Annotated in this window: 50 protein-coding genes (2 of these 50 only partly in view); 22 read left to right on the forward strand and 28 right to left on the reverse strand. The window is 71.7% G+C overall.

Annotated elements, in window-relative coordinates; translation table 11 throughout:
- The 9 genes from AB0C16_RS16235 to AB0C16_RS16275 all read right to left on the reverse strand — a co-directional run.
- On the reverse strand, positions 1–474 hold the start of the coding sequence (locus AB0C16_RS16235; RefSeq protein ID WP_357683312.1) for a MerR family transcriptional regulator. Its footprint begins 489 nt before the window's first position; the window shows 474 of its 963 coding nt (coding positions 1–474); it begins with the start codon at positions 472–474; the stop codon falls past the left edge of the window.
- A 124-nt stretch (positions 475–598) separates the two neighbouring features.
- On the reverse strand, positions 599–2,185 hold the full coding sequence (locus AB0C16_RS16240; RefSeq protein WP_357683315.1) for an ABC transporter ATP-binding protein: 1,587 nt from the start codon (positions 2,183–2,185) through the stop codon (positions 599–601).
- Entirely contained in the window at positions 2,182–3,255 is a 1,074-nt protein-coding gene (locus AB0C16_RS16245) for a serine hydrolase domain-containing protein (protein WP_357683317.1), read from the reverse strand. Before AB0C16_RS16245 ends, AB0C16_RS16240 begins: the two co-directional genes overlap by 4 nt.
- The gene (locus AB0C16_RS16250) at positions 3,252–3,716 is read right to left on the reverse strand and encodes a GNAT family N-acetyltransferase (protein WP_357683320.1); all 465 of its coding nucleotides are present in this window, start codon (positions 3,714–3,716) and stop codon (positions 3,252–3,254) included. Before AB0C16_RS16250 ends, AB0C16_RS16245 begins: the two co-directional genes overlap by 4 nt.
- The gene (locus AB0C16_RS16255; protein ID WP_357683322.1) at positions 3,713–4,879 is read right to left on the reverse strand and encodes an anhydro-N-acetylmuramic acid kinase; all 1,167 of its coding nucleotides are present in this window, start codon (positions 4,877–4,879) and stop codon (positions 3,713–3,715) included. The genes AB0C16_RS16250 and AB0C16_RS16255 overlap by 4 nt, the downstream gene beginning before the upstream one ends.
- Entirely contained in the window at positions 4,876–5,775 is a 900-nt protein-coding gene (gene murQ, locus AB0C16_RS16260; protein ID WP_357683324.1) for an N-acetylmuramic acid 6-phosphate etherase, read from the reverse strand. Before murQ ends, AB0C16_RS16255 begins: the two co-directional genes overlap by 4 nt.
- Positions 5,772–6,599, reverse strand: coding sequence for an ABC transporter permease (locus AB0C16_RS16265; RefSeq protein ID WP_357683327.1), 828 nt, complete (start codon positions 6,597–6,599; stop codon positions 5,772–5,774). Before AB0C16_RS16265 ends, murQ begins: the two co-directional genes overlap by 4 nt.
- Positions 6,596–7,567, reverse strand: a complete 972-nt coding sequence (locus AB0C16_RS16270) for an ABC transporter permease (protein ID WP_357683329.1) — start codon at positions 7,565–7,567, stop codon at positions 6,596–6,598. The genes AB0C16_RS16265 and AB0C16_RS16270 overlap by 4 nt, the downstream gene beginning before the upstream one ends.
- Positions 7,568–7,569: 2 nt before the next feature.
- Complete coding sequence (locus tag AB0C16_RS16275; protein ID WP_357683332.1) at positions 7,570–9,123, reverse strand: ABC transporter substrate-binding protein; 1,554 nt, start codon at positions 9,121–9,123, stop codon at positions 7,570–7,572.
- A gap of 94 nt (positions 9,124–9,217) precedes the next feature.
- Between AB0C16_RS16275 and AB0C16_RS16280 the strand changes: the two genes are divergently transcribed.
- Together AB0C16_RS16280 and AB0C16_RS16285 are read left to right on the forward strand one after the other, a co-directional pair.
- Complete coding sequence (locus tag AB0C16_RS16280; protein ID WP_357683334.1) at positions 9,218–10,102, forward strand: MurR/RpiR family transcriptional regulator; 885 nt, start codon at positions 9,218–9,220, stop codon at positions 10,100–10,102.
- A 240-nt stretch (positions 10,103–10,342) separates the two neighbouring features.
- Positions 10,343–12,412, forward strand: coding sequence for a sensor histidine kinase (locus tag AB0C16_RS16285; RefSeq protein WP_357683337.1), 2,070 nt, complete (start codon positions 10,343–10,345; stop codon positions 12,410–12,412).
- A gap of 118 nt (positions 12,413–12,530) precedes the next feature.
- On the opposite strand, the gene AB0C16_RS16290 is transcribed toward AB0C16_RS16285, so the two are convergent.
- Together AB0C16_RS16290 and AB0C16_RS16295 are read right to left on the reverse strand one after the other, a co-directional pair.
- Complete coding sequence (locus tag AB0C16_RS16290; protein WP_357683339.1) at positions 12,531–13,484, reverse strand: NAD-dependent epimerase/dehydratase family protein; 954 nt, start codon at positions 13,482–13,484, stop codon at positions 12,531–12,533.
- A gap of 29 nt (positions 13,485–13,513) precedes the next feature.
- Positions 13,514–14,497, reverse strand: coding sequence for a sensor histidine kinase (locus tag AB0C16_RS16295; protein WP_357683730.1), 984 nt, complete (start codon positions 14,495–14,497; stop codon positions 13,514–13,516).
- Positions 14,498–14,710: 213 nt separating this feature from the next.
- Here AB0C16_RS16295 and AB0C16_RS16300 point away from each other — a divergent pair, with 213 nt between their 5' ends.
- A complete protein-coding gene (locus AB0C16_RS16300) occupies positions 14,711–16,540 on the forward strand; it encodes a glycoside hydrolase family 15 protein (protein ID WP_357683342.1) in 1,830 nt (609 codons plus the stop codon).
- A gap of 130 nt (positions 16,541–16,670) precedes the next feature.
- Here the strand turns inward: AB0C16_RS16300 and AB0C16_RS16305 are convergent, their stop codons facing one another.
- Positions 16,671–17,831, reverse strand: coding sequence for an acyl-CoA dehydrogenase family protein (locus tag AB0C16_RS16305; RefSeq protein WP_357683345.1), 1,161 nt, complete (start codon positions 17,829–17,831; stop codon positions 16,671–16,673).
- Positions 17,832–17,892: 61 nt separating this feature from the next.
- Here AB0C16_RS16305 and AB0C16_RS16310 point away from each other — a divergent pair, with 61 nt between their 5' ends.
- The 4 genes from AB0C16_RS16310 to gdhA all read left to right on the forward strand — a co-directional run bounded on the left by AB0C16_RS16310 (position 17,893) and on the right by gdhA (position 22,508).
- Positions 17,893–19,071, forward strand: coding sequence for a CoA transferase (locus tag AB0C16_RS16310; protein WP_357683347.1), 1,179 nt, complete (start codon positions 17,893–17,895; stop codon positions 19,069–19,071).
- Positions 19,068–19,742, forward strand: coding sequence for a GntR family transcriptional regulator (locus tag AB0C16_RS16315; protein WP_357683350.1), 675 nt, complete (start codon positions 19,068–19,070; stop codon positions 19,740–19,742). The genes AB0C16_RS16310 and AB0C16_RS16315 overlap by 4 nt, the downstream gene beginning before the upstream one ends.
- Positions 19,743–19,993: 251 nt before the next feature.
- Positions 19,994–21,070, forward strand: a complete 1,077-nt coding sequence (locus AB0C16_RS16320; protein WP_357683353.1) for a C45 family peptidase — start codon at positions 19,994–19,996, stop codon at positions 21,068–21,070.
- A 94-nt stretch (positions 21,071–21,164) separates the two neighbouring features.
- Positions 21,165–22,508 (forward strand): NADP-specific glutamate dehydrogenase, encoded by a 1,344-nt coding sequence (gdhA, locus tag AB0C16_RS16325; RefSeq protein ID WP_357683355.1) that lies wholly within the window; start codon positions 21,165–21,167, stop codon positions 22,506–22,508.
- A 101-nt stretch (positions 22,509–22,609) separates the two neighbouring features.
- Here gdhA and AB0C16_RS16330 read toward each other — a convergent pair whose 3' ends face one another.
- From AB0C16_RS16330 to AB0C16_RS16340, 3 genes are all read right to left on the reverse strand, one after another.
- Entirely contained in the window at positions 22,610–23,389 is a 780-nt protein-coding gene (locus AB0C16_RS16330; RefSeq protein ID WP_357683357.1) for a DUF2249 domain-containing protein, read from the reverse strand.
- 123 nt (positions 23,390–23,512) lie between these two features.
- Entirely contained in the window at positions 23,513–23,962 is a 450-nt protein-coding gene (locus AB0C16_RS16335; protein ID WP_357683360.1) for a hemerythrin domain-containing protein, read from the reverse strand.
- 76 nt (positions 23,963–24,038) lie between these two features.
- The gene (locus AB0C16_RS16340) at positions 24,039–24,875 is read right to left on the reverse strand and encodes an SAM-dependent methyltransferase (RefSeq protein ID WP_357683362.1); all 837 of its coding nucleotides are present in this window, start codon (positions 24,873–24,875) and stop codon (positions 24,039–24,041) included.
- A 54-nt stretch (positions 24,876–24,929) separates the two neighbouring features.
- On the opposite strand from AB0C16_RS16340, the gene AB0C16_RS16345 reads away from it, so the two are divergent.
- The gene (locus AB0C16_RS16345; RefSeq protein WP_357683364.1) at positions 24,930–25,196 is read left to right on the forward strand and encodes an IclR family transcriptional regulator C-terminal domain-containing protein; all 267 of its coding nucleotides are present in this window, start codon (positions 24,930–24,932) and stop codon (positions 25,194–25,196) included.
- An 8-nt stretch (positions 25,197–25,204) separates the two neighbouring features.
- On the opposite strand, the gene AB0C16_RS16350 is transcribed toward AB0C16_RS16345, so the two are convergent.
- Positions 25,205–27,577, reverse strand: coding sequence for a protein kinase (locus AB0C16_RS16350; protein ID WP_357683367.1), 2,373 nt, complete (start codon positions 27,575–27,577; stop codon positions 25,205–25,207).
- 225 nt (positions 27,578–27,802) lie between these two features.
- Between AB0C16_RS16350 and AB0C16_RS16355 the strand changes: the two genes are divergently transcribed.
- Entirely contained in the window at positions 27,803–28,714 is a 912-nt protein-coding gene (locus AB0C16_RS16355) for a hypothetical protein (RefSeq protein WP_357683369.1), read from the forward strand.
- Here AB0C16_RS16355 and AB0C16_RS16360 read toward each other — a convergent pair whose 3' ends face one another.
- Complete coding sequence (locus AB0C16_RS16360; RefSeq protein WP_357683372.1) at positions 28,715–29,665, reverse strand: sulfotransferase; 951 nt, start codon at positions 29,663–29,665, stop codon at positions 28,715–28,717.
- Positions 29,666–29,786: 121 nt separating this feature from the next.
- On the opposite strand from AB0C16_RS16360, the gene AB0C16_RS16365 reads away from it, so the two are divergent.
- The 8 genes from AB0C16_RS16365 (at position 29,787) to AB0C16_RS16400 (ending at position 38,317) form a co-directional block, all read left to right on the forward strand.
- On the forward strand, positions 29,787–29,969 hold the full coding sequence (locus AB0C16_RS16365; protein ID WP_357683375.1) for a hypothetical protein: 183 nt from the start codon (positions 29,787–29,789) through the stop codon (positions 29,967–29,969).
- A gap of 331 nt (positions 29,970–30,300) precedes the next feature.
- The gene (locus AB0C16_RS16370; RefSeq protein WP_357683378.1) at positions 30,301–31,320 is read left to right on the forward strand and encodes an ABC transporter substrate-binding protein; all 1,020 of its coding nucleotides are present in this window, start codon (positions 30,301–30,303) and stop codon (positions 31,318–31,320) included.
- Complete coding sequence (locus AB0C16_RS16375) at positions 31,317–32,117, forward strand: ABC transporter ATP-binding protein (protein WP_357683380.1); 801 nt, start codon at positions 31,317–31,319, stop codon at positions 32,115–32,117. The genes AB0C16_RS16370 and AB0C16_RS16375 overlap by 4 nt, the downstream gene beginning before the upstream one ends.
- Positions 32,110–33,000, forward strand: a complete 891-nt coding sequence (locus AB0C16_RS16380; RefSeq protein ID WP_357683383.1) for an ABC transporter permease — start codon at positions 32,110–32,112, stop codon at positions 32,998–33,000. The genes AB0C16_RS16375 and AB0C16_RS16380 overlap by 8 nt, the downstream gene beginning before the upstream one ends.
- A complete protein-coding gene (locus AB0C16_RS16385) occupies positions 33,000–34,343 on the forward strand; it encodes an LLM class flavin-dependent oxidoreductase (protein WP_357683386.1) in 1,344 nt (447 codons plus the stop codon). The genes AB0C16_RS16380 and AB0C16_RS16385 overlap by 1 nt, the downstream gene beginning before the upstream one ends.
- A 200-nt stretch (positions 34,344–34,543) precedes the next feature.
- Positions 34,544–35,095: an NAD(P)H-dependent oxidoreductase gene (locus AB0C16_RS16390; protein WP_357683388.1), complete on the forward strand. Its 552-nt coding sequence runs from the start codon at positions 34,544–34,546 to the stop codon at positions 35,093–35,095.
- 321 nt (positions 35,096–35,416) lie between these two features.
- Entirely contained in the window at positions 35,417–36,955 is a 1,539-nt protein-coding gene (locus tag AB0C16_RS16395) for a helix-turn-helix domain-containing protein (protein WP_357683391.1), read from the forward strand.
- A gap of 111 nt (positions 36,956–37,066) precedes the next feature.
- A complete protein-coding gene (locus tag AB0C16_RS16400; protein ID WP_357683392.1) occupies positions 37,067–38,317 on the forward strand; it encodes an FAD-dependent oxidoreductase in 1,251 nt (416 codons plus the stop codon).
- 18 nt (positions 38,318–38,335) lie between these two features.
- On the opposite strand, the gene AB0C16_RS16405 is transcribed toward AB0C16_RS16400, so the two are convergent.
- Positions 38,336–39,586: a C39 family peptidase gene (locus AB0C16_RS16405; RefSeq protein ID WP_357683395.1), complete on the reverse strand. Its 1,251-nt coding sequence runs from the start codon at positions 39,584–39,586 to the stop codon at positions 38,336–38,338.
- 72 nt (positions 39,587–39,658) lie between these two features.
- Positions 39,659–40,138 (reverse strand): helix-turn-helix domain-containing protein, encoded by a 480-nt coding sequence (locus AB0C16_RS16410; protein ID WP_357683397.1) that lies wholly within the window; start codon positions 40,136–40,138, stop codon positions 39,659–39,661.
- A 97-nt stretch (positions 40,139–40,235) separates the two neighbouring features.
- On the opposite strand from AB0C16_RS16410, the gene AB0C16_RS16415 reads away from it, so the two are divergent.
- Entirely contained in the window at positions 40,236–40,502 is a 267-nt protein-coding gene (locus tag AB0C16_RS16415) for a DUF3040 domain-containing protein (RefSeq protein ID WP_357683399.1), read from the forward strand.
- 22 nt (positions 40,503–40,524) lie between these two features.
- Here AB0C16_RS16415 and ctaD read toward each other — a convergent pair whose 3' ends face one another.
- The 4 genes from ctaD to fdxA form a co-directional block, all read right to left on the reverse strand.
- Positions 40,525–42,294 (reverse strand): cytochrome c oxidase subunit I, encoded by a 1,770-nt coding sequence (gene ctaD, locus AB0C16_RS16420; protein ID WP_357683402.1) that lies wholly within the window; start codon positions 42,292–42,294, stop codon positions 40,525–40,527.
- Positions 42,295–42,308: 14 nt separating this feature from the next.
- Entirely contained in the window at positions 42,309–42,986 is a 678-nt protein-coding gene (locus AB0C16_RS16425) for a hemerythrin domain-containing protein (RefSeq protein ID WP_357683405.1), read from the reverse strand.
- Between the two features lie 194 nt (positions 42,987–43,180).
- Entirely contained in the window at positions 43,181–43,906 is a 726-nt protein-coding gene (locus AB0C16_RS16430) for a helix-turn-helix domain-containing protein (protein WP_357683407.1), read from the reverse strand.
- The gene (gene fdxA / locus AB0C16_RS16435) at positions 43,903–44,244 is read right to left on the reverse strand and encodes a ferredoxin (protein ID WP_357683410.1); all 342 of its coding nucleotides are present in this window, start codon (positions 44,242–44,244) and stop codon (positions 43,903–43,905) included. Before fdxA ends, AB0C16_RS16430 begins: the two co-directional genes overlap by 4 nt.
- A 303-nt stretch (positions 44,245–44,547) precedes the next feature.
- On the opposite strand from fdxA, the gene AB0C16_RS16440 reads away from it, so the two are divergent.
- The 4 genes from AB0C16_RS16440 (at position 44,548) to AB0C16_RS16455 (ending at position 50,635) form a co-directional block, all read left to right on the forward strand.
- Positions 44,548–45,222 carry a hypothetical protein gene (locus tag AB0C16_RS16440; protein WP_357683413.1) on the forward strand — a complete coding sequence of 225 codons (675 nt, stop codon included), beginning with the start codon at positions 44,548–44,550 and terminating at the stop codon, positions 45,220–45,222.
- 154 nt (positions 45,223–45,376) lie between these two features.
- Positions 45,377–46,039: a hypothetical protein gene (locus AB0C16_RS16445; RefSeq protein WP_357683416.1), complete on the forward strand. Its 663-nt coding sequence runs from the start codon at positions 45,377–45,379 to the stop codon at positions 46,037–46,039.
- A 47-nt stretch (positions 46,040–46,086) separates the two neighbouring features.
- Positions 46,087–50,409, forward strand: coding sequence for an HAD-IC family P-type ATPase (locus AB0C16_RS16450; protein ID WP_357683418.1), 4,323 nt, complete (start codon positions 46,087–46,089; stop codon positions 50,407–50,409).
- 100 nt (positions 50,410–50,509) lie between these two features.
- Positions 50,510–50,635: a hypothetical protein gene (locus tag AB0C16_RS16455; RefSeq protein ID WP_357683420.1), complete on the forward strand. Its 126-nt coding sequence runs from the start codon at positions 50,510–50,512 to the stop codon at positions 50,633–50,635.
- A gap of 28 nt (positions 50,636–50,663) precedes the next feature.
- On the opposite strand, the gene AB0C16_RS16460 is transcribed toward AB0C16_RS16455, so the two are convergent.
- The 5 genes from AB0C16_RS16460 to AB0C16_RS16480 all read right to left on the reverse strand — a co-directional run.
- Positions 50,664–53,465: a cation-translocating P-type ATPase gene (locus AB0C16_RS16460; RefSeq protein WP_357683422.1), complete on the reverse strand. Its 2,802-nt coding sequence runs from the start codon at positions 53,463–53,465 to the stop codon at positions 50,664–50,666.
- A gap of 52 nt (positions 53,466–53,517) precedes the next feature.
- Positions 53,518–54,450 carry a LysR substrate-binding domain-containing protein gene (locus tag AB0C16_RS16465; RefSeq protein WP_357683425.1) on the reverse strand — a complete coding sequence of 311 codons (933 nt, stop codon included), beginning with the start codon at positions 54,448–54,450 and terminating at the stop codon, positions 53,518–53,520.
- A 103-nt stretch (positions 54,451–54,553) separates the two neighbouring features.
- Positions 54,554–55,546, reverse strand: coding sequence for a fatty acid desaturase (locus AB0C16_RS16470; RefSeq protein ID WP_357683428.1), 993 nt, complete (start codon positions 55,544–55,546; stop codon positions 54,554–54,556).
- A 19-nt stretch (positions 55,547–55,565) separates the two neighbouring features.
- The gene (locus AB0C16_RS16475; protein ID WP_357683431.1) at positions 55,566–55,865 is read right to left on the reverse strand and encodes a UBP-type zinc finger domain-containing protein; all 300 of its coding nucleotides are present in this window, start codon (positions 55,863–55,865) and stop codon (positions 55,566–55,568) included.
- A 144-nt stretch (positions 55,866–56,009) separates the two neighbouring features.
- On the reverse strand, positions 56,010–56,724 hold the 3' portion of the coding sequence (locus AB0C16_RS16480; RefSeq protein ID WP_357683434.1) for an AI-2E family transporter. 398 nt of this gene lie beyond the right edge of the window; 715 of the gene's 1,113 nt are visible here — the last part of the coding sequence; its start codon lies off the right edge, out of view; its stop codon occupies positions 56,010–56,012.

Raw genomic sequence — 56,724 nt, forward strand, 5'->3', positions numbered from 1 at the left:
CTCCTGCCAGGTCCACCGCACCCCGTGGACGTCGAGCGCCGCCGCCACCCCGGCCGCCACCGTCGGGCCGTCCAGCACGTCGGCCGCCCGTGCCAGCCGCGCCATCGACGGCACCCGCACCCCGCTCGGCGCGGCCGGGGCGGTCTCCGGAGTGGTGTCCCGGGCGGTCTCGGGGGCGGTCTCGGGGGCGGTCTCGGGAGGCGGCGTCTTCTCGGGCGGGGAGAGGCGCAGGGCCCGGGAGGCCGCGTCGGCGGGTGCGATGCCGGCCTTGATCAGCCGGTTCATCTCCTCCAGCCGCAGCAGGTCGGCCTCGTCGTAGCGCCGGTGACCGCCCGGGCTGCGGCGGCTCGGCCCGAGGCCGTAGCGCTGGTTCCAGGTGCGCAACGTGGGCGCGGGCACGCCGAGCCGCCGCGCGACCGCTCCGATGCCGTAGCCGGGTCCCGCGTCGCCGGTGCCGTTCGCTCCTGACTCCACCATGGGATTCTTTCGGAAATTCCAGGCCAGGGGTTCCGCCCGGCGGCTACGCGGCCGAAGTCGTTCGGCCACGGGCGGGTCGTGGACCGGCGGCGTGCCGTCGGCGGGAAGGACGATGCCGGTCTCAGGCGCCCGGGATGGCGGCCAGCAGCTCGCGGGTGTAGTCGGCCGTGGGACTGTCGAAGATGTCGTTCGCGGTCCCGCTCTCCACGATCCGCCCCTGCCGCATCACGTGGACGGTGTGCGAGATCATCCGGACCACCGCCAGGTCATGGCTGATGAACAGGTAACTGAGCCCCAGCTCGCGCTGCAACTCGGCGAGCAGCTCCAGGATCTGCGCCTGCACGAGCACGTCCAGGGCCGAGACGGCCTCGTCGAGTACCACGAGGTCGGGCGAGAGCGCGAGCGCCCTGGCGATGGCGACCCGCTGGCGCTGCCCGCCGGACAGCTCGTGCGGCAGCCGCTGAGCCAGCGAGGCGGGCAGGGAGACCTGGTCGAGCAGGTCGGTCACGGCCTTCGCGCGGGTCGCCTTGGTGCCGACCCGGTGCACCCGCAGCGGCTCGGCGATCGACTTCTCCACGGTGTAGCGGGGGTCGAGCGAGGCGTACGGGTTCTGGAAGACCGGCTGCACCCGCCGTCGGAACGCGAACAGCTCGCGCCGGCCGAGTGAGGTCACGTCGGTGCCGTCGAAGCGGATCCGGCCCGAGGTGATGTCGTCGAGGCCGAGCAGCAGATTGGCCGTCGTCGACTTGCCCGACCCGGACTCGCCGACGATCGACACGGTACGGCCGCGCGGGATGGTGAAGCTGACCTCGTCGACCGCGGCGAACTCCGTGGCGCTGCCCCGCATCGGGAAGACCTTGCGCAGGTCCTCGACCTCGACCAGGTTCTCGGTGTCCTGCGCGGGGGTGGCCGTCCGCACGGACGACAGGCTCGGGACGGCCCGCAGCAGGCGGCGGGTGTAGTCGTGGGAAGGGGCGGCCAGGATCTCGGCGGCCGGGCCCGTCTCGACGATCTCCCCCTGGTACATGACGGCCACGACGTCGGCGCGCTCGGCAGCCAGCGCGAGGTCGTGCGTGATGAGGAAGACGGCGGTGCCCATCTCGGCGGTGAGCTGTTCGAGCTGGTCGAGGATGCGCCGCTGGACGGTCACGTCGAGCGCGGAGGTCGGCTCGTCGGCGATGAGCAGCTTCGGCCGGCAGGCCAGCCCCATGGCGATGAGCGCGCGCTGGCGCATGCCGCCGGAGAACTCGTGCGGGTACTGGTCGATCCGCTGCGCCGGGTCGGGGATGCCGACCAGGTCCAGGAGCTCGCTCACCCGCGCGCGGGCCGCCCGGCCCGCGGCCAGGCCGTGCACTTCGAGCGCCTCGCCGATCTGGTCGCCGATGCGCATCAGCGGGTTGAGGTTGGACATCGGGTCCTGCGGGACCAGCCCGATGCCGGCGCCCCGGATCCCGATCATCTCGCGCTCGCTCGCCCCGGCCAGGTCGCGCCCGTCGAAGAGCACCTGGCCGCCGGTGATGCGGCCGTTGTCCGGCAGCAGCCGGTTGACCGCCGCCGCCGTGGTGGACTTGCCCGAGCCCGACTCGCCGACGACCGCGACGGTCTGCCCGGGCATGATCTCCATCGAGATGTTCTTCACGACGGCGACGTCCTGCTTGCCGGTGCGGAAGGCGACGGACAGGTCGCGGATGGCGAGAAGCGGGGTCATTCGGTCCTCGATCGTTCGGTGATGGCGTGCAGCAGGTCGTCCCAGAGGGCGTCCGTGGGCACGGGCGGCCCGTCGGTCAGCAGCCGGTTGCCGGCCAGGACGAGAGCGATGTCGCGGTCCGGCACGAAGCCGATGACGCAGCCCACGAAGCCCGGGTGGCCGAGCACGGTGACGGTCTCGTCCCGGAGGCGGAGCGCGTACCTGCGGAAACCGAGCGCCTGCCCGGCGTCCGGGCCCGGCGCGAAGAACTCCCGCGCGACCTCGGGCCGCCACAGATGGTCGTGCTCGCAGTAGGCGGACAGCGCGGCGCAGTAGCGCAGCAGGTCGGGCACCGTGGAGAAGAGCCCGGCGTGCCCCGAGACGCCGCCGGACGCGTGGTGGGCGTTGCAGTCCGCGACCTGCCCGACCACCGGCTCCCGGCGCCAGCCGGTGAAGTCGGCGCTGCGGAAGGGGACGGGGTAGGGCTGCCCGGAGTCCAGCATGTCCATCTCGACCCGGTCGTCCCGCGCGCTCATGGCCACCCGCTCCCCGGCAGGACGGGCGTACCGGGTCGAGCGCAGGCCCAGCGGCTCGGTCACCAGCTCCGCGACCGCCCGGTCGAGAGGGAGCCCGGCGGCGACCTCGACCACCCGGCCGAGCAGGACGAAGCCCAGGTCGGAGTAGTGCCGCTCGCGGCCCGGCCGATAACGCGGCGGCGGCGGGTCCGGCCGGATGTAGAGCGGCCACCACTCCCACAGCCCGCCCCGGTGCAGCAGCAGGTCACGGACGGAGATGCCGTCGTGACAGTCCGGCAGGTACGCGCGCACCGGCGCGTCCAGCGAGACCAGGCCGTCGGAGACGAGCCGGATGAGCGCCGTCGTGGTGGCCACGACCTTCGTCACCGAGGCGAGGTCGTGGTGGGTGTCGACCGTCATCGGCTCCTCGCCGACGCGCACCCCGTCCACCCAGCGCACGGTCCGGTGCCCGGCGCACTCGGTCCACCCGAACCACGGCGTCCGCACGGCCCTGACCAGCCCGGCGGGCCCCTCCGCCACGGCCTCGCCGGCCGCGCCACGGTCGGGCGCGGTCATACCAGCTCCTTGGTCAGGCGCAGCTCCGGCTCGCCGAACTCCGGGGTGACGCGGCTCGTGCCGTCGGGGGTCCAGCCCTGACGGCGGTAGAACCCGATCGACGGCAGGTTGTCGCGGAACACCCACAGGAAGGCCCGGCTCACCCCGTCCGCCGACAGCGCCGACTCCGCCGCGCCGAGCAGCCGCATGCCAAGGCCCCCGCCCTGGGCATGCGGATGCACGTACAGCGAGTGCACGGTGTCGCCGCCGAACCGCGTCACCCCGAGCACCCGTCCGCCCTCGTCGGCCACGACGACCCGGCCGGACGCCAGGGCGGCCGTCCAGAGCTCGCGGGCCCGGTCGGGCGACATCGCGGACACCAGCCGCTCGGGCAGCACAGACGCGTAGCTCCCGGTCCAGCAGGCGAGGAAGACCTCGACGATGCCGGCCAGGTCGTCGCCCGTCGCCACGCGCGGACTCATCGGCGCAGCGTGAGCGACCGCGGCCGGTCGGCGATCGGCGCGGGCAGGACGAGTGGCCCCGCTCCGGGCGTGAGCGTGCCGAGGACGCGGGCGGCGCGGGCGCCCGTACCGGCGGGGACCGTGCCCGGCAGGCCGTGGGCGGTGCACCAGCCGATCAGGGCGAAGGCGATCGCCTCCTTCTCGTCCGCCGGAGCGCCGTACTCGTCGGTGAACGTGACCCGCACGCCGGGGAGCGCCTCGCGCAGGCCGTTGGTCATCACGGGGTTGCGGGCGCCGCCGCCGGAGATGACGAGCAGGTCCGCGCCGGAGGCCAGCACCTCGCGGGCGACCGTGCGGACGGTCAGCTCGGCCAGGGTCGCGACCAGGTCGGCGGCATCGGGCCGGCGGCCCGACCTGGCGATCGCCTCCTCGACGTAGGCGAGGTGGAACAGCTCCTTGCCGGTGCTCTTCGGCGCCGGCAGCCGGTAGTAGGGCTCGTCGAGCAGCACGTCGAGCAGCCGCTCGTCCACCCGGCCCGAGGCGGCGATCCGGCCGTCCTCGTCGAAGCCCCGCTCGCTCAGCCCCCTGCTCGACACCACCGCGTCGACCAGCGCGTTGGCCGGCCCGATGTCGTAGGCGACGAGGTCGTCAGGGCCGCGCACCACGGTCATGTTGGAGATGCCGCCCAGGTTGAGCGCCGCCGCGACCCCTTGGTGCCCGGCGAGCAGCAGGGCGTCGAGCACGGAGACCAGCGGAGCGCCGTGGCCGCCCGCGGTGATGTCGCGGATCCGCACGTCCGACAGCACCGGGGCGCCCGTCCGCTCGGCGATCCAGGCGGGCTGGCCGATCTGCAGCGTGCCGAGCGCGTGCGCCTCGTCCACCCAGTGGAACACCGTCTGCCCGTGCGACACGACGAGGTCGACGGGGCCGGCCTCCTCGATCGCCGCTGCGGCGGCCTCGGCGAAGCTCTGGCCGATGAGGGTGTCGAGGACGCACACCTCCGCGAGCGTCGTCGGCGCCGGAGGCAGCGCCGCGACCAGCCTGGCGCGCAACTCCGGCGGGTACGGCGTGCTCGCGGTGAACTCGACCCTGCCTTCGAGCGTGTCGCCGGCCAGGTCGAAGTCGACCAGGGCGGCGTCGATGCCGTCGTGCGAGGTGCCGGAGATCATGCCAAGGATTCTCATGCCTGCTCTCCTAGTGTCGCGCGCAGGCGCCCGCCGTTGCGGGCCAGCCGCGCGGCGGCGTCCTGAGGGGTGAGGTGGAAGCGGGAGGCCACGACGGCCTGCTTCACGTTGAAACCGTTCTGGCCGAGCAGGGCGAGTGCCTCGTCCCGCCCGGCGCCGGTGATCGTCCGGACGATCCGAACGGCCCGCTCGCGCAGCTTGCCGTTGGTGGGCTTGACGTCCACCATCAGGTTTCCGTACGTCTTGCCGAGCTGGACCATGACGATCGTCGAGAACATGTTGAGCACCAGCTTCTGGGCGGTGCCCGCCTTGAGCCGGGTGGATCCGCTCACCACCTCCGGGCCCACGAGCACCTCGATGGGGTGCTCGGCCTCGCCGCTGAGTGGTGTGCCCGGGTTGCAGGCGAGCCCCACGGTCAGCGCGCCGCGCTCGCGCGCCCGGCGTACGGCTTCGAGCACGAACGGGGTGCGGCCGCTCGACGCGATGCCCACGACGGTGTCGAGCGGGCCGATGCCGGCGGCGTCGATCGCCTCGGCGGCGGCCTGCCGGTCGTCCTCGGCGCCCTCGCGGGGGTGCACGACGGCGCCCTCGCCGCCTGCGATGATCGCGAAGACCTGCTCGGGCGGGGTGCTGAAGGTGGGCGGGCACTCGGAGGCGTCGAGCACGCCGATGCGTCCAGGCGTGCCGGCGCCGACGTAGATCAGCCGGCCGCCCGCCCCCATGCGCTCGGACGCGGCCTCGATCGCGGCGGTGATCTGCGGCAGCGCCCTGGCCACCGCCTGGGGGACGGCCGCGTCGGCTCCGTTCATGGTGGCCGCCAGCTCCGCCACCGTCATCTTGTCGATGTCGGCGAAGCGGGGGTCGGCCGATTCCGTCGTCAGTTCCGAAAGGTTCACCGCTTGCCTCGGTTTCGCGGGTCGAGAGTGTCACGGAGTCCGTCGCCGAGCAGGTTGAGGCCCACGACCAGGAGCACGACGACCGCGCCGGGCGCGATCAGTGTCCACGGGGCCACGAACACCAGGCTGCGCGCCTCGAAGATCATGGATCCGAGCGAGGGCGCGGGCGGGGGCGTGCCCAGGCCGAGGAAGCTCAGCGACGCCTCGGTGAGCACTGCCCAGGACAGGGAGAGGGCCACCTGGATGACGATGATCGAGGTGATGTTCGGCAGGACGTGCCTCATCATGATCATCCATCGGCTCTGGCCGGTGGAGACGGCCGCCTTGACGTACTCGATCTCCCTGAGCGAGAGCACGGGACCTCGCGTCACCCGGATGAAGATGGGCACGTAGACGATCGCGATCGCGACGGCGATCGTGAACCAGTTGCGGTCCAGCACCGAGGCGAGCGAGAGCGCGAGCAGCAGCGGCGGGAAGGCGAACAGCACGTTGGTGACGCCGCCGATGGCCCCGTCGGCGATGCCCCGGTAGAAGCCGGACACCAGCCCGCCGAGGGTGCCGACCACGGTGGCGAAGGCGACCGCGACGAGCGCGATGAGCGCCGAGTTGCCCACGCCGGCGGCCACCCTGGAGAAGACGTCCCGGCCGAACTGGTCCGTGCCGAACAGGTGGTCGGCCGACGGCGACAGGAAGCGCGACGGCGGGTCCTGCGCGATCGGGTCGTGGGGGAGCAGCCCGGCGAACGACAGCAGCGCGACCACGGCGAGCAGCGCCAGGACGGCGACGCCGGTGAGCCCTGCCGGGCTTTTGCGCAGGGCCGTCACGAGGCACGCACCCGCGGGTCGATGACCCGGTAGAGCAGGTCGGTCAGCAGGTTGACGATGACGAACGACAGCGCGATGACCAGCACCGTGCTCTGCACGACCGCGTACTCCTTCTGCTGGATGCCCAGCAGCACCTGCCTGCCGACGCCGGGGACGGAGAAGATCTGCTCGACCACCACGGCCCCGCCCAGCAGGTAGCCGAACTGCAGGCCCGTCATCGTCACGATCGGCACCAGCGCGTTGCCCAGCACGTGCCTGACCTGCAGACGGCGCGGCGGCACGCCCTTGGCCCGCGCGGTCCGGACGAAGTCGTTGGAGCGCACCTCCAGCACCGCGGTGCGCGTGGTGCGCAGGATCGGCGCCGCGATGCCGAACCCGAGCACCAGGGCGGGCAGGATCATCTGCTTCAGGTTGAGCAGCGGGTCCTCGAAGAGGGAGGCGAAGCCCTGCCCGTTGGGGTTGAACCCGAACGAGGCGGCGAAGACCGAGAGCAGCGTCGTGGCCAGCAGGAAGGCCGGGATCGACAGCCCGGCGAGGCTCACCGCCTGCCCGAGCGCGTCCCTGGGCGCGCCCGTGCGCGACGCCGCCAGCATGCCGAGCGGCACCCCGATCAGCAGCGCCAGCACGATCGACAGCACGGCCAGCTCGAACGTGACGGGCAGCGAGTGCAGCGTCAGGTCGAGCACGCTCTGCTGCGCCCGCGCCGAGTAGCCGAAGTTGCCGGTGAACATGTTGCCGAGCCAGGAGAAGAACTGGCTGAACAGCGACTGGTCCAGGCCGTAGTAGCGCTCCAGCGCCTCCCGCTGCGCCGGGGTGAGCGCCGCGGCCTCCGTACCGAGCCCGGCCGTGATCTGGTTGCCGGGGATCGCCCGGAGCATGACGAACACGAACACGGCTACCCCGAACAGGGTGCCGAGCATGCTCGCCACGCGCCGGACGGCCCGGTTGCGGACGATCGCTCTCAGCATGACTAACCGAGCGACGTCGTACGGAGGTACTGCATCGAACCGCTGGACATCGGCACGAAGCCCTTCACCTGGGACGTGGTGCCCGTGTAGGTGTAGCTGGTGAACAGCCAGACCCAGGCCGCGTTGTTCTCCAGCTCGGCGGCGACCTTGTCGTAGACCGCCTTGCGCGCGGCCTGGTCGGTCGTGGCCTTGCCCTCGGCGAAGAGCTTGTCGAGCGTGGGGGAGCTGTAACCGGCGACCTTGTTGAGGTTGCCGTCACTGGTGAAGTAGCGCCCGTACATGCCGTCGGGGTCGGGCCGCCCGCCGTTCAGCGCGACGGCCGTGTCGAAGTCGCCCGCGACCCACCGGTCCACGAACGCGCCCGACTCCAGCACCTCCAGCTCCAGGTTGATCTTCGCCTCGGCGAGCTGCGCCTTGAGGTTCTGGGCCTCGTTGACCGAGGTCGCGTACTCACCCTGGGAGACGATCGTCTTGACGGTGACCCCGCCGGACTTGCCGGCCTTGGCCAGGTAGTCGGCCGCCTTGGCCAGGTCGCGCGTGGGGCAGGGCCGCTGCTGCGGGTCGGACTTGAAGGCCGGGGCGGTGATCGGCCCCGTCACCTCGCCCTCGCCGAGCGCGGCCGTGTCCAGCACCTGCTTGCGGTCGATCGCGCACTGGATCGCCAGCCGCACGTTGACGTCGTCGAGGCCGCCGCGGCGCGCGTTGAGCTGCAGCGCGTGGTAGTTGAGCTGCGGCGTCTTGGCGACGGTGATCGAGCCGCCCTCGGCGGTCTTGGCGACGAGGGGGTCGTTGAAGATGGCGAGGTGGACGTTGCCCGACTGCATGGCGGAGACGATGGACGACTCGTCGGGGATCACCCGGAACTCGACCCCGGCGAGCTTGGCCTTCTCGCTGCCCCAGTACGCGTCGTTCCTGGTCAGGGTGATCGACTGGCTGGCGACGCGCTTGCTCAGGGTGAACGGCCCGGTGCCGTTGGGGGTGGCGTTGAGCTTCTCCTCGGTGTCGTCGGAGGAGAGCATCGCCATGTTGACCGTGGCGAGGTTGGCGGGCAGCGCGGCGTCGGGCCCGGTCAGCTTCAGCACCACGGTGCCGGCGTCGGGCGCCTCCACGGACTTGACCGAGGCGAGCGAGGTCCGGGCCACGGCGGCGGTCGCCTCGTCCATGATCTTTTCAAGGGAGTGCTTGACGTCCGCGGAGTCGAAGGCGCTGCCGTCGCCGAAGGTCACCCCCTGGCGCAGGGTGAGGGTGAGGGTCTTGCCGTCCTCGGACGCCTTCCAGGATTCGGCCAGCCCGGGCACCACGTTAAGGTCCTTGTCGAACTCGGTGAGCGTGCCGTAGATGTTCTGCAGCACGTTGACCGCCTGGAACTGCGTGGCCTTCCAGGGGAAGAGCGTGTCCGGGTCGGACGTCACACCGACCACCAGGTTGCCGCCGGCCGCGCCGGTGGCGCCCGGGGCGTCGGTGCCGGTCTCGGTCCCGGAGGATGAGGAGCAACTGGTGAGGGCGATGGACAACGCCGCTGCGATACCGAACGCGGAGAGCGTGCCACGGGACATGTGGCCTCCTCAGAACAAGTAGGTCATAAAATTACGCAGACCATACCAGTTGCGTACTAAAGTTCCTCTCAACCCCCTGACCTTGTGGGTGACCATGGCTGAAGGCTCCAGGCCCGTGCTGATCCGCATCCGGGCCGCCATACCGGCCCTGCGACCGTCCGAGAGGCGCATCGCCGAGCTGTTCGTCGGAGACCCCGAGGTCGCCGCCAACCTGTCGATCGCCGAGGTCGCGGACCGCTGCGGCACGTCCACCACCTCGGTCGTGCGCTTCTACCAGCGGATGGGCTACGCCCACTACAAGGACCTGAGGATCGACCTCGCCAGGGAGGTGACCCGGGAGCAACTCGCCCGCACCAACCTCCCCGAGGTGTCGGGCGACATCGACCGCCACGACAGCCTGGAGGGGATCGTGTCCAAGGTGGCCACCAACGAGACGCTGTCCATCGCCGACACGGCCCGCACCCTGGACATGGACGCGCTGGCCGGGGCCGTGGCGCTGGTGCTGGCGGCCCGCCGGATCGACAGCTTCGGGGTCGGCGCGAGCGCCCTGGTGAGCCTCGACCTCCAGCAGAAGCTGTCGCGCATCGGCCGCACCGCGATCAACTGGCATGACTCCCACTCCGCCTGGACCTCGGCGGCCACGCTCGACGACACCTGCGTCGCCATCGCCGTCTCCCACACCGGCGCCACCGTCGACACGGTCGAGTTCCTGGCGATCGCCCGCGCGTCCGGCGCCGCCACGATCGCCATCACCAACTTCCGCGAGTCGCCGCTCGCCGCCACGGCGGACGTGACCCTCACGACGGCGGCGCGGGAGACCAAGTTCCGCTCGGGGGCGCTCGGCAGCCGCATCGCCCAGCTCATGGTCGTCGACTGCCTGTTCACGGGCGTGGCCCAGGCTTCCTACGACGAGTCGATGGCCGCGCTGCGCAACACGTACACGGTCGTCCACGATCGGGTCGTCCGCAAACGGACCTGAGCTCCGCGATCCGCGACGGGCCGGTCGCGCGGTGGCGCGTTGTGTCGTAATAACGGCCCGGCCATGGAGGGGGAATTATTACTATAAAAGCGTCATAATCCTGTCCAGTGGGCATACCGCGCGCTGGAGAGACAGGAACACGATGGCCAGATTCGCCATGAGCGCAGGGAGCGCCACGTTAGCAGGCATTCCCGGGCCGGCCGGGCGATCCGGGCGATCCGCCGCCGGAACGGCGCTCTGATGGCGATGCCCCAGACCTACGACGACGTCGGAGTCACCCCGGCGCGGTTCGTGGCCGTCGTCATGGCGGTCGTGTCCCCGGCGCTCGCCGTGGCCGCGGTGGTCATCTGGGCCGGACTGCCCGAGGCGTGGACCCCGGCGAACGCCACCGTGACCCCGCAGTCGGCGGTCTCCCTCACGTTCCCCTCGGTCGGAGCGTTCCTCATCTACCACCGGCCCCGGCTGAACATGGCGTGGCTGATGTCCGTGGGCGGGCTGGCCGGTGCCGTCAGCGACGTCTCGCAGGCGCTGATGCTGCGCGCCGCCGCCAACGGAGAACTGGTCCTGGCCTCGTGGCTGAAGTTTCCGGTCCAGATCGGCTGGACGGTGTGCGGCTTCGCGCTCACCGTGCTGTTGCCGTTGTACTCGCCCGACGGCCGGTTGCCCTCGCCGCGCTGGCGGCTCGCCCTGCTGCTGGGCGGGGCCGCCCTCACGACCACGTCGCTGCGCACGCTCCTGCGCCCGGATCCGCCCCTGGAGAGCTACCCGTTCCCCGCGGTCATCCCCAACGTGCTCCAGGTCCCCGCGATCGCGCCGTACGACGCGGTCATCTTCACGGTCGCCTGGGTGGCCATCTTCATCTCGATGGTGCTGGCGGCGCTGTCCCTGGCGCTGCGGCTGCGGCGCGCGGACCCGATCGGCAGACGGCAGATCGCCTGGCCGCTGCTCGCGTTCACGGGCTACATCGTGTTCCTGATCGCGGGGCAGTCCGTGCCCGTGCTGGTCTGGCCCGCGGTCATCTGGGCGGCGCTCATCCCGGTCGCCATCGCGTTCTCGGTGACGCGCTACCGGCTCTACGGGATCGACACCGTGATCAGCCGGGCCTTCGTGGCGGCCGGGCTGCTGATCGTGATCAGCGCGGTCTACTTCAGCGTCGGCGCGCTGTCCAGCCTGGTGCTGTCCGGCTACGACCAGATCGCCGGGCTCGCCTCCGCCCTGTTCGCCGGGGCGTTCTTCCAGCCGTTGCGGCGCGTGCTGCAGCGGGCGGTCGACCACCTCCTGTACGGCAGGATCGGCGATCCCCGGGTGCTGGCCGAGCGGCTGACGCAGGCGGTGCGGCGGGGCGACCCGGCCGAGGCGCTGACGTCGGTCGTGAGCGTGCTGCGTGACGGCCTGGCGGTCGAGGGCGTCGCCGTGGAGGTGACCGACGGCGAGCCCCGCTACGTCGAGAACGGCCGGGTGGGCGACGACCCCCGGAAGGTGCCGCTGGTCTGGCACGGCGAGATGGTCGGCCGCCTGCTCGTCGGGCCGCCGGGCCCGCGCCGGTTCCCCGCCGCCCACAACGAGCGGGTGCTGTCCACGCTCACGCCGTACGCCGCCGACGTGGCCCACGCGGTGCGCATGGCGGCCGACCTGCAACGCTCCAGGGAACGCATCCTGACCACCCGCGAGGAGGAACGCCGCCGGCTGCGGCGCGACCTGCACGACGGGCTCGGCCAGACCCTGTCGGCCATGGCCATGACCATCAACATCGCCCGTAGCAGGCTGAAGAAGTCTCCCGAGTCGGCCGACGCGCTGCTGCAGGACCTGCGCTCCGGCATGGACGCGGTCGCCGGAGACATCCGCGAACTCGTCTACGGCCTGCGCCCGCCCGCCCTCGACGACCTGGGCCTGGCCCGGGCCGTACACGCGCTCGCCGGGCAGTCCTCGCCCGACACCGCGATCGAGGTGGAGGTCGTGGGCGACCTGTCCGACCTGCCGGCGGCCGTCGAGGTGGCGGTCTACCGGATCGTCCAGGAGGCCCTCACCAACATCCGCCGGCACGCCGGCGCGACCCGGGCCGACATCGTCCTCCAGCGGGAGCGGTCGGTGCTGCGGGTGCTGATCAGCGACGACGGCCGGGGGCTGCCCGAGGCGCGCCGGGCCGGCGTCGGCCTCAGCTCGATGCGCGAACGCGCCGCCGAGCTCGGCGGCATCTGCGTCGTCAGCGGCCTGCCGGGCGCCGGGACCCGGGTCGAGGTCATGCTGCCCCTCCTCTCGGCGACGGCGGAGCCCCGGACCGAGCGGCTCGACCCTCTGGACAGCCGCTGAGGGGCCCCCTCCGGCGCGGCGCGCCCCGCCCGGACATCCAGGCGGCCTCGACGCCGACGTGGCAGGGCTCGTCCAGGTAGCGGAGACCCGGGAACGAGCCGCTCGCTCCGGGCGCGGGCTAGCGTGCGATGACGCCCGCCGCGATGAGCCGGTCGACGGCCTCGGCGACGGCCTCGAGCGAGGTGTGGCGCGGCCGGTGGCCGAGCAGCCGCTCGGCCTTCTCCATGCTGCAGTGGGGGCTGTGCGCGATGTGGTCGTAGGTGACGCGGGCGTCCTCCTCCGACACCGTGTCCCGCCACTGCTCCCACGGCAGGTAGGTGAGCCGCGCCTCCTGCCCGAACCAGCTCGCCACGGCCTCGGCGTAGCCGCGCAGCGTCAGGGCGGTGGTGGCGACGGAGTGGAAACCGGCGCCCACGGCGACGGACGGGTTGTCGAGCGCCGCCATGAACAGCCGCGCCACGTCGTCGGCGTGGACGTGCTGGACGGTCTCCATGCCCAGGTTGGGCAGGGCGACCTCGGCGCCGTCGGCGAGGGCCTGGAACACGGCGGGGTTGAGGTTGCCCGCCGGGTTGACCGGCACCCATCCGGGGCCGGTGATGTGGCCGGGGTGGATGACCGTGGCCGGGAAGCCGTCGCGGTGGGCCCGGTCGAGCAGGTAGGCCTCGATGGCGGCCTTCCGGCGGCCGTAGTCGGCGATCGGCCGCCGCGGCCGGTCTTCGGTGGTGGGCACCCGGGTGCTGGGGCCGTGCACCCAGATCGTGCCGCAGTGGAGGAAGTGGCGGACACGGCCGGTCAGCGCCGTCACCAGCTGACGCGCGCTGGACTCGCGGAAGCAGATCAGGTCGATGACGGCGTCGGCCTCCAACTCGGCGATGCGCCGGCCGAACGTGCCGTCGGCCTCCTCCGCCTTGCGGTCGGCGGTCACCGTGGTGACCTGCCGCCAGGAGCCGTGGGGGCTGTAGGGCTCTCGCTTGCCCCTGCTCACCGTGACCACGTCATGGCCCGCGTCCACAAGCCGGGGCACCAGGTAGGTGCCGATGTGACCGCTGGCGCCGATCAGCACTACTCGCATGCGCTTCAGCCTAGACCCGGGCCGCCGGATCAGCCCCGTCGCAGGCGCAGGCGGATCTGCGTGCCCGGCCGGTCGGTGCGGACCTCCACCAGGTCGCACAGCCGGCGTGCCACCCACAGGCCGTGGCCGCGGGCGGTCGCGGAGGCGGGTGGCAGGTAGCCGGCGAACGGCTCGGTCGCCCCGCCGCCCGGCCGGCCGGGGTCGACGACGTCGCAGCAGACCGAGTCGCCGTCGATCCACAGCAGGATCTCGCCATGCCCCCCGCCGTGCTCGACGGCGTTGGTGGCCACCTCGTTGACGGCGAGCGTCAGCCGGTCGGCCGGCTCGGCCGGCACGTCGCGGGCCGCCGCCCAGGAGGCCACGCGCTGCCGCAGGAGGGCGAGGTCGGCGTCGAACACGAACCGGGCGCCGTCCGCACTCCCCGGCGGGGGCAGCGGCAGCAGGTCTCTGGCGTGGCCGAACTCCGCCGGTGGGGTGTAGGCCGGGCTGACCATCGTGTCATCGCCCGTCACCAGCTCGGGGTGGGTGCGCCGGGCGTCGTCGGCGATGTGGCCGGGCAGCGCCCGGGTGTCGTAGGAGCACATGATCCAGGCGGGGCTGTCGGCGAAGGCGGCGTTGATCACGGACTCGTACCGGGTCCACTCCGCCTCCTGCGCCTGGTCGAACCCCTGCCAGACCGGCTCTCCGAGGACCCGGATCCGGGGGTGGTCCGCCCGGTGGCCGTCGACGTAGCGGGTGTAGGCGTCGAGCGTGCGGCCCGGCGTGTCGTACCACTCCCGGGCGTCCACCAACTCGACCCGGGCGGCGTCGGCGCCCAGCACCGCCTCCAGCGCCTCGATGTTGGGCGGCGTCACCACGGCCAGGACCCTGTCACCCCGCGCGAGGCCGTCGAGGCAGAACCGGGAGGCGACGGAGCCGAACGTCTCGACGCCGTCGTAGAGCAATGCCTGGTGGATCAACGTGGGCGCCAGGTCGCCCGTAGCGGGGTTGGAGCCTTCCTCCGCTTGGCGCATCACGTATTCATCCCCGGCCGAAACTGTAATTCTCTCGGTTTCACCGTACCTTTTCTCCCCTCGTACGCCTAGGGAATGGCTCTCACGGGAGATCTCGGAGCCGAAATCCGGAGAAACGCCCAGGTCAAAGATCTGCCAGCCCTTGACGAACGGCAGAGACTGTCACGAGTCCGACATGTTTACCTTGGGGGAAGACAGGGAGAAAGGGCGGTCATGACTGCTGGAGAACCCGGTCACTCAGGCGACTCCCGCTACCTGCCGATCGGAGACCACGGTCTCATCGGCGACCTGCGGACGGTCGCGCTCGTGGGCACCAACGGCACCATCGACTGGTACTGCTGCCCTCGCTTCGACGCGCCCAGCGTGTTCGCCTCGATCCTCGACGCCGACCGGGGCGGCTCGTTCGAGCTGGCCGCCGACACCCCGGCCAGGACCAAACAGTTCTACTTTCCCGACACCAACGTCCTCATCACCCGCTTCTTCGCCGACGACGGGGTGGGCGAGATCCAGGACTTCATGCCCATCGCGGACGACTCGCGCGAGGCCGACCGGCACCGGATGATCCGCAGGGTGTCCTGCGTCCGTGGCTCGCTCCCGTTCCGCGCCCGGGTGGCGCCCCGCTTCGACTACGCGAGGCAGCCGCACACCGTGCGCGCTGAGGAGGACCGCGTGCTGTTCGAGTCGGCGTCGTTGTCGTTGTCCCTGACCGCCAGCGTGCCGATGGAGGTCGACGGGCAGGACGCGTGGGCGAAGTTCGAGCTCGGTGAGGGGGAGCAGGCGGTGTTCGCGCTCGACCGGGCCGGCGGCGGCCTCGCGGCGCGGGGCTGCCCGATCGCGGAGGCCGAGGACGAGTTCACCGCCACGGTCCGCTACTGGCGGCGCTGGCTGTCGGCCTCCCGCTACCGCGGCCGGTGGCGCGAGGTGGTCCACCGCTCGGCGCTCACGCTGAAGCTGCTCACCTACGTGCCGACCGGGGGGATCGTCGCCGCGCCGACGACCAGCCTGCCCGAGCAGCTCGGCGGCGAGCGCAACTGGGACTACCGCTACGTGTGGATCCGCGACGCCGCGTTCTGCGTCTACGCGCTGCTCAGGCTGGGCTTCACCGCGGAGGCGGAGGCCTTCATAGGCTTCCTGTCCACGCACGTGCCGCTCAGCAACGACAGAGGCAACGGCCCGCTGCAGATCATGTACGGCATCGACGGGCGCAGCGACCTGCCCGAGCACGAGCTCGGCCATCTGGAGGGCTACCGGGGCTCCGCCCCGGTGCGGATCGGCAACGCCGCCGCCGATCAGCTCCAGCTCGACATCTACGGGGCGCTCATCGACTCCATCTACCTCTACAACAAGTGGGGCGACCCGATCGCCAGCGACCGCTGGGACGAGCTCTGCACCCTGGTCGACTGGGTCTGCCTGCACTGGGACCAGCCCGACGAGGGCATCTGGGAGACCCGCGGCGGCCGTAAGAACTTCGTCTACTCGCGGCTGATGTGCTGGGTGGCCATCGAACGCGCCATGCGGGTGGCGATCCAGCGCGGGCTGCCCGCCGACATCCCGCGCTGGCGCGAGGCGCGCGACGCGATCTACCGGGAGATCATGCGGCGCGGCTGGTCGACCAAGCTGCAGGCGTTCGTCCAGCACTTCGACGAGGACGTGCTGGACGCCTCCCTGCTGATGATGCCGCTGGCCAAGTTCGTCTCCCCGACCGACCCCAAGTGGCTGTCCACCCTCGACGCGCTCGGCGACGGGCTGGTCTCCGACTCGCTGGTCTACCGCTACGACCCGGAGGTCAGCCCCGACGGGCTGCAGGGCCCGGAGGGCACGTTCTCGATCTGCTCCTTCTGGTACGTCGAGGCTCTGGCCCGCGCCGGCCGCCTCGACGAGGCCCGCCTGGCCTTCGAGAAGATGCTGACGTACGCCAACCATCTGGGCCTGTACGCCGAGGAGATCGGCCACACCGGTGAGCAGCTCGGCAACTTCCCGCAGGCCATCACCCACCTCGCGCTCATCAGCGCGGCCTTCAACCTCGACCACGCCCTCGGCTGACGGGCTCCGGCGGCGCGTTCAGTGGGAAGCGGCCAGTGGGAAGCGGCCAGTGGGAAGCGGCCAGTGGGAAGCGGCCAGTGGGAAGCGGCCAGTGGGAAGCGGTCAGTGGAAGGCGGTCAGTGGAAGGCGGTCAGTGGAAGGCGGACAGGCCGGTGAGGGCGCGGCCGATGACCAGCGTGTGGATCTCGGAGGTGCCCTCGTAGGTGAGCACCGACTCCAGGTTGACCGAGTGCCTGATCACCGGGTATTCGAGGGTGATGCCGCTCGCTCCCAGCATCGTGCGGCACGTCCTGGCGATGGCGATGGCCTCGCGCACGTTGTTCAGCTTGCCCACGCTCACCTGCTCGGGGGTGATCTCGCCGCGCTCCTTCAGCCGGCCCAGGTGCAGCGCCAGCAGCATGCCCTTGCCCAGCTCCAGCGCCATGTCGGCGAGCTTCTCCTGGGAGAGCTGGAAGGACGCGAGCGGCCTGGCGAAGATCTGCCGCTCGGCCGCGTAGGCGAGCGTGGTCTCCAGGCAGTCGAGCGCCGCGCCCATCGCGCCGAACACGATGCCGAAGCGGGCCTCGTTCAGGCAGCCGAGCGGCCCGGACAGGCCCCGCGCGCCGGGCAGCATGGCCTCGGCGGGCAGCCGGACCTCGTCGAGCACCAGCTCGCTGGTCACGCTGGCCCGCAGCGAGACCTTCTGCTTGAGGTCGTGCGTGGTGAAGCCCGGCGTGCCGGCCGGCACCAGGAAGCCGCGGATGCCGTCGTCCGCGCGGGCCCAGACGACGGCGACGTCCGACACCGAGCCGTTGGTGATCCACATCTTGGTGCCGTTCAGCACCCAGTCGGAGCCGTCGCGTCTGGCCGTGGTGCGCATGCCCGCGGGGTCGGAGCCGAAGTCGGGCTCGGTGAGGCCGAAGCAGCCGATCCGCTCGCCGGCGGCCATGGGGGGCAGCCACTCCTGCTTCTGCTCCTCGCTGCCGTACTTCCAGATCGCGTACATGGCCAGGGAGCCCTGGACCGAGACCAGGCTGCGCAGGCCGGAGTCGGCCGCCTCCAGCTCCAGGCAGGCCAGGCCGTAGGCGACGGCGCCCAGGCCGGCGCAGCCGTACCCGTCGAGGTGCATGCCGAGGACGCCCACGGGGCCGAGCGTGCGGGCCAGCTCGCGCGCGGGCAGCTCGCCGGCCTCGAACCAGCCCGCGACGTGCGGCCGGATCTCCTGGTCGCACACCTTGCGCACGGCTTGGCGGATGTCCCGCTCCTCGTCGGTGAGGAGGCTGTCGATGGCGAACAGGGCCGAAGGATGCATGGGAGACTCCTAAGATTGGATCCAGTATCGATTATCCAATATGACATAAGGTGCGTTCGCCATGGACCAGCTCGACCTCGAAGGATCCGCCGCGCCCCGGAGCGCCCCACCCGGCCCGGGGGCGCTCTCAGGGCTGCTGGTCGCCGACTTCAGCCGGGTGCTGGCCGGCCCGTACGCCACCATGCTGATGGCCGACCTCGGCGCCGACGTGGTCAAGGTCGAGCGGCCCGGCGCCGGCGACGACACCCGCTCCTGGGGGCCGCCGCACGCCGGGGAGGTGGCGACCTACTTCCTGGCCGTCAACCGCAACAAACGGTCGATCGCCCTCGATCTGCGCGACCCCGGCGACCTGGAGACGGCCCGCGCCCTGGCCGCCCGCGCCGACGTGCTGGTGGAGAACTTCCGGCCGGGCACCATGGACCGGCTCGGCCTCGGCTACGACCGGCTCGGCGCGGTCAACGAAGGGCTGGTCTACTGCTCCATCACGGGGTTCGGTGACGGCGCGGGCGCCGAGTTGCCCGGCTACGACCTGATCGCGCAGGCCGTGGGCGGGCTCATGAGCGTCACCGGCGAGCCCGGCGGGCCGCCCATGAAGGCGGGCGTGGCCCTCGTCGACGTCATCACCGGGCTGCACGCGGCGATGGGCGTGCTGGCCGCGCTGCGCCACCGCGACGCCACCGGCAAGGGGCAGCGCGTCTCGGTGTCGCTGCTGTCGTCGCTGCTGTCCGCGCTGACCAACCACGCCTCCGGGTACGCCGCCGCCGGAGTCGTGCCGCGGGCCATGGGCAACCGGCACCCCAGCATCGTGCCGTACGAGGTGTTCCAGGCCGCCGACCGGCCGATCGTCATCGCGGCGGGCAACGACCGCCAGTTCCGCGCCCTGTGCGAGGTGCTCGGCCGGGCCGACCTCGCGGCGGACGCGCGATTCGCCGGCAACTCCGACCGCGTCGCCCACCGGGAGGCCCTCGTCGCGGAGCTCACCCGGGCCCTCGCCGCCCGCACCGCCGACGACTGGTACGCCGCGCTCACCCCCGCCGGAGTGCCGTGCGGCCCGATCAACGACCTGGCCGCCGCCTTCTCCTTCGCCACCGAGCTGGGCCTCGCACCGATGGTCGGCGAGGGGGCCGCGGCCCAGGTGGCCAACCCCATCGGCCTCACCGCCACGCCGCCGAGCTACCACCTCGCCCCGCCCGTTCTGGGACAGGACGACGAGTGGGTTCGTGAGATATTGGGCGGATGACCTCGGTAGAAGGACGTCGCAGGCCGCCCACGGCCCAGCAGTTCGTCCTGGGCGAGCTCAGGCGCGCCATCACCACCGGCCGCCTGCGGCCCGGCGACCCGATCAGGCAGGAGGCGCTGGCCGAGGAGTTCGCCGTCAGCCGGGTCCCGCTGCGCGAGGCGCTGAAGACCCTCGAAGGCGAAGGACTGGTCACCTACCAGGCGCACCGCGGCTACTTCGTCGAGCAGCTCTCGCTCGACGACCTGCGTGAGGTCTACGTCATCCGCGACCTCCTGGAGGGCGAGGCCGTCCGGCGCGCGGTCCAGCGCCTCACCGACGCCGGCCTCGACGTCCTGGCCCAGGCGCAGGCCGACGTCGAGGCGGCCGCCGCCGCGGCCGACGTGCTCGCCATGGCCGAGGCAAACCGGCGCTTCCACATGACGATCTTCGAGTGGTCGGGGCTGCCGCGCCTGGTCAGGCTGATCCGCACGCTGTGGGACTCGACCGACGCCTACCGGTCGATGTACTACAGCGACGAGCTCAACCGCGAGCGGGTCATCGACGAGCACCGCGTCACGCTCGACCTGCTGCGCCGCCGCGACACCGAGGCCGTGGTGGCCCTCCTGGCCGCCCATCGCGGCCACGCGGTGGCGGCCATCGAATCCGTCCTGCGCCCCGTCGCCGGCGCCTGAAGCCCGGCGATCGGTGAGCCGTCCCGCGTGCCGGGCGGCCCGACACGGCGGGACCCTCCGGCTCCAGGTAGCCCTTCGAGAGGATCATTGACAGGGTTGTCCCTTTCACCGTGCGCGTAACGGGCCGGCAGTCGATGGTCGAGTTCACCTGAAGGAGCCCGTACGCGAGCGTGTCAGGGACGACCTCCGAGCCGGGCCGCGTGCGCATCCCGCGCTCGCCCGACTGATGGGGCCCACGAGGAAGGACGGCTGTGAGACTGCACGAGCACGACAGCGGGGGGCGTCGCTCGCCGGAGCGCGGCAGGGAGTTCGGGCGGGTGTGGGCGTCGCGGATCCACACGGCGATCGCCGCCTACCGCCGCCACTACCTCCAGCTCGGCATCGACCCGGACACCTGCGCCGCCGTCTCCGAGAAGTCCTGCCAGGCGCTCTTCGCCTGGCATCCGGCCCTGGGCGAGGAGCTGGAGTCGATCGCCGGCGGAGCCGGGATCACGGTCGCCGAGCTCGGGCTGCTCAACTCCCGCACCGAGATCCTGGCCGCCGCGCCGCCCAAGGGCGACGGGGAGTGCTCCACGGTGGCGCGGGCCCGCGCGGACGGCCCTCCGGTCGCCTTCCAGACGTGGGACTGGCACCCCCACCTGGTGCCCGACGCCGCGCTGTGGCGCTATTCGCCCGCGCCCGGGCGCTGGGTCAAGACGTTCACCGAGCCGGGCATGCTGGCCAAGATCGGCCTCAACAGCGCGGGCCTGGGCGTGAACTTCAACCTCCTGCACCACCGGGCCGACGGCGCCGGCGACGGCGTCCCCGTGCACGCGATCGCCCGCCGCATCCTCGACGAGGCCGGCACCGTGCGAGAGGCCGTGGACCTCGCCCGATCGGCCACGGTCAGCGCCTCGACCGCCATCACCGTGACCGCCCTCGCCCCGGTCGCCGAGGCGGTCTCGATCGAGCTCACCCCGGCCGGCACGGTGGCGATCCCGGCGCGGGCGGACGGCTGGCTCATCCGGACCAACCACCTGCTCAGCCCCTCACTCCGCGACGGCGACGTCAGGCACCCGACCAGCACGACCCTGCTCCGGTACGCGCACCTCGACAAGGCGCTGCCCGCCGGCGAGGCGGCCGGCGGGCTTCCGGAGCTGGCCGGCCGGCTCTGCGGAGAGGCCGGGGACGAGGCCCCGATCTGCATGCGCGAGGACCTCCGGCTGCCCGAGCCCGCCCGCAGGCGCACGATGCTCACGGTCCGCCTCGACCACGCGGGCGGGTTCATGGAGTACTGGCCGGGCACCCCGGCGGACGTGGCCGAGGAGGGACACGCCCGCCGCTTCTGAACGCGGCCCGGAGCTGATCATGGGACACCCGGATCGAACCGGTTCGGAGCACCCTCTAAAGTGAGGATGAACCGGGAATGAGCTGGGAGAATCTGTGCTGCACGAGAAATTGTCGTCGATCTATGACAACGTCCTCCGCCGCAACCCCGGTGAGATCGAGTTCCACCAGGCGGTGCGCGAGGTGCTGGAGAGCATCGGCCCGGTCCTGGGCAAGCACCCCGAATACGCGCAGTCCAAGATCATTGAGCGCATCTGCGAGCCCGAGCGGCAGATCATCTTCCGGGTGCCGTGGGAGGACGACCAGGGCGAGGTCCACATCAACCGCGGCTTCCGCGTCGAGTTCAACAGCGCGCTCGGGCCGTTCAAGGGCGGGCTGCGCTTCCACCCGTCCGTCTACCTGGGCATCGTGAAGTTCCTCGGCTTCGAGCAGATCTTCAAGAACAGCCTCACCGGGCTGCCCATCGGCGGCGGCAAGGGCGGCTCCGACTTCGACCCGAAGGGGCGGTCCGAGCGCGAGGTCATGCGCTTCTGCCAGAGCTTCATGACCGAGCTCTACCGCCACATCGGCGAATACACCGACGTGCCCGCCGGTGACATCGGCGTCGGCGGGCGCGAGGTCGGCTTCCTGTTCGGCCAGTACAAACGCATCACCAACCGCTACGAGTCCGGCGTGATCACCGGCAAGGGCCTCGCCTACGGCGGTGCCCAGGTCCGCACCGAGGCCACCGGCTACGGCTGCGCCTTCTTCGTGGAGGAGATGCTGAAGGCGCGCGGCACCTCCTTCGAGGGCAAGCGGGTCGTGGTCTCCGGCTCCGGCAACGTCGCCGTCTACAGCATCGAGAAGGTCGAGCAGCTCGGCGGCCTGGTGGTCGCCTGCTCCGACTCCTCGGGCTACGTGATCGACGAGAAGGGCATCGACCTCCGCCTGCTCAAGCAGATCAAGCAGGTCGAGCGCGGCCGGCTCGACGCCTACGCCGCCCGCCGCGGCGACCACGTCGTCTTCGTGCCGGGCCGCAGCGTGTGGGAGGTGCCCTGCGAGGTGGCGATGCCGTCCGCCACGCAGAACGAGATCACCGGCCGCGACGCCGTCGCGCTGGTCCAGGCCGGCTGCCTGGCGGTCGGCGAGGGCGCCAACATGCCGACCACGCCCGAGGGCATCAAGGTGTTCCTGGAGGCGGGCGTCGCCTTCGGCCCCGGCAAGGCCGCCAACGCCGGCGGCGTCGCGACCAGCGCCCTGGAGATGCAGCAGAACGCCAGCCGCGACTCCTGGACCTTCGAGTTCTCCGAGCTCCGGCTCCAGGAGATCATGCGCGACATCCACGGCCGCTGCCTTGAGGCCGCCGACGAGTACGGCATGCCCGGCAACTACGTGGCGGGCGCCAACATCGACGGCTTCCGGCGGGTCGCCGACGCGATGCTGGCGCTGGGTCTCATCTAGCCGGGTCCCATCCACCCGAACCGTCGGCGCCGGCCGGCCGTGGTGAGCCACGCGTTCCGCGGAACGGACGACCGGGCTCGCGGCGAGGTCAGCGGCGGCGGTCAGGGGCGCCCGATGCGCACCCGCCACACGTCCGGGCCCGACTCGACGTAGTCCCAGGTGAACTCGCCCGGATAGTCGGCGGCGAACTGGTGATGGAGCGGCTTCGGGTCGTGGTCGTTGACCAGCACGAACGCCGTGCCCGGCGGCAGCTCGCGGAAGGTGCCGAAGATCTGGTGGTGGCGCTGGTCGTGGGACACGCGGCGCACGTCGAGCTCGCCGACGACGTCGCCACCCGCCGCCTGCCCGTCCTGCCCGTCCTGTACGTCCTGGGCGGCGCCGCACGCGCAGTCACCGCATCCGCATCCCTCCTCGGCGGCGGGTTCGCCGAGGATCTCGTGCATCCCGTCGAGCAGGCCGGCGAGGTCCACGCCGGCGTCGGCCAGGGCGGGCAGCAGGACGTCGTTCTCCTTCTCCAGGTGTGCCTGGAACAGGGCGTTCAACGAGGCGGCGGCGCTCACGATCTCGCCCATGGTGCCCGCCTTCTCCAGCTCGCCGACGAGGTCGCGGAGGATGACGTGCTCCCTGGTCATGGAGCGCACGAGCAGCGCGGTCTCAGGCCGGCTCGCCGCGACGCGGTACAGGGTCTCCTCCTCCGCCGCCGCGTGCGGGAGCACCTCCTCGGTGCAGTAGGCGACCAGCACCTCCTGCCGGGCGGACGGCGACATCAGCCGGTCGACGGAGCGGGCGATGGTCACGGAGTGGTCGGCCATCGTCCGGCCAAGCTGGTCGTGGTGGGCGCGAATGGTCGCCAGGACGGAGTCCTGCGAGTGTGTGGTCATGGGAGCTGCTCCCTGGATATCTGCGGCCGATGATGATGACCACGCTAGGCACGCGTCCGCGCCCGCAGCCATGTGCGCAGGTCACCTCGTCAAGGGACTTTCGTCCCCGGTTTCCCGGGCCGTTCAGCCCTTGAGAGATGCCGGTCGATCGGGGGTGATCCGGTCCCAGGCGGGCAGCGGCAGCATGATGATCGACGCCGGGAACAAGCCGTGCTCCTCGTGGTCGATGTGCCGGCGCAGCGCGGCCAGCGCCTCCAGCACCGCGGGCCAGTCCGGCGACGCGCGGTCGACCGCGCCGAGCACCCCGTGGATGTCCTGGTGCTCGGCGCAGAGCCGGTCGACCTCCTCGGCCAGCGATCCCTCGGCGCGCAGCTCGGCGAAGAGGCCGGTCTCCTCGGTCGCGGTGTGCGGCATCAGCTGAGCGAGCAACTCGTCCAGGAGGGCCTGGGCGTCGTCGTGGCGGCCTTGGTCAATGGCTCTGCGGAGGGCTCCGGCGGTCTCCCCGATCGCCCAGTGCTCGTCGGAGAGCCTGCCGATCAACGGGAAGTCCCGGCAGCCGCAGTAGTTGCACATCGTGTGATCCCTCGATAGCGGTACGCGACTCCCAGGATCGGCGAGCCGGGGACGCCCCGGTAGGGTCCGATGGCGGTCAGGGAGAGGACGTTGGTCCTTGGGCCGGGCCCTTGCGGGCGAGCCCGGCGGCGACCCACGTCTTCTTCGCCTCCTGCTCCGACACCGGCGTCTCGGGCCGCCACTGGCGTGCGTAGACGAAGCCCGGATCGACGAGTTCGAGCCCGTCGAAGAAGCGCGCTGCCTGGTCGCGGGTGCGCGGACCGCCGTCGGGGCGGCCGAGCGCCTCCCGGTAGATGTCGGCGATCTGCTCCGCGACGTCCGGGCGGGTGTCGAACACGGCGTGGGTGAGGCCGAGATGGCTGCCGGCCGGCAGCCGCTCGCACAGGCGCGCCACGCTCTCGAACGGGCCGTCGCTGTCGGGGATGTACTGCAGCGAGCCGAAGATCAGCACGGCTACGGGCCGGTCGAGGTCGATCAGCCGTCGCAGGCCGGGGTCGTCGACCAGCTCGTCCGGATGGAGGACGTCTCCCTCGACCACGCCGGTCTGCTCGTTGGTGGCGAGGATCGCCCGGGCGTGGCTGAGCACGACCGGGTCGTCGGCGACGTAGACCACGTGGGCGTCGGGGGCGAGCGACTGCGCGATCTCGTGCGCGTTGCGCGCGGTGGGCAGCCACGAGCCGATGTGGACGAACTGCCTGACGCCCTGCTCGACGAGGTGCCGCACGACCCTCTCGCGGAACGCCTGGACCTGCTCGCCCATGGCCCTGGCCTCCGGAGCGAGGGCCAGCACCTTCTCGACGGCTTCGCGGTCGGCGGCGAAGTTGTCCTTGCCGCCGATGAAGTAGTCGTTCATACGGGCGACGTTGGGAGTGCCGGCCGATATGCGCGGCCGCCGGCGGGACGCGTCACTCATCCGTGATCTCCTGTTTCCAGCACGTTACGAGGACGGTAGCAGGTTGCCGGTGTTTTGCGTGATCGAACCGCTTTGTCCGCAGGCGGCGCGCCAAGGGCGCTCACGGACGAGCAGCTCGCCCTGGGCATCCGGTCTGTCGCCGCTCCGCTGCGCGACGGGCTCGGCAACGTCGTCGCGGCGCTCAACGTCAACGCGCACGCCGCCGAGACGTCCATGGAGAAGCTGACGGACGAGTACCTTCCGCTGCTGCTCAGGGCCGCCGGGGCGATCAGCGCCGACTGGGCGCTCTGCGAGGCCGTGCCCCAGGTCACGGCGTCCTGACCCCTGGGTCAGGCGGCGCCGAGGCTCCAGACCCGTACGTAGTCGTCGGTCGCCGCCACGGCGACGGGACGTCCGGCGAGCCGGGTCAGGGCCAGCGCCCGGATCGGCTCGACGTGCAGCCTGCCGATCGTCTTGCCGTTGGTGAGGTTCCAGACGCGCAGGACCGGGTCGTCGGACGCGGTGTGGGCGGTGGCGGCGATGGGCACACCGTCGAGCTCGCCCACGACCAGGGCGCTGGTGCCCCGGTCGTCGGGGCTCCGGCGGCTGAACGTCCAGGTGCCCGTCCGCTTGCCGGTGTCCATGTCGTAGACGCGCAGTGTGGCGTCGAGGTGGGTGGACACGACGACGGGGCGGCCCTTCACCCGGCCGCAGGCCAGCCGCTCGATGCCGCCGATCTCGCCGGTGCCGAACCCGCGCAGCAGCTTGCCCGTCGCCAGGCGCCACACCCGGACCTGGTTGTGGCCGTCTCCGGTGACGGCCACGTCGGCGTCGCCGAACCGGCCGAACGCCACGCCGTTGACGCCCTGGAAGTGGAGCGGGATCCTGGGGCCGATCGGCTTGCCGGTGGCGATGTTCCAGAACCGTACGGTGCTGGTGAGGTCGGCCATGGCGTCGTACTTCTCGGAGATCGCGACCGGCGCGGCGGCGATGTGCACGGCGAGGACGGGGTCGCTCAGCCGGTGCTCGGCGACGGGCTCACCGTCCGGTGTCCACAGCCGGACCGTGTCATCGGGGTGCCCGGTGGCCACCGCCGGTTTCCCGCCGGCGTTGCCGTAGGCCACCGAGGTCGCCCTGTCGCCTGAGCCGCCGAGCCGGCGGGGCCCCGTCGCGCTGGCGGTGGCCGTGTCCCAGGCCAGTGCCGGCCCCTTGGCCAGGGCGCAGACGATGGCAGAGCCCGCCGAGGCGAGGGCGACCGGTGTGCCGTCCAGGGAGATGGGCTCCCCGATCGGGGAGCCGAGCGGAAGACCGGCGGACGTGGGGGCGGGGGTGGGAATGGACGTGGAGGTCGGGCTCGGCGTGGCGGGCCGGTCGGTGCCGGCCGCGACAGGCGAGCTGGAGGGTGAGACCGGGCCGCCCTGCCTGCCCCCTGACCGGGTGAGGGCGACGGCGGAGACCGCCACGGCGGCGGCTGCCGCGACGCCGCCGATCAGGACCCGGCGGCTCATCGCGGCGGCCGGACGAGGCACGGTCGGCGCCTCGGTCGCGGGCACAGGCACGGACGCGGTCTCGGGACCGGGCATGGACGCGAGAGCGTGTGCGGGACCGTGCGCGGGCGCGGGCATGGACGCGAGAGCGGGCGCGGGCGCGGGCACGGACTCGGGGCCGCGGCCGGGCATGGACGCGGGACCGGGCATGGAGGCGAGACCGGGCGCGGATGCAGATGCGGGCGCGGGCACGGACTCGGGGCCGCGGCCGGGCATGGACTCGGGGACGGACGCGGACTCGGGGACGGACGCGGGCGCGGACGCGGACGAGGGGGCAGGCGCAGGCATGGGGGCGGGGGCGGGTGCCAGGCCGGGTGTGGGGGCGCCGGGCGGGGGGATCGTTCCGGCACCGCCAGGTGGGGGGATCGTTCCGGCTCGGCGGGTCAGCCACTGGAGCAGGTCGGGCGGTGTCGGCCGGGCGGCGGGATCCTTGGCCAGGCAGGCGTGGATCGGCTCGGCCAGGTGGGATGGCAGGCCGGCGAGGTCGGGAGCGCCGCTCAGCACGCCGTTGAGGACGGCCGGGATCGTGTCACCGGTGAAGGGAGGGTGGCCGGTGGCCGCGAACACCATGGTGCCAGCCCAGCTGAAGACGTCGGAGGTGGGCCGGACGGCCTCGCCCCTGATCTGCTCGGGCGACATGTAGGCGGGAGTGCCGACCGGGCCCGAGGCGCGCGTGGTGCCGTCGAGCGCCTTGGCGATGCCGAAGTCGATGACGATCGGGCCTTCGGGGCCCATCAGGACGTTGGCCGGCTTGAAGTCGCGGTGCACGATCCCGGCCAGATGGATGGCGGTGAGCGCGGTCAGGGTGGAGATCGCCAGCCGGTCGAGCCCGCCGCCCGTGCGGGGGCCGGAGGAGCGCACGAGAGCCTGCAGCGTGACGCCCGGGACGAACTCGCTCACGATGTAGGGCTGCTCGCCGAGCACGCCGACGTCCAGCACGCTGGCCGTGCAGAACGCCGCCACCCTGCGCGCGGCCTCCACCTCGCGTAAGAAGCCCCGCCTGACGTCGTCGTCGTGGCTCAGATGGCTGTGCAGCAGCTTGATGGCGACTTCGCGGCCCGAGTCGGCGACTCCGCGGTAGACCACGCCCTGTCCGCCCGAGCCGAGCACGCCGACGAGCCGGTAGACACCGATCCGCTCGGGATCGCCGGGCCGCAGCGGGCGCACGTCGGGCATGCGGCTCCCCCTTTTCGGACACGGCTTCGGCGATCTACCAGCCTAGGGCCGTTCGCGCCGGCCCCGGAAGACAGGGCCCCGGAAGACAGGACCAGGGAAGAAGGGGCCAGGGAAGAAAGGGGGGTCGCGGCACGTTTTCCGTAAAGTCCCCTTGAAATGCATGAATTCCTAAAGTGAAGGTGAGTAGCCGTGCCCAGCTCCGCGCCGTGGCCTAACCTCATGCCCATGTCGATGGATGAGGACGTTCGCCGTCTTGCCGGCCTGCTGCCCGACCCCGACCGCGCGGCTGTCGCGGTCGTGCCGCCGACCTCGGGAGAGGGGCACTGGGCGGGTGCCCCCAGCGCCGTCGCGGCCGACGGGTTCGTCTATCTCGCCTACCGGCTGCGGAGACCGGTGGGCGAGGGGCGCGGCTACGCGGTCGTGATCGCCCGTTCGGCGGACGGCGAGCGCTTCGAGACCCTGACCACGATCACCCGCGAGCGGATGGACGCGGAGTCGCTGGAGCGGCCCACGCTGGTGCGCGTGGCCGACGGGCACTGGCGGCTCTACCTGAGCTGCGCCACCCGGGGGACCAAGCACTGGCGGGTGGAGGTGCTCGAGGCCGGCGACCCCTCGGGGTTCGACCCGGACTCGCGCGCCACCGTCCTTCCGGGTGACCCGAAGACGGGGGTGAAGGACACCGTGATCGTACGGCGGGGCGGCACGTGGCACCTGTGGGCCTCCTGCCACCCGCTGGCCGACCCCGACGAGGCCGACCAGATGGTGACCGACTACGCCACCAGCGCCGACGGGCTGGAGTGGACATGGCACGGCACGGCGCTGAGCGGACGCCCGGGGATGTGGGACTCGCGGGGCGCCCGGATCAGCGCCGTACGGTTCGTAGGGGATCGGGTGCTGGCGTTCTACGACGGCCGCGCCACGGCGGCGGAGAACTACGAGGAGCGCACCGGGATCGCCGCGGGCATGGATCCCGCCGCGCTGACCCCGCTGGGCGACGCCCCCGCCGCGGTGTCCGCCCACCAGGGGGGCGGCCTGCGCTACCTCGACCTCGTCGAGCTGCCGTCGGGCGGCGTCCGGCTCTACTACGAATACACCCGCCCCGACGGCGCCCACGAGCTGCGCACCGAGCTTCGCTGATCACGCCGGGGGCGGCCGGCCGTTCCTCGACTGCCGCTGGCCGGGCGGCCGGGTGCCGACCAGGCCGCCCGAGCGTTCCCTGGGCCGCAGCCAGCCGCCGAAGTCCTGGCCGGTGACCCGCTGGAGCAGCTGGACGTCGGCCGCGAAGTAGGGGATGAGCCGCTGCCGCTGCTCCCAGGTCAGCGGCCGGCGGGAGTCGCCGCGGTGCTGGAGCAGCTTCTCGATGGGCGCGGCCAGGCTGGAGGGGACCCGCCGCCGGAACGACGACAGCAGCGCGTGTCGCGGGCTCGCGTCGGGGTGGGCCGTGACGTTCTCCTTCGGGAGCACGGTGAGCAGGCCGCGCCGCACCCCGAGGAAGGCGCAGATCCGGTCGAGCGTCTCGGCGGGCCGGTCGACGAGGTCCCGGTAGCGGAAGATCAGCACCTGCTCGCGGGGGAACACGGTGAACAGATGGGCCAGTTGCTCGCCGTACCTGCCGAGTCCCACGTAGTGCCAGAAATGCGCCCATCCGGCGGCGATCCGCCGCTCCTCCTCCGCGCAGGCGCGCACCACGTCGCCGATCGGTTCCAGCCCGGCCGACCACAGGTGCGTCCAGTTGGAGTGGGCCCGCTCCACGGGATCGCGCAGGATCACGATGAGCCTGGCGTGTGGCACGGCCTCGCGGATGCGCCGCTGCGCGGCCAGGTCGTACAGGTAGAAGGGGGTGGCCTCGCCGGTGAGGGTCCCCGGGGGCGCCGCGGCGAAGAGCGCCTCGTAGTCCTCGCGCCGCCAGACGTGCTCGCGGTAGGTCTCCGCGTCGCCGGGTCCGCCCTCGGTCGGCGGCGGGCCGTCGGTGAGGAAGTACTTCGGCTCCTTGACGGGGGACAGGAAGAGGTCAGGATGCCGGTGAAGGGCGGCGTGCAGGGCCGTCGTCCCTGCCTTGGGGACACCGATGATCAAGAAATCCGGCATGGGCACGGGCGACCTCCCAATTTCCACGCTACCTATACCTAATTACCTACCAAATATGTGGGATGCTTCAAGTATGGGTTTGGACGGAACCCGCTCACCGAGCGAGCACACTGAGACGCCGTTGAACGCTGCGATCATGGCCGGGCGGTGGATCCGCTCGGCGGCCGTCGACGACCATCGAGGGCGGCACTGGCAGGCCAACCCCGACCCCCGGGGCAGACCGGCCGTCGGCACGGAGCCCGCGTCCCTGTACGCCGGGGCGGCCCTTCCCTGCCATCCCCATCCCCACCACCCGCGCCCCTGACGACCCCTTCTGATCGGCCCGATCAAATATTTCATGTAAAACAAGTAGGGAATATTGACTTGAGGTCGGACGGCGGCGTACGTTGCCGGTATGAGCCAGGGAACGAGCCTGACCAGGCGCCCGCACGTCGACTTCGGTCACGTCGCCAGCGCGCAGTGTCGTTGATCACGGACCGCTAGCGGCCGGGCGGCCCGAGCCCCCGGCGACCCGTCCTCGTGCCCCCGGCGTGGGCCGACGCGGCCCACGCTCCCCGACGAATCCCGTTCCCCGCGTCCCGCGCCATCGTGCGCGGGCGCGGCGTGAGCATGCCTCTTCCCGTGAGGACACTTCCGTGATCACAACCAGACACGTCCTGTCATCCGTCTTACTACTGGCCGCGACCGTCGCGTGCGGCTCGGCCGAGGGCTCCGCCGTGGCGGGCGGCCCGGAGGTGACCGAGCTGCGCTACCAGGGCAGCGTCGGCGCCGTCACCTTCGCCGAGCTGGCCGAGGAGCTCGGCTACCTCGGCGGTGTCAAGCTCAAGTGGGTCGGCGACACCACCAGCGGCCCGCAGGACATCCAGTCGGCCGCGACCGGCCAGGTCGACTTCGGCGGCGCCTTCAACGGCGCCATCATCAAACTCAGGGCGGCCGGCGCGCCGATCAGGGCGGTCGTCGGCTACTACGGCTCCGACGAGCGCAGTTTCAACGGCTACTACGTGCCCGAGGGCAGCCCCATCAGGACCGCCCGCGACCTCATCGGTAAGAGGATCGGCGTCAACACGCTGGGCGCCCACCACGAAGCGGTCATCAAGGAGTATCTCCGGCGCGAGGGGCTGACGCCCGACGAGATCAAGCGGGTCGAGCTCGTCGTGATCCCGCCCGTCAACACCGAGCAGGCCCTGCGCCAGGGACAGCTCGACGTGGGCACGCTGGGCGGTGTGCTCAAGGACAAGGCGCTGGAGCGGGGCGGCCTGCGGCCGCTGTTCACCGACGTCGGGCTGATCGGCCCGTTCACCGCGGGCTCCGTGGTCCTGCGCGAGGACTTCATCGCCGACAACCCCGGCACCACCAGGGCGTTCGTCTCCGGGTTCGCCAGGGCCGTCCTGTGGGCGCAGACCCGTTCGCGCGAGGAGGTCGTGGCCACGTACGAGAAGATCATCGCCAAGCGTGGCCGGAACGAGGAGGCGACCACGGTGCGGTACTGGAAGAGCACCGGGATCGCGGGCCAGGGGGGAGTGATCGCCGACAAGGAGTTCCAGACCTGGATCGACTGGCTGCGACGCGAGGGCGAGCTCCAGCCGGGCCAGGTGCGGTTGACCGACCTGTTCACCAACGAGTTCAACCCGTACGCGAAGGGGCACGCGTCATGACCACGAAGATCGGCCTCCGGGGCGTCGGCAAGGTGTTCCGGGTCAGGGGAGCCGACCGGCCGTTCACCGCGCTGGACCGGATCGACCTCGACATCCGCGACGGCGAGTTCCTGACCCTGGTCGGGCCGAGCGGCTGCGGCAAGTCCACGCTGCTCGACCTGATCGCCGGCCTCACCCCGCCGAGTTCGGGGCAGATCGCCATCGACGGCGTCCCCGTCACCGGTCCGGGGCTGGACCGCGGCATCGTCTTTCAGCAGTACGCCCTCTTCCCCTGGCGCACCGCCGCCGGGAACGTCGAGTTCGGCCTGGAGGCCAAGGCCGTGCCGAAGCGGGAGCGGGCCGAACGCGCCCGGCACTTCCTGGACCTCGTCGGGCTGGCCGGGTTCGAGGAGCGCTACCCGCACGAGCTGTCGGGCGGCATGCGCCAGCGCGTGGCCATCGCCCGGAGCCTCGCCTTCGACCCGGACGTGCTGCTGATGGACGAGCCGTTCGCCGCCCTCGACGCCCAGACCAGGGAGTCGCTGCAGGAGGAGCTGCTGCGCATCTGGGAGAAGACCGGCAAGACGGTCGTCTTCATCACCCACGGCATCGACGAGGCCGTCTACCTCGGGCAGCGGGTCGCCGTAATGACCTCCCGCCCCGGCCGGATCAAGGAGGTGGTCGAGGTCGCGTTCGACTCGCGTGCGGGCGACCTGCGGGCCGAGGCCCGGTTCGGCGAGTACCGCCACCACCTGTGGAACCTGCTGCGCGACGAGGTCGCCGCGGCCCAGCGAGAGGAGGCGACCTCCGTTGCCTGAAGCCGCCACCCGTACCGAAGCGCCACCGGAGCCCGGTGACACCCACAGCTACGACCTGCCCGACGACGACGCCGAGCCGGACGAGCCGGAAGGCGACGACAGGCCGGCCAGAGCCCGGAGGCGGCTGTGGCGGGCCGTGTCCACGGCCGCCGGCAGGTCGGCGGCGATCGTGCTGCTCCTCGCGCTCTGGGAGGCGCTGCCCAGGCTCGGCGTGGTCGACCGGGTCTTCCTGCCCCCGCTGTCGGAGGATCTGGCGGCGGGGTACGACCTGCTCGTCAGCGGCCGGCTCGGCGAGCATCTCGGCGCCTCGGTGCTGCGGTCGCTGGCCGGGTTCGCCCTGGCCATCGTGCTGGCGATCCCGCTCGGCCTCGCCATCGGCTGGTATCAGCCGGTCGCCGACTTCCTCAGCCCGGCGCTGGAGTTGTTCCGCAACACCTCGGCAGTGGCGCTGCTGCCGGTGTTCACGCTGATCCTCGGCATCGGCGAGACCACGAAGGTCACGTTCGTGCTGTACGCCTGCGCCTGGCCGATCCTGCTCAACACGATCAGCGGGGTGAAGACCGTGGAACCGCTGCTGGTCAAGTCGGCCAGGTCGATGGGGCTGGGCCCGGTCCGGTTGTTCCAGAAGGTCGTCCTTCCGGCCGCAGTGCCGACCATCTTCACCGGGATCCGGCTGGCCGGGGCGTACTCGATCCTCGTGCTGTTGTTCGCCGAGATGGTGGGCGCCAAGGCGGGGCTCGGCTACCTGATCCAGGCCTCGCAGTTCAGCTTCCGCATTCCCGACATGTACGCCGGCATCATCACGATCTCCGTCGTCGGCCTGCTGTTCAACCAGCTCCTGATCACCGTCGAACGTCGATTCTCCACCTGGAGGACCACCTGATGACCGCTCGCCACCTGCACCTCAACGCCTTCCTCATGGGCGTCGGCCACCACGAGGCGGCCTGGCGCCACCCGAGCACCGAGCCGGCCCGGCTGACCGACGTACGCCACTACCAGGAGCTGGCCCGCATCGCCGAGCACGGCAAGCTCGACTCGGTGTTCCTGGCCGACGGCCTGGCCCTGACGGGCGACGTCCGGCACAACGCCCTGGGCGGGCTGGAGCCGCTGACCCTGCTGTCCGCCCTGGCCGCCGTCACCGACCACATCGGCCTGATCGCGACCGTGTCCACGACGTACAACGAGCCCTTCCACGTGGCGCGCAAGTTCGCCTCGCTGGATCACATCAGCGGGGGCCGGGCCGGCTGGAACATCGTCACCTCGGCCGGCGAGGCCGAGGCCCACAACTTCGGCGTCGAGCGCCCGGCCCACGCCGACCGCTACGCCCGGGCCGACGAGTTCCTGGAGGTGGTCACCGCGCTCTGGGACAGCTGGGAGGACGACGCCGTCGTGGGCGACCGAGGGCGGGGCGTCTACGCCGACACCGGGAAGATCCACCCGATCGAGCACGCCGGTGAGCACTTCCGGGTCCACGGGCCGCTGAACGCCGCCCGCCCGCCGCAGGGCCGCCCGCTGCTGGTCCAGGCGGGTTCTTCGGAAGGCGGCAAGGAGTTCGCGGCCCGTCACGCCGAGGCCGTCTTCACCGCCCAGCAGACGCTCCGCGACGGCCAGGAGTTCTACGCCGATCTCAAGGGCCGCCTCGCCCGCTACGGAAGGCGCCCCGACGAGCTGCTGGTCCTGCCCGGCCTCTCGCCGATCCTCGGCTCCACCGAGGGCGAGGCGCTGCGTCTGGAGAAGGAGCTGGAGGAGCTGATTATCCCGGTTTACGGCCTCTCCCAGCTGGCCACCATGATCGGGATCGAGCTGGGGGAGGACGCGCTCGACCGGCCGCTGCCGGCCGACCTCGTGGCCGAGACCGAGGGAGCGCAGAGCCGCCGGCGGCTGGTCATCGACCTGGCCAGGCGAGACGGCCTGACGGTCCGGCAGCTCATCGGGCGGCTGGCCGGAGGCCGTGGCCACCGGGTCGTGGCCGGCACGCCCGAGCAGGTCGCCGACCAGATTCAGGAGTGGTTCCACAACGGCGCGGCCGACGGGTTCAACATCATGCCGCCGCTCCTGCCGGGCGGCCTGGCCGACTTCGTGGCGTACGTCGTGCCGGAACTGCGGCTCAGGGGCCTGTTCCGGCACGACTACGACGGGCGTACGCTGCGCGACCACTACGGCCTGGAGCGGCCTCCCTCGCGTCACGCCCACGGCCGCGAACTCGCCGAGGCGGCGACCTCGTGAGCCGCCCGGCGGGTGGCCCGGTGGGTGGCCCGGTGAGCGGCGGGGTGGTTGGTCCGGTGAGCGGCCCGGTGAGCGGCGGGGTGGTTGGTCCGGTGAGTGGCCCGGCGAGTGGCGGGGTTGGTGGTCCGGTGAGTGGCCCGGCGAGTGGCGGGGTTGGTGGTCCGGTGAGTGGCCCGGCGAGTGGCGGGGTTGGTGGTCCGGTGAGTGGCCCGGCGAGTGGCCCGGTGGGCGGCATCGTGGCGTTGGTCGGCAATCCCAGGAGCGGGTCCAGGACCCTGGCCGTGGCCGTGGAGGCGGCCGAGACCCTCGGCCGGCGTCTCGGCCATGCCGCCGCCCCCGAGCTGATCGACCTGTCGGCGCTCGGCCCGCACCTGCTCGCGGCCACGCCGTCGCCGGCGGTGGAGGTGGCGCTCGAACTGGTCGCGGGGGCGGACCTGCTCGTGGTCGCCAGCCCGACCTACAAGGGCACCTACACCGGACTGCTCAAGGCGTTCCTCGACCGGCTGCGGCCGGACGCGCTGGCGGGCACGGTGGCGCTGCCCCTGCTGGTCATGGGCGACCCCCGGCACGCCCTGGCGGTCGAGGTGCACTTTCGGCCGCTGCTGGTGGAGCTGGGCGCCGGCGTGCCGACACCCGGCCTCGCGCTGGTCGAGTCCGACCTTCCGCGGCTGGCCGAGGTGCTGGACGCATGGTACGACCGGGTCGTCCCGCAACTGGACGCGGCCGTCCAGAAGGCGGCGAACACGCACTGAGGAGCCGCGGCCCAGGAGTCGTGCTGGGGAGCGGCGCCCACGAGCCGCGCCCACGAGCCGCGCCCACGAGCGGGGCCGAGGAGCAGGGCCCACGAGCAGGGCCCACGAGCGGGGCCGAGGAGCAGGGCCCACGAGCGGGGCCGAGGAGCAGGGCCCACGAGCAGGGCCCACGAGCAGGGCCCACGAGCAGGGCCCACGAGCAGGGCCCACGAGCGGGGCGGAGGAGCGGGGCCGCCCGGCGAGCGTCGGGCGGCATTCTGCCTGTCGTCGCGTGTACGCTGCGCGGATGCGGCGCGACGACGGGGCAGGTGAGCGCGGCGGATGCTGAGACTGGATCGGCTGGTCAACGTTCTCGGGGGTTACGGGGCGAGGTTGCTGAGCGCTCCCGCGTCGCGTGACGTGGAGCTGCGCAGCGTGGTGGTGCACGACCCGACCGACCCCCGACCGGCGACGGGCGACGTGTTCCTGTCCGTCGGCGTGGAGTCCGCGGCCGAGGCCGTGCGGCTGGCGCGGGCCGCGCGGGCGGCCGCGGTGCTGGTGCGCGAGAGCGCGCCGATGGACGAGGCCGCGCTGGCCGAGGCGCGTGACGGCGGGATCGCCGTGCTGCTCGTGGACCCCGCGGTGTCCTGGAGCCAGCTCTTCGGCGTGGTGTACGGGCTGGTGCTCGAAGGGCGCGAGACCGAGGCCGGGCGGGGGCCGACCGATCTGTTCGCGTTCGCCGACTCGCTCGCCGCCGAGCTCGGCTACCCGGTGACGATCGAGGACCAGATGTCGCGGGTGCTCGCCTACTCGGGCTCGCAGCAGACCGCCGACCCGGTGCGCCTGGAGACGATCCTGGGCAGGCGGGTGCCCGACGCCATGCGCGGCCTGCTGGAGAGCAAGGGCGTGTTCGCGCACCTGGCGACCTCCGACGAGCCGCTGTTCGTCGAGCCCTCCCCGGCCCACGGGCTGCGCGGTCGCATGGTGGTCGCCGTACGGGCGGGGCGCGACCTGCTGGGGTCGATCTGGGTGGAGTGCGAGCAGCCGCTGACCGGCCCGGCGCGGACCGTCCTCGGCGACGGGGCGCGGGCGGTCGCGTTGCACCTGCTGCGTTCCCGGGTCAGCGCCGACCTGGAGCGGCGGGTGGAGTCCGACCTGGTCATCCAGCTGCTGGAGGGCACGGCCGACGTCTCGGCGGTGATCAGCCGGTTGGGGCTGCCGGGCGGGCAGTTCCGAGTGATCGCGCTCCAGGCGCACATCGCCGAGGAGAGGCACGCCGCGATCCTGCTCGCCTTCGAGCGCGCGACCACGGGTTTCGGCTGGTCGCGGCCCGGCCGGAGCACGTTGTTCGGCAACACGCTCTACACGGTGCTGCCCTCGGGCGGCGACGTCACGACCGCCCTCGACTGGGTCGCCGCCATCGTGAACGTGCTGCCGCGGCGGGTCACCGTGCTCGCCGGGGTGGGCGGCCAGGCGACGCCCGCCCAGCTGCCGGCGAGCAGGCAGGAGGCCGACGAGAGCCTCGCGCTGCGGGCGTCCCGGCCCGGGGGTGGTCCGGCGGTCGTCTACGACGATTCCTGGGACGAGATCCTGCTGCAGCGGCTGCGCGCGGCCGCCTCGGCGGGGCGGACCCCCGCCCGGGGGCCGGTCGCCGAGCTGACCCGGCACGACGCGGAGCACGGCACCCGCTACATCGAGACGCTGCGCGCCTGGCTCGACGCGCAGGGGGATCTGGCCGTCGCCGCAGGCCGCCTCGGCGTCCATCCCAACACGGTCAGATACCGGCTGCGGAAGATGGCCGCGATCACCAACCTGCGGCTCGACCTGCCGGAGAAGCGGCTGGCCATGATCATCGCACTGGCGGTCGACCAGGGCAGGTGATTGTCGCGCCCGAACAAAAGCCGCTTTAGTGCTTGTCCGAGATGTACAGCACATTTTCGCTCCGTACGGGTGATGCTCGGTCCTACACGGATATGTGAGAGCGGAGTGGCAATGAGCATCGACGGTGGGCCGCGTACGGCAGTGGTCGTCGGCGCCGGTGTGGTGGGCCTGTCCACCGCCTGGTTCCTGCAGGAACGCGGTGTGGACGTCACCGTGGTCGACAGGGACGGCGTCGCCTCGGGCGCGTCCTGGGGCAACGCGGGCTGGCTGTCCCCGGGGCTGGCCATCCCGCTGAACGAGCCCGGCGTCCTGCGCTACGGCCTGCGCTCCCTGCTCGACCGGGACGCCCCGCTGCACGTGCCCGCCACCCCCGACGTGGGGCTGTGGTCCTTCCTCGCCAAGTTCGCCCTGCACTGCAACTGGAAGGACTGGGGCCGCGCCGTACGCGCCAACCTGCCCTTCAACGAGGAGTGCCTGGAAGCGTTCGACGTGCTCACCGCCAACGGCGTCGAGGCCCCCACGCACGAGGCCCCGATCATGGCCGCGTTCCAGAACACGCGCCAGGCCGTCGCGCTCCTGCACGAGCTGCGGCGCATCAACGACTCCGGGCTGGAGATCCAGTACACCGCGTTCGAGGGCGACGAGCTCCGCGCCCAGCTGCCGCAGCTCTCCGCGCGGGCCACGGCCGGGATCCGGCTGGACGGCCAGCGCTACGTCGACCCCGGCGAGTTCACCCACTCGCTGGCCCGTGCCGTCACCGACCGCGGCGCCACGATCAGGTCCGGCTTCCGGGTGACCGGCGTGAGCGAAGGGACCGGCGGGCTCACCGTCCGGTCGGACACAGGCGAGTCCGTCACGGCCGACGCCGTCGTCGTGGCCACCGGCGCCTGGCTCAACCAGCTCGGCAAGGCGTGGGGCGTCCGGGTCCCGGTGCGCGCCGGCCGTGGTTACTCGTTCACCGTGCCCACCGACCAGCCCGTGCCCGGGCCGATCTACCTGCCGGCCGTACGGGTGGCCTGCACGCCGTACCAGGGCAAGCTGCGGGTGGCGGGCACGATGGAGTTCCGCGACGCCGACGCCCCGCTGTACCAGCGGCGCGTCGACGCGATCATCGCGTCCGCGAAGCCGCTGCTCAGCGGCGTCTCCTGGGAGGAGCGCACCGACACCTGGGTCGGCCCCCGCCCCGTCACCCCCGACGGGCGGCCGCTCATCGGCGCGACCCATGCCCCCGGCGTGTACGTCGCCGGCGGGCACGGCATGTGGGGGTTCACCCACGGCCCGGCCACCGGGCGGATGCTCGCCGAGCAGATCACGACCGGCAAGCAGCCCGCGGCCCTGCGGGAGTTCGATCCCACACGGTAACCGGCGACGCGGCCGGCATCACCAGTTGGCGGGCAGGCCCGGCGTGGACGCGGGCAGGGCGCGGCCCGGAGGGTGGATGACGTAGACGACGCCGCCGCTGCTGGAGCTGCGGAGCCAGACGTTCTCGAAGTCGGCCCGCGGGTAGACCCGGCGGACGGTGGCGTTGCTGGAGGAGGCCGGGTCGTTGGCGATCACGTCACCGGTCGAGGTGAAACCGACGACCACCATGATGTGCCCGTCGGTGCCGTATCCCGCGCCCGGCAGCTCGTTCTTCTTGAACGACTGCGAGGTGATCACCGGGATGCCCGCGGCGATCAGGCGCTCCAGCTCCGTGAGCGAGCGCAGCCGGGTGACGAAGCCGTCCAGCCCGTAACGACCGGCGTAGGCGGTGTTGAACGGCCAGTTGCCCGCGCCCTCGTAGGCGTGGTCATAGGTGAAGCGGGCGGCGTGGTCGACCTCCGGATCGGGGTCGGACGGGTCGACCCAGGAGGTGTCCTGGGCGCTCGGCCACCGGCCCCAGTAGCCGAGGACCATGGTCGTGGACGTCGGGCTGCACCAGGCCTGGCCGCCGCCGTCCCATTCCGGGTAGTGGCCCCGGTGCACGTTCTGCGAACGGCGGGGCACGGCCAGCTCGGTGCCCCACGCGCCGCCGCCGGGGCTGACCGGGACTGTCTTGCGCTCGGGCACGTTCGAGGCCATCGCGCCGAGGGTCCGGACGCGCGGCCGGACGGTGGAGCCCGGCTCGCGATAGAGCGTGAGGCGGAGCTGGTAGGCCTCGATGCGCCTGCCCGCCGCCGCGACCAGCGTGTCCACCGCCACGGTGGCGTCGGCGTCGCCCTGCCCGGGCACCGACGTGCGGCGGATGTCCTGCTCCTCGTAGGCCCAGCGACCGAGCACGTACCACTTGGTCAGCCCGACCGTGTTGCGAGCGCGCGTCTCGACCTGCAGCCAGCTTCCCGGTGGCACGTCGGCCGTCCAGGAGGCGATCAGCTCGGTGGCCGGGAAGCCGACCGGCCGTTCGGGGCCGGTCCAGCGGGCGTACTCCCACAGCCGGGTGCCGAGCGCGTCGGTGTAGGAGGTGGTGCCGGCCGGGGTGGCGAACGACAGGCCGTCGTCGGCCGTCGTGCCCTCGGAGGTGCCGGAGGCGAAGTCGGCCCGCTGGAAGACGACGTCCGTGGTGCCGGCGGCGGGTTTCACCCCGGCCGAGACGGGAGCCGTCAGCGTCGTGGCCAGCAGGACGGTGGAGACGAACACGGTCAGCATGCGCATGGGCCCACCTTCTCGGACGGCGCCGGATCTGGCCGAGGGTAGGCACATCGGGCATGTCGCGCATCGGGCGATCTACGTATGGGTCTCCGGGGGGTCGCTCTCGCTCGGCGTGAGTTCCCAGGTGGGCGGCAGGATGCCGGGACCGAGGCGTCGCAGCTCGTCCCGGTGCAGCGCGCCGAGGTGGGTCATGACCCGCTCGCCCGCCGAGGTCAGAAGCACGCGGACGGCGCGGGCGTCACCGGGATGCGCCGCTCGCCGCACCAGATCCTGGGCCTGTGCGCGGTTGACCAGCTCGACCACGCTGTGGTGGCGCAACTGGAGACGCTCGGCCAGCTCGCGGACGAACGCCCAGTCGCGGCCGGGGAAGCCTTTGAGGGCCAGGAGCAACTGGTACTGCTGCGGGGTGAGGCCGGCCCGGCGCACGGTCTCCTCGCTGAAGCGCAGGTATCTGCGGATGCCGAAACGGAAGCGAGCCAGCGCCTCGTAGTCCTGCTTCGTTAGAGGTTCTGGTTCCATCCGCTCGTCTTCCATCGTCTGTCCGGAAGTGGCCATATTCGTCACTATATTTCAAATATATATCGTGTTACGATACATATGCGTACCCGGGCAGGTCAAAGAGAGACCGGGTGCCGCCCCCAGGAGGTGGGTCATGCTCAATGACCGCGAACGCGAGGCGCTGCGCGAGATCCAGGAGCACCTGTCGGCCGAGGATCCCGACCTGGTCCGAACCTTCGAACGGCCGCCGCGCGACTCCCACTGGATCGTCTACACGGTCGCCATGGTCCTCTCGGTGGTGCTCAGCCTGCTCATGCTCGCGTCGGGATCGCTGATCGGCGGGCTCGTGTTCGCCACGGGGGCGGTGCTGGCCTGGCTCGGCAGATCGCAGCGCTTCGGCGCGGACGACCGCCAGAACTGAGCGGCCGCCCGCGCCCGGGCGATCAGGTCGCGGACTTCCGGACGGTGTCCGGCGCGCTGTCCGATGCGGTGTCCGATGCGGTGTCCGATGCGGTGTCCGATGCGGTGTCCGATGCGGTGTCCGATGCGGTGTCCGATGCGGTGTCCGATGCGCTGTCCCGCGCGGTGTGCGGATGGTGCAGGTCGAAGGCGGGCCGCTCGGACCTGATGCGCGGGATGGCGGTGAAGTTGTGCCGGGGCGGCGGGCAGGACGTGGCCCACTCCAGCGAGTTGCCGAACCCCCACGGGTCGTCCAGCAGCACCTTGCGCCCGTTGCGCGCCGTCTTCCACACGTTGTAGAGGAACGGCAGCGTCGAGGCGCCGAGCAGGAACGCGCCCACGGACGAGATCTCGTTCAGCGTGGTGAACCCGTCGCCCGGGCTGTAGTCGGCGTAGCGGCGGGGCATGCCGAGCATGCCGAGCCAGTGCTGGACCAGGAACGTGGTGTGGAAGCCGACGAACAGCGTCCAGAAATGCACCTTCCCCCACGTCTCGTCCAGCAGCTTGCCGGTCATCTTCGGCCACCAGAAGTAGAACCCGGCGAACATCGCGAACACCACGGTCCCGAACACCACGTAATGGAAGTGGGCCACCACGAAATAGGTGTCGGTGACGTGGAAGTCGAGCGGCGGCGAGGCCAGGATCACCCCGGTGAGCCCGCCGAACAGGAACGTCACCAGGAAGCCCAGCGAGAAGAGCATGGGCGTCTCGAAGCTGAGATGGCCCCGCCACATGGTCCCGATCCAGTTGAAGAACTTCACGCCCGTGGGCACCGCGATGAGGAAGCTCATGAACGAGAAGAACGGCAGCAGCACCTGCCCGGTGCCGAACATGTGGTGGGCCCAGACGGTCATCGACAGGCCCGCGATGGCGAACGTGGCCCCGACCAGCCCGAGATAGCCGAAGAGCGGCTTGCGGCTGAAGACCGGGATGACCTCGGTGATGATGCCGAAGAACGGCAGCGCGATGATGTAGACCTCGGGATGCCCGAAGAACCAGAACAGATGCTGCCAGAGCATCGCGCCGCCGCTGCTCGCGTCGTAGATGTGGGTGCCGAGCTTGCGGTCGGCCTCCAGCGCCAGCAGCGCGGCGGCCAGCACCGGGAAGGCCATCAGCACCATCATCGAGGTCAGCAGCACGTTCCAGGTGAAGACCGGCATCCGGAACATCGTCATGCCGGGCGCCCGCATCCCGATGACCGTGGTGATGAAGTTGACGGCGCCGAGGATCGTGCCCACACCGGCCAGGCTCAGCCCCATGATCCACAGGTCGCCGCCGATGCCCGGTGAGAAGGCCGCGGTCGACAGCGGCGTGTAGGCGAACCAGCCGAAGGCAGCCGCGCCGCCCGGGGTGAGGAACCCGCTGACCGCGATCAGCCCGCCGAACAGGAACAACCAGTAGCTGACCATGTTGAGCCGGGGGAAGGCGACGTCCGGGGCGCCGATCTGCAGCGGCATGATCACGTTGGTGAACCCGGCGAACAGCGGGGTGGCGAACAGCAGCAGCATGATCGCGCCGTGCATGGTGAAGAGCTGGTTGTACTGGTCGTTGTCGACCAGCTGCATTCCGGGCTGGGCCAGCTCGGCCCTGATGACCATGGCCATCACCCCGCCGATCAGGAAGAACCCGAACGAGGTGATCAGGTAGAGATAGCCGATGACCTTGTGGTCGGTGGTCGACAGCCACGACACCAGCAGCCGGCCCTTCGGGGCCGGGGACAGGGCGGCGGGCGTGACATGTTCGGTGACGGCCATGCGGACCTCCGGGGTCACTTCTCGAGGCGGTAGGTCACGCGTACCCGCCACCGGTCCGGCCCTGCCGCCAGGTAGGCGAAGCCGTAGTCGCGTTCGGTCGCCGCCAGCCGGCGGCAGAGCAGCTCGGGGTCGCGGCGCGAGCACAGGTCGAGCCGCTCACCGTGACGCAGCCGGTAGAGCCGGTCCCGGACCGCGTCGATCATCCGGTCGACCGGCAGCGCGTCCAGGTCGATCACCGGCCCCTCGGTGAGGGAGTACCAGCGGTGCGCGTGGCCGCCGAGGGACGTGGTCGAGCTGGCCGGCCGGCCGGTGCCGGCCAGCGCCGCCTCCTCGGCGGTGAAGTGGCGGTCGAGCTGCGTGAGCAGGTCGCGGACGATCACCGCGACCCGGGCCGGCGAGCGAGGACCGTCACCACGGGCCGTGCCGGTCACCACGTCGACGCAGGCGCGCAGCCGGGCGTGGTCGCGGGCCAGCCGGGACAGCTCGGGCACCGCCTCGTGGGCCGGGAACAGCAGCCGTTCCTCGTCGCTGACCTGCCTGATCAGCTCGGCGCGGAGATAGCCGGCCAGCGCGTTCAGCTCCCGGCCGGGCCATCGGTCGCAGGCCGTGACGTCGAGCACGTCGTCGACCCGCTCGGTGACCTGCGACAGCAACTGGGCGTGTTCCGCGCTCAAGGTGGACTGGGCCTTCATGATCCGTTCCTCTCGTACTCGGCCGAGCGAGGCGACGCGAGGCGACGCGAGGCGACGCGGGGCGACGCAAGCGGACGCGGGGCGACGCGGGCGATGCGGGCGACGCAAGCGGACGCGGGGCGACGCGGGCGATGCGGGCAACGTAAGCGGACGCGGGCGACGCGGGCGACGTAAGCGACGCCCGGGGCGGGGCATCAGCGCTGCTCGGTGGCAGGGCCGAGGCCGGTGACGACGCACAGGTCTGGACGTACGAAGGCGTGCAGGCCGGGCGGCGGGGCATGCGGATCGAGGCGGGCGAAGGTCGCGCGGAGCAGACCCCGATGCGCGCCGCAGACCACCTCGGGATGGGCCCGGGCGCTGGAGCGGAACGGGCAGGCGTGCAACAGGATCCGCCCGTCGGAGGTGCGCTCGGGATCGAACCCCATCTCGGTGAACATGGCGGTGACCACCGCTGACGCGTCGGCCGCCGGGCCGGATCCGTGGAAGGCCGCCGGGCCGGATCCGTGGAAGGCCGCCGGGCCGGATCCATGGCCGGGCGGCGGGCCGAGGCGGCGGTGGGCCCAGGCGACGCCCGCCTGCTCGGCGCGTTCGGCGCGGCTCTCGGGGGAGTCGTCGAGCCCGGCGGCGAGCGCCTCGGCGAGTTCCTGGTAGGGGCCGTGGTCGGGTTCGGCCGCCCAGGTGGCCGTGTAGACGGCCCGGGGCCGGCCGCGGCCGCCGCCGCGCCGGTGGGTCTCGGTGACCAGCCCGGCCTCGGCCAGCGCCGACAGGTGGAAGCGGACCGTGGTGACGTGCAGGCCGACCAGGTCGGCCAGGCGGTGGGCGTCGAGCGGTTCGGTGGAGCCGCGCAGCCGGTCGAGGATCTCCACCCGGCTGGGCACCGACAGCACCTCGTGGGCCCGGGCCCGGTCGTGGCCGTTCACGGCGCCGCCGGGTATCCGGCCACGAGCGGGGTGTCGACCCCGAGGCGCCCTAGCTTGGTCGCCCCGCCGGGTGAGCCCAGCGGCCCGTCGCGGCCGGGCAGCGTTTCGGTGAAGAACGCCGCGTTGTCGGCGGTGAACATGGTCCACCGCTCGGGCAGGTCGTCCTCGTAGTAGATCGCCTCGACCGGGCAGACCGGCTCGCAGGCACCGCAGTCGACGCACTCGTCCGGGTGGATGTACAGGGCCCGGGCGCCCTCGTAGATGCAGTCGACCGGGCATTCCTCGACGCACGCCCGGTCCACGACGTCCACGCACGGCTCCGCGATCACATAGGTCACCGTCTCTCCTCTCTCAATATTTAAAGGATCTCCATCCTTTTAATTAAGGTCAATATGGCTGGACGGTGACCTGGCTCACGCCCCTGGTTTCCGTACCGGAAGGGCGGCCGGCCGTCTGACCCTTTCCGGAGCCTTTTCCTGTTCGGGGAAGTCTGTGTCGGTGTGGCGTCGTGAGGCGTCATGGGGTGACTGTAAGCATCTGAACCATCACGCCAGGTTCGCCTGGCGGGCAGGCGTGGGCTGCATGTCCGGCCAGTGGTTAGTCGCGGCCACGGGCCGCGTTCCGAAAGGAACGGTGCTTCCATGTCCACACTCAGTCGCCGAACCAACGCTCCGGCCCCGCGCGCCCGCCCGGCGAGCAACCGGTCGATCAGGGGGCTGGCGATGTTGACCGTGGCGGGCTCGCTGTCGGTGTCCCTCGCCATGCCGGCCGCGGCCTCACCCCCCGACGACGAGACACCGACCGACATCAAGAAGAAGTCCAAGGCGGTCGGCAGGGTCCGAGATGTGGCATGCGCGCCGCACGTCTTCTTCAGGGTCCGTTCCCTCCAGCCGAGGAACTTCTTCATCCCCCGCACCCGCTTCATCGACGGCCCGGGTGGCCAGATGACGGTCTCGGTCACGCGGGAGCACGAGGTGCGCGCCTTCATCGAGACCGAGAACGAGAAGCTGAAGTCGGTGACCATCGACGATGTCGTCAAACAACTGCGCCAAATGCTGCTCCCCCATCTCGAGGTGCGGCACATGGTCTTCATCGGCCACGACTACACGCAGAAGATCAGCAAGGGCATGTACGGCAACATGTGGTACCGCGTCTTCGGCTACCGCGTCGGCTGGTCGGCGTGGCAGCAGCTCGACAACTGCCGCAAGGTCAGGGTCACCGCCGGAATCGCCAACATTCCGGCGAGGGTGGAGGGCTGGCGCTACTGGGAGACCAAGCACCCGATGTTCCAGGGACGCCTGCTGTCGCGCAAGTGACTCCGTAGATCGATTTATAGGGCCACCGAGAACGCCTAATACCTTCTGTCCGGAATAGCGAGACGAGAGCAGGAAAGAGACATACGGAGAGTCGCTTGCCGCGGATCTCTCCGTCCTTGGCCCTGGTCAGGGATGGAGCGCTGGAGGAGGAGCCATGGCGGAAACCAAGACGCGCCCGTCTCAAGAGCGGCCCGCGTCCGAGAAGAACGGGCACGCCAAGCAGTACACCCTGGGCCTGCCCATGATGACGATCCAGTTCCGGCCTCCCGACGTCCGGTTGCCGCACGTCAGCCCGCCCGCGATGCCTCACGTCACGATGCCGCACGTCAGCAGGCAGGAGCTGGGCCAGGCCGTCGACATCGCCAGGTCGTTCATGCCGCCGCCCGAGCGCCTGGCCTACTACGGCGCGCTCGGCGCGCTCGCGGTGTTCGGCGTGCTCGAATGGCCCGTCGCGGCCGCGATCGGGGCCGGCGCGATCATCGCGCAGCGCTCCCGGAGCGAGGGACCGAGGCCTCCGATCCGCAAGCCGGCGACGACGCCCGACACCGCGAGCAGGACCTCGGCCGGTCAGCCCGCGGCCGCCGGAGGCAGGGCCGCGGCGACCACGGGCAGGGCTGCGGCGACCACGGGCAGGGCCGCGGCGAGCAAGGCCGCCACCGGCAGGACCGCGGCGGGCAGGACCACCGAGGGCAAGACCGCGACGTCACGGAGCAGGGCGTCCACCGCGGCGAGCAAGGCCAGGGCGTCCGCGAGCGGGGCCGCTGCCACGGCGAGCAAGACCCCGGCCTCCCGGAGAAGGACGTCCACCACCGGCTGATCCCGGGGCACCCATCCGAAACGAGAACACCGTCGATAGGAGGCCGCATGGCGGTGTTCGATCAACTGTCCGCCGGCAAACTGCTGAACATCCTTCCGGAACCACTGCGCGGTCTCGTCCCGCGCCCCCGCCACGTACGGGAATGTCCGGGAGGAGTCCGCGTCGAGTTGCGTAACCTCGGCGGGCCGGGCACCGAGCGGGAGGCGCGCGCCCTCGAGGAGCGGCTGCTCGCGGCGGGCGTGGCGCGGGCCGAGGTGAACGGGGCACTCGGCGGCGTGTTCGTCGCCTGCGACCCGGCCGCCGTCGACCTGGACAAGCTCGTCGAGATGGTCGTGGAGTACGACGAGGGCGAGGGGACCTCGGGTGTCGCCCGGGTGCTCGACGGCATGGAGCAGGAGACCCGTGCCGCGGCGAGCCTCGCCCTGAACATCGTCGGCACCGGGCTGGCGGTCACCGGTCTGATCGCGCGCATCCCGAAACTGCCCGTGGTGGCGCACAGCCTGCTCGCGGTGGCCGACGAGACCCCGCGCCTGCGCCAGGAGGTGGAGTATCGCCTCGGCAAACCCCTCGCGGACACGCTCCTGGCCACGACCCGGATCGTCGCCAACGCCCTGGCCGGACGGCCCGTGACGATGCTGATGGACTCCGTCGCCGCGACGGGCCGGTACCTCGCGACCCGCGCCGGCGCCCGGGCCTGGGCGGAACGTGAGGAGGAACTGGCCGCCAACTCCGGAAGTTACCGGCACATCCCGGTCGCCGAGACCCCGCGCCCCGCTCCGCTTCCCCGCGGGCCCATCGAGCGGTACGCCAACCTGGCCAGCGCGGCGGCACTGGCCGCGCACACCGTTACCACGGCGGCGAGCGGCGACCACCAGCGAGGGCTGTCCCTGCTCATCGCGGGCCTGCCCAAGGCGACCCGCCTCTGCAGGGACGCCTTCGCCAGCGGACTGGTGCGCGCCCTCGCGGCACGCGGCGCGATCGTCCTCAATCCCTACGCCCTGCAGCGCATGGATCGCGTCGACACGGTGGTCATCGACGCCACCATGCTCACCACGGGCGGGTGGACGATCGACGACGTCCACACGCTGCTCCCGGACGTCGACCTGGACGACCTGCACGCCCGGCTCTACGCGCTCCTCGACCTCGCCGACCCTTCGGCGCGGTGCGAGAGCGACGGGTGGACCGCCGAGCCGTGGGAGGAGACGCCGGACGGGCCCACGCAACCGGCGCGGTGGCGTGAGCGCGAGGTCCGGGCGGTCGCGGTGTCCCATCAGGGCACGCTGGTCGCCCTGGTGGGACTGGCCAGGGAGCTTCACCCGATGGCCGAGGCCCTCGTCGCGGCGCCGAAGGACTCCTGCACCGTGATCCTGGCCGGTGGGGAGGCCGGTCTCGTCCGCCGGCTCGGCGTGGACCGGGTCGTCGAGGGCGGATCCCGGCTGGTCATGTCGGTGCGGATGCTGCAGTTGGAGGGGCGCGGCGTGGCCCTGGTGTCCCAGCGGTCGCGGCGCGGGCTGACCCAGGCCGATCTGGCGATCGGCGTGCTCGGCCCGTCGCGGCGGATCCCGTGGGACGCGGATGTGGTCGGTGAGCTCGACGGAGTGCACCTGTTGCTCCGATGCCTCCCGCTGGCCCGCCGGGCGAGCGTCCGAGCCGCGTGGGTGGCGGCGACGGGGGCGATCGTCGGGACGGGGCTGGCGTTCCTCGGCCCCGCGCCCACGGTGATCCGGCGGGTCCAGGTGGTGCGTGACTGCACGTCGGCGGCCGCTTACGTCGCCGGGCACTGGGCGGGGCGCGCGGCCGGACGAGGCGCGCCGCCCGTCTACGCCGACAACACGCCCTGGCACGCGATGGCGGCGCGTGACGTCCTGGCCCGGCTCCAGACCTCGCCCGGCGGGCTGACGGAGGCGGAGGCGTCGAGCCGCCGGACGAAACCGGCGCCGGTGACGGACTTCGGGCCGAAATCCCTGCTCGGCGCGACCGTGGAGGAGCTCGCCAACCCGCTGACCCCGGTTCTCGGCGCGGCCGCCGGGGTGTCGGCGCTGGTCGGCTCGGCCGTGGACGCGCTCCTGATCGGCGGCGTGATGGGCGTCGACGCCCTGCTCGGCGGGGTCCAGAGGCGGGGAGCCGACCGGGCGCTGCTCCGCCTCACCGAGATCACCGCGGTGACCACACGCCTGCGCCGGCCCGGAGGCACCGTGGAGGCCGTGGCCGACGACCTCGTGCCGGGAGACGTGATCGAGCTGCGGGCCGGCGACGCCGTGCCGGCGGACGCCAGGGTGATCAAGTCGTCGGGGCTGGAGGTGGACGAGTCCACGCTCACCGGCGAGTCGCAGCTCGTGGCCAAGACGACGACGCCGACCGCGGCGCCGGCCGTCGCCGACCGCAGCTCGATGGTCTACATGGGGACGACCGTCGCGGCCGGCCACGGACTCGCGGTGGTCGTGGCCACGGGCGAGCTGACCGAAGCGGGCCGGACCGCCCGGCTGGCCCGGCAGGAGGCGCCGCTCAGCGGGGTGGAGCTGCGGCTTCGCGCGCTGAGCCGCCGGATCCTGCCCACCGCCGTCGGGGCCGGTGTGGTCCTGATGGTCATCGACCTGGTCCGCGGCTCGCCGCTGACCGAAGCGCTCGGCCCCGCGGTGAGCATGATGGTGGCCGCAGTCCCGGAAGGGCTGCCGTTCGTCGCCACCGTGGCGGAGCTCGCCTCGGCCAAGCGGCTGTCGAAGCGCAACACCCTGGTACGCAACCCGTCCACGATCGAGGCGCTGGGCCGGGTCGACGTGCTCTGCTTCGACAAGACCGGCACCCTGACCGAAGGCCACATCAGCCTGGTCCAGGTGTCCGACGGGTGGAGCGAGCAGCCGCTGGCCGAGGTGAAGGCCGGGCTGAAGGGCGTCGTCGGCGCGGCTCTCCGCGCGGGGCCCCGGTTCGGCGGCGGGCGGGTCATCGCCCATCCCACGGATCGCGCCGTCGTGGAGGGAGCCGAGCGCCTCGGAGTCACTCCCGAGGAGGGCCTGACGGAGTGGCACCGGGTCGACGAGCTGCACTTCGAGCCGGCGCGCGGCTATCACGCGGTGCTCGGCCTGTCCGGGGCCGGGCATCTGCTGAGCGTCAAGGGCGCGCCCGAGGTCGTGCTCGGCCGCTGCTCGTCGATCGTCCGGGACGGCAGGACGGTCCCGCTGGACGAGACGCTCGCGCGGGAGCTGGAGCAGGCGGTGGACAGGCTCGCCCGGCAGGGCTACCGGGTGCTCGCCGTGGCCGAGCGGCCGGCCTCCAGCCGCGCCGATCTCGACGAGGCCCGCATCGAGAGGCTGTCCTTCCTGGGGTTCCTCGGCCTGGCGGATCCGGTGCGCCCGACGGCGAAGCGCAGCGTGGAGCAGCTGATGCGGGCCGGCGTCCGGGTGGTCATGGTCACCGGCGACCATCCCAGCACGGCCGAGGCCATCGCCGCCGAGATCAACGCGGTCAACGGGCTGCGGGTGATGACCGGTCCCGAGCTCGACGGGCTCGACGACGACGCGCTCGCCGAGGCGCTGCCGGAGGTGGCGGTCTTCGCGCGGACCACCCCCGAACAGAAGGCGCGGATCGTGACCGTCCTGCGGCGCACGGGCAAGGTCGTGGCCGTCACGGGCGACGGGGCCAACGACGTGCCGGCGATCCGGCTCGCCGACGTGGGCGTCGCCCTCGGAGCCCGGGCGACCCCCGCCGCCCGGTCCGCCGCGGACATCGTCGTCGCCGACGACCGCATCGAGACCATCATCGACGCGATCGTCGAGGGCCGGGCCATGTGGGGGTCGGTCCGTGACGCGCTCGGCATCCTGCTCGGCGGCAACGTCGGCGAGATCGTCTTCACGCTCGGGTCCAGCCTGCTGACCAGGCGCAGCGCGCTCAACGCCCGCCAGTTGCTGCTGGTCAACCTGCTCACCGACATGTTGCCCGCGATGGCGGTGGCCGTCCGGCCGCCGAGCGCCGCCAGCCCGGAGAAGCTGCTCGCCGAAGGGCCGGAGGCCTCGCTCGGCGCCGCTCTGACGCGCGACATCTACCTGCGCGCCACCACCACCGCCGGGGCGGCGATCGCGGCGTGGACCTTCGCCAGGATCGGCGGCACCCGTGGCCGCGCGGACACGGTCGGGCTCATCGGCCTGGTCGCCGCCCAGCTGTTCCAGACCCTGGCCCTCGGGCACCGCGATCGGACGGTGTTGCTGGCCTCGCTGTCGTCGCTGGCCGCGCTGGGGCTGATCATCTCGATTCCCGGTGTCAGCCGGGTGTTCGGCAGCCGCCCGGTGGGCCCGGTGGGCTGGGCGATCGGGCTCGGTTGCGGCGCGGCGGCGGCCGTCGTGGCCGGCCTGATCGAGAAGGCCGTCGCCGGATAGTCGTCATCAGTTCATCTAGTCGTTGCTTACCCCTCATATTCCCGGCCACTTTGTGGTGAAATATGGCAGTAAAAGCTGATTAATCCCCGTGAGGTGCCCCATGTCCGAGTTCTTGGCCTCCGTGCTTGCCAAGGCAGCTTTCATGCTCCTTGAGGCGCTGATCATGCGCCTCGTCCATTCCTTCGTCCTGTCCACCCTGCGGCCCACCGGCCTCAGCCTGGTCTGACACCCCGCCGGCAGAGACCGCACGGCCATCAGCTCACCCGTTGGCCCGTCAGCCGCAGGATCAGCTTCCGGAGCTCGCCGGCCCAGAGCACCGTGCTCGCCATGGCGACGCAGACCAGCCACTGCCCCAGGGAGAGAGGCGAGGTCGTGAACGCCTCGTTGAGGAACGGAAGGTGGACCACGGCGACCTGCAGCACCGCCGACAGCGCGATGGCCCCCCACAGCCACGGATTGGCGAACAGCCCGTGGAAGGCGGTGCCGGTCTCGGACCGCGCGTTGAGGGCGTTGAACAGCTGGGCCAGCACGAGCACCGTGAAGCCCGCCGTCCGCGCGTTGTCCAGCGACTGCGAGCCCTCGATGAGGCCGCCCGGCAGGTAGAGATCGATGGTGACGAGCGTCGCCACCGCCATGACCAGGCCGATCACGATCACGCCGGCCCACATCCGATGGTCGATGACCCGCTCCTGCAGCGAACGCGGCGGGCGGCTCATCACGTCGTCGATCTCCGTGTCCACGCCCATGGCGAGGGCGGGGGCGCTGTCGGTCAGCAGGTTGATCCACAAGATCTGGGTGGCGAGCAGGGGGAGCACGATCGTGCCCTCTCCGTGGGACAGGCCGATGACCCCGGCGAGCACGACGCCGAGGAAGACGGTCAGCACCTCGCCCATGTTCGACGACAGCAGGTAGCGCAGGAACTTCTTGATGTTCAGGAAGATGTGGCGGCCTTCGCGGATGGCCTGGACGATGGTGGCGAAGTTGTCGTCGGCGAGGATCATCTTCGCCGCTTCCTTGGTGACCTCGGTGCCCGTGCGGCCCATCGCGATGCCGATGTCGGCCGACTTCAGGGCCGGCGCGTCGTTCACGCCGTCTCCGGTCATGGCCACCACCTTGTGGTCGGCCTGGAGGGCGTCGACGATGCGCAGCTTGTCGTGCGGGGTGACCCGCGCGTAGACCGACCTGTGCCGTACGATCTCGCGGAATTGCTCCTCGTCCAGCCGGTCCAGCTCCATCCCTGACACGGCGACCGCCTCCCGCTCGACGATGCCGAGATCGTGGGCGATCCGCGCCGCGGTGCGGGGGTGGTCTCCAGTGATCATGATGACCCGGACCCCCGCGCGGTGCGCCTCGGCGATGGCCGTCGCCGCCTCGGGACGCGGCGGGTCGATGATCCCGACCATGCCCGCGTAGACGAGGTTCTCCTCGAGTGACTCGTCGATCTCGGGCGGCTCGGTCACCTCCAGCGGCCGGTAGGCCACGCCGAGGGTGCGGAAGGCCTCGCCGGACAGGCGTTCGACGTCGTCGACGATGCGGGCCCGCGTTGAGTCGTCCAGCGGCTCGGCCGAGTCGCCGACCCGTACGTGGGAGCAGCGCCTGAGCAGCACGTCGGGGGCGCCCTTGGCGACCACCGCCAGCTTGCCGGCTCGCTCGGCGTCGGCCTCGATGCTGGTCATCATCTTGCGCTCGGAGGTGAACGGGATCTCGCCCACCCGCTGGAACCTCGACGTGCGCAGGGCACTCGTGCCGAGCTTCACCTCGGCGACCAGGAACGCGGCCTCGGTCGGGTCGCCCTGGACCACCCATTCGCCGTCCTCCTCGCGGAGGATGGCGTTGTTGGCGAGGCTCCCGCCGCCGAGCACGAACGCGGTCTGACGCCACAGGACGCTCCCTTCCTCCAGCGGCCGCCCGTCGTGCTCCATCCGGCCCTCGGGCCGGTAGCCGGCGCCGGTCACCGTGACCTCGCCCGCCGCGGTCACCACCCGCCCGATGGTCATCTCGCCCTTCGTCAGGGTGCCGGTCTTGTCGGAGCAGACCACCGACGCCGAGCCCAGCGTCTCGACCGAGGAGAGCTTCTTGACGATCGCGTTGTGCAGGGCCATCCGCTGCACGCCCAGCGCGAGCACCACCGACAGGATGGTGGGCAGCCCCTCCGGCACGGCGGCCACGGCGAGCGAGACCCCGAGGAGAAGGGCCGTGACGACGTCGTCGACGCTGTCGACCCCGAAGAACAGGAAGATGGTGGCGATCACCACCACGGCGATCACGATCACCGCGATCCCGAGCATCCGGCCGACGCGGGCGATCTCCCGCTGCAGCGGGGTGGGGTCCTCGTGGGTGGCGTGCAGCAGGTCGGCGATCTGCCCCATCTGGGTGGCCATCCCGGTGGCGGTCACCACCGCCCGCCCGACCCCCTGGATGACCGCGGTGCCGTTGAACACCATGTCGAGCCGGTCGCCGAGCGCCACCGGCTCGGGCAGCGTGCGGGCGTCCTTGAGCACCGCCTCGCTCTCCCCGGTGAGCGAGGCCTCCGACACCTTCAGTGTGACGGCCGACAGCAGTCGCGCGTCGGCGGCCACGGTGTCGCCCTCGCCCAGCACCAGGATGTCGCCGGGCACCAGGTCGCGGGTGGGCACCCGTGACTGCGCCCCGTCGCGCAGCACGGTCGCCGTGATGGCGCTCATCCGCCGCAGCGCCTCGACCGCGTGCTCGGCCTTGGCCTGCTGCCAGTAGCCGAGGACCGCGTTCAGCACCACGATGACGCTGATGACGATGGCGTCGAACGGCCAGCCCGAAGCTCCCTCGATGAGCCAGGCCACGAGCGAGATGACGATCGCCGCGAACAGCAGGTAGATCAGCGGGTCGCGGAACTGCTCCGCGAACTTGCGCCATTTCGGCACCGGTCTGGCGGACGTGATCTCGTTGGGCCCGGCCGAGGCCAGCCGGCGCGCGGCCTCATCCGCGGTCAGCCCCCGCTCGGGGTCCGTCCGCATCGACTCGGCCACGGTGCTCGCGTCGACGACCGACGGATCGAAGTCGATGGCTTCACTCGCCATGAGGCTTCCCCCTCTGCCGTCATCGTGAGAGATCTTCAGGGCACCGACCTTCCTACCCACCGACCTCGCTCCCCACGTGCGGATCGCCGGGTTCCAGCCAGCCGAGCCGCCGGGCGAGTCGCCTGGCGCTGTCGATCACGGCGGTGACGTGGGGGGAGGCGTTGGCCTCATGCCACAGGAGCGACCAGGGATAGCGGATGGCGGGTTCTGTCAGGGGTCGCCAGACGGTGCCCGGGCGGCTGGAGGTGCGGAAGGAGGAGGGGACGCACAGCAGGCAGCGGTGGTGCAGCACGAGGTCGGCCGCCGCGCGGGTGCTTTCGACGGTTCCCTCGTAGATGGTGGGCGCGAATCCGGCGGCGTGGCACAACTCGACGACGAACTGGTTGAACTCCGGCGTCCGGGCCTCCTCGCCGAGCAGCAGCACCTCGCCCGCGAGTGCGGCGACGGGCACACCGTCCAGGTCGGCGAAGGGGTGGTCGTCGGGAAGGAGCACGCCGAGAGGATCGAACCTGATCGGTTCGGAGGCCACCTCCGGCGGGGTCAGGTAGGCGCGTCCGATCCCGATGTCCAGCCGCCCGTCCGCCAGCCGCCGGTACTGCTCAGGAGTGCCCGCCTCGATCTGGTGGATCGTCAGGTCGGGATGGCGCTGCTGGAGCTCGCGCAGGATCTGCGGCATGGAGTCGTAGCCGGCGTCGATGATGCCCACACGCAGCGTGGGCGATGACGTCCCGGCGTTGCGCGCGGTCTGTTTGGCCCGTCCTACGTGGTCGAGGATCTGGCGCGCCTCGGTCAGGAAGGCCGTGCCCGCGGGGGTGAGGGCGACGTGGTGAGTGCTGCGGTCCAGCAGTCGCACGCCCAACTCGCGTTCGAGGCGTTGTATCTGCTGGCTGAGCGCCGACTGGACGATGTGCTCGCGGGCGGCCGCCCGGCCGAAGTGCAACTCCTCGGCCAGGGTCACGAAATAGCGGATCTGGCGTAACTCCATGCGTGCCACCCCTTTTCGGCCGGGCAGCGTTGCGAGCGGTCCTCCCCACTGTAGGCCCCCGCGGAAACCGGAGGCCCGTACGCGGAGGCCGGGATGACGTCGATCAGCCACTCGCCGGTGCGCGGGCCCGGTCGGCTCGGCGGCGTTCCATCCGCCTGGCATCGGGCCAGTGCACGTCCGTGGCGCAGCCGAACCGCTCGAACAGGCGGATCAGTCCGGCGGAGAGATCGACCTGGTGGCGGTCCATGCCGTGCCGGGCGCAGGCGGGCTCGCTGTGGTGGCCGTTGTGCCAGCTCTCGCCGAAGGAGAGCAGAGCCAGCGCCCACAGGTTGGTCGAGCGATCATGCTCGCGGGTCGTGAACGGCCTGTTCCCCATGATGTGGCAGAGGGAGTTGACGCTCCAGGTGACGTGCTGGAGCAGGGCGACCCGGACCAGGCCGGCCCACAGGAACGCCGTCAGCCCGCCGTACAGGCTCCCGCTGATCGCCCAGCCGGCCACGAACGGCAACGCCAGCGACGCGACGCAGAGGGCGGGGAAGGCACGGGCCACCCGCACCATGGCCGGATCCGCGAGCAGGTCCGGGGCGTAGCGGGTGACCGGAGTCTGGTCGGCGATGAACATCCACCCGAGATGAGCGTGGGCAAGCCCCCGAAGCTGCCCTCGCAATCCGGCGCCATACCGGTAGGGAGAATGTGGATCGCCTGGGCGATCGGTGAAAGCGTGATGTCGGCGGTGCACAGCCACCCAGTCGATGAGATTGCCCTGGAAGCTCATCGACCCGGCGACCGCCAGCACCACTCGCAGCCACGGGCGGGCGGTGAAGGATCGGTGGGTGAGCAGGCGGTGGAATCCGACGGTCACCCCGAGCCCGGTGAGCAGGTAGAACGCCACGGCGAGCAGGAGGTCGGTGAGCGCTCCCTCGGCGCCCCACGCCAGCCAGATCCCCACGCCCAGCGCGACGAAGGGCACGACGACGATCGTTCCCGTCAGTCCCGCCTGGACGCGGCTCGCCGGGACGTGCTCCCCGGCCTCGGGAAACGGTGATGAACCGTCGTAGTCCTCGCGGTGTTTCACCGCGTCCTCAGTGATACTCATGATCCTCTTCTCGTTCCGATCACACGGTTCGCTCGTGCACGTAGCACCAGCGCCAGGCCTTGCCCGGTTCCAGCTCGGCGACGACCGGGTGGTCGGTCTCCTCGTAGTGCCTCCTCGCGTGACCACCGGGAGAGTCGTCGGAACAGGCCACCCACCCACAGGTGAGGCACACCAGCAGGCGCGTCCAGCCGAGGCCCAGGGCCAGGCACTGCCCGCATTCCGGCGATCCGTGCTCCGCGGCCGGGACCATGTCCAGGTGATCGCAGCGCGGCGCCTGTCCGTTCAGACTCCCGCGTACGGTCACGCTCAGACCAGGCATGTCCAGGACCATCACGACCTTCCGAGCGAGTGGCGCGAGATGCGCCGACCGGTCGCCTCTAGTCAACGGGCCCGGCGGGGCGCCGGAAACGCGCAATCACAGCAAGCGTTATTGCCTGCCGTGATGACCACTGCGATGTCGGTCTCAGGGCGTGGGTGAGGCCGGCTCCCCGCCCGCCTGTCCGGGGTCGCCCTTGTCCGGTACGGCGTGCGCCGGCTCTTCCTGGTGCGGCGGTGCCGGTGGGAGGGCGGGCGGCTCGTCCCGGAAGAGCTCGGGTATCGACCGGTAGAGGATCGCGGTGATCGGCACGGCCACGACCGCGCCCGCGATCCCGGCCAGGATGCCGCCGACTGCGAGCACGATGATGATCGCCAAGGGGTGGAAGTGCAGCAGCCGGCCCACGATCAGGGGCTGGAGGACGTGGTTCTCCAGTTGCTGCTCGACGATCAGGATGCCGACGAAGATGAGCGCGAAGATCGGGCCCTTGGTGCCGAGGGTGATCAGTGTCGCGACGGCTCCGGCGAACAGGATGCCCACGATCGGGATGAAGCTGGCCAGGAAGATCAGCATGGCGAGCGCGGCCCAGAGGGGCACCCCCATGATCGCCAGCGTGATGCCCATGAGGACACCGTGCACCGCGGCCACCACCACGGTGCCCTGCACGTAGTGGGAGAGCGTCACCCAGGCGGTCCGGCCGGCCCGGTCGACCCGCGGCGCCGCGCCGCCGAAGGCCCTCAGGAACCAGGCCCAGATCCGGTCGCCGTCCTTCAGCAGGAAGAACGTCACGAAGAGCAGCAGCACGATGGAGGTCAGCACCTCGATCACCACCACGGTGCCGGCCAGCACCGTGGAGGTGATC

This window comes from Nonomuraea sp. NPDC048916, assembly GCF_040649575.1.
Lineage (GTDB): Bacteria > Actinomycetota > Actinomycetes > Streptosporangiales > Streptosporangiaceae > Nonomuraea.

What these genes read in the sequence shown, in the direction of transcription:
- AB0C16_RS16240 (WP_357683315.1), bottom strand. Translation starts at nt 2,185, where the DNA reads ATGACCCCGCTTCTCGCCATCCGCGACCTGTCCGTCGCCTTCCGCACC.
- AB0C16_RS16245 (WP_357683317.1), bottom strand. Translation starts at nt 3,255, where the DNA reads ATGACCGCGCCCGACCGTGGCGCGGCCGGCGAGGCCGTGGCGGAGGGG.
- AB0C16_RS16250 (WP_357683320.1), bottom strand. Translation starts at nt 3,716, where the DNA reads ATGAGTCCGCGCGTGGCGACGGGCGACGACCTGGCCGGCATCGTCGAG.
- AB0C16_RS16255 (WP_357683322.1), bottom strand. Translation starts at nt 4,879, where the DNA reads ATGAGAATCCTTGGCATGATCTCCGGCACCTCGCACGACGGCATCGAC.
- AB0C16_RS16270 (WP_357683329.1), bottom strand. Translation starts at nt 7,567, where the DNA reads ATGCTGAGAGCGATCGTCCGCAACCGGGCCGTCCGGCGCGTGGCGAGC.
- AB0C16_RS16275 (WP_357683332.1), bottom strand. Translation starts at nt 9,123, where the DNA reads ATGTCCCGTGGCACGCTCTCCGCGTTCGGTATCGCAGCGGCGTTGTCC.
- AB0C16_RS16280 (WP_357683334.1), top strand. Translation starts at nt 9,218, where the DNA reads ATGGCTGAAGGCTCCAGGCCCGTGCTGATCCGCATCCGGGCCGCCATA.
- AB0C16_RS16285 (WP_357683337.1), top strand. Translation starts at nt 10,343, where the DNA reads ATGGCGATGCCCCAGACCTACGACGACGTCGGAGTCACCCCGGCGCGG.
- AB0C16_RS16290 (WP_357683339.1), bottom strand. Translation starts at nt 13,484, where the DNA reads ATGCGAGTAGTGCTGATCGGCGCCAGCGGTCACATCGGCACCTACCTG.
- AB0C16_RS16295 (WP_357683730.1), bottom strand. Translation starts at nt 14,497, where the DNA reads ATGCGCCAAGCGGAGGAAGGCTCCAACCCCGCTACGGGCGACCTGGCG.
- AB0C16_RS16300 (WP_357683342.1), top strand. Translation starts at nt 14,711, where the DNA reads ATGACTGCTGGAGAACCCGGTCACTCAGGCGACTCCCGCTACCTGCCG.
- AB0C16_RS16305 (WP_357683345.1), bottom strand. Translation starts at nt 17,831, where the DNA reads ATGCATCCTTCGGCCCTGTTCGCCATCGACAGCCTCCTCACCGACGAG.
- AB0C16_RS16310 (WP_357683347.1), top strand. Translation starts at nt 17,893, where the DNA reads ATGGACCAGCTCGACCTCGAAGGATCCGCCGCGCCCCGGAGCGCCCCA.
- AB0C16_RS16315 (WP_357683350.1), top strand. Translation starts at nt 19,068, where the DNA reads ATGACCTCGGTAGAAGGACGTCGCAGGCCGCCCACGGCCCAGCAGTTC.
- AB0C16_RS16330 (WP_357683357.1), bottom strand. Translation starts at nt 23,389, where the DNA reads ATGACCACACACTCGCAGGACTCCGTCCTGGCGACCATTCGCGCCCAC.
- AB0C16_RS16335 (WP_357683360.1), bottom strand. Translation starts at nt 23,962, where the DNA reads ATGTGCAACTACTGCGGCTGCCGGGACTTCCCGTTGATCGGCAGGCTC.
- AB0C16_RS16340 (WP_357683362.1), bottom strand. Translation starts at nt 24,875, where the DNA reads ATGAGTGACGCGTCCCGCCGGCGGCCGCGCATATCGGCCGGCACTCCC.
- AB0C16_RS16350 (WP_357683367.1), bottom strand. Translation starts at nt 27,577, where the DNA reads ATGCCCGACGTGCGCCCGCTGCGGCCCGGCGATCCCGAGCGGATCGGT.
- AB0C16_RS16355 (WP_357683369.1), top strand. Translation starts at nt 27,803, where the DNA reads ATGTCGATGGATGAGGACGTTCGCCGTCTTGCCGGCCTGCTGCCCGAC.
- AB0C16_RS16360 (WP_357683372.1), bottom strand. Translation starts at nt 29,665, where the DNA reads ATGCCGGATTTCTTGATCATCGGTGTCCCCAAGGCAGGGACGACGGCC.
- AB0C16_RS16375 (WP_357683380.1), top strand. Translation starts at nt 31,317, where the DNA reads ATGACCACGAAGATCGGCCTCCGGGGCGTCGGCAAGGTGTTCCGGGTC.
- AB0C16_RS16385 (WP_357683386.1), top strand. Translation starts at nt 33,000, where the DNA reads ATGACCGCTCGCCACCTGCACCTCAACGCCTTCCTCATGGGCGTCGGC.
- AB0C16_RS16395 (WP_357683391.1), top strand. Translation starts at nt 35,417, where the DNA reads ATGCTGAGACTGGATCGGCTGGTCAACGTTCTCGGGGGTTACGGGGCG.
- AB0C16_RS16400 (WP_357683392.1), top strand. Translation starts at nt 37,067, where the DNA reads ATGAGCATCGACGGTGGGCCGCGTACGGCAGTGGTCGTCGGCGCCGGT.
- AB0C16_RS16405 (WP_357683395.1), bottom strand. Translation starts at nt 39,586, where the DNA reads ATGCGCATGCTGACCGTGTTCGTCTCCACCGTCCTGCTGGCCACGACG.
- AB0C16_RS16410 (WP_357683397.1), bottom strand. Translation starts at nt 40,138, where the DNA reads ATGGCCACTTCCGGACAGACGATGGAAGACGAGCGGATGGAACCAGAA.
- AB0C16_RS16415 (WP_357683399.1), top strand. Translation starts at nt 40,236, where the DNA reads ATGCTCAATGACCGCGAACGCGAGGCGCTGCGCGAGATCCAGGAGCAC.
- ctaD (WP_357683402.1), bottom strand. Translation starts at nt 42,294, where the DNA reads ATGGCCGTCACCGAACATGTCACGCCCGCCGCCCTGTCCCCGGCCCCG.
- AB0C16_RS16425 (WP_357683405.1), bottom strand. Translation starts at nt 42,986, where the DNA reads ATGAAGGCCCAGTCCACCTTGAGCGCGGAACACGCCCAGTTGCTGTCG.
- AB0C16_RS16440 (WP_357683413.1), top strand. Translation starts at nt 44,548, where the DNA reads ATGTCCACACTCAGTCGCCGAACCAACGCTCCGGCCCCGCGCGCCCGC.
- AB0C16_RS16445 (WP_357683416.1), top strand. Translation starts at nt 45,377, where the DNA reads ATGGCGGAAACCAAGACGCGCCCGTCTCAAGAGCGGCCCGCGTCCGAG.
- AB0C16_RS16450 (WP_357683418.1), top strand. Translation starts at nt 46,087, where the DNA reads ATGGCGGTGTTCGATCAACTGTCCGCCGGCAAACTGCTGAACATCCTT.
- AB0C16_RS16455 (WP_357683420.1), top strand. Translation starts at nt 50,510, where the DNA reads ATGTCCGAGTTCTTGGCCTCCGTGCTTGCCAAGGCAGCTTTCATGCTC.
- AB0C16_RS16460 (WP_357683422.1), bottom strand. Translation starts at nt 53,465, where the DNA reads ATGGCGAGTGAAGCCATCGACTTCGATCCGTCGGTCGTCGACGCGAGC.
- AB0C16_RS16465 (WP_357683425.1), bottom strand. Translation starts at nt 54,450, where the DNA reads ATGGAGTTACGCCAGATCCGCTATTTCGTGACCCTGGCCGAGGAGTTG.
- AB0C16_RS16470 (WP_357683428.1), bottom strand. Translation starts at nt 55,546, where the DNA reads ATGAGTATCACTGAGGACGCGGTGAAACACCGCGAGGACTACGACGGT.
- AB0C16_RS16475 (WP_357683431.1), bottom strand. Translation starts at nt 55,865, where the DNA reads ATGCCTGGTCTGAGCGTGACCGTACGCGGGAGTCTGAACGGACAGGCG.